Genomic DNA, 56671 nt, shown 5'->3' on the forward strand with positions numbered 1-56671 from the left:
GATGAGACTTCCCACAGCGCAAGCTGGTAAGACCCCTCATAGACGATGAGGTTGATAGGTTCGGTGTGGAAGCGTGGCAACACGTGGAGCTGACGAATACTAATCGGTCGAGGACTTATCCACACTCTTAGCAATCATGCAGATCCAGTTTTGAAGGAACGAAAGTAAACCTTCCAGCCAGTAGAGGCTAGAAGGTTTTTTTGTTGTTTATGTCCATTTCATTATTGAGTAGGTAAGATCAAACGGTTATTTTGCTGGATCTGTTTCATAATAACCGTGGGAAATGTAGAAGCATGATGCTCAAGAAAAAGCTCAACCAAAAAACGTTCGGCAAAGCCATGAGAGAGAGTCAATTCTCCCCACCATTCTGTTTCATAGCGACATAGCATACTTAGAAGGTACAGGAGCAGAAAGTGGCTAGCCCACTCGGGTAGAGGAGGAGAGGTCGAAGGACCATTCCAAAAAAAGAGTGTTTGTTCCTGAACCCGAAATAGAGGGTGTTGTTCCAATTGAGAAAGGGCAAACTGGGGAAGTAACATTTCCTTGATGGTTCCTTCCCTCCATCGCACATGATCTAACTTACAGGCAGGAGGAGTAAGTCGACGGATATATTGCATGAAGGTTTCTGTCGAATAGGATAAGGGGCCGTCTTTTCCTTCTGGAAAACAAACAGTTATCCAAGTTCCGTTATGCATCGCCTCTAGTTCTCTCGGAGGAGCCAGCCTGGTCATCTCCATGCGAACCCAAAACTGCTCCTTACTAGTCGTTAAAGCATAAGCATGACTTACACCCGGTATGGAGGCAAATAAGTCATGGGCAAAATAACGTTCCTGGAGTGGACTAAGAGAGAAGACTTGAGAGAGATGGGCAAAAAGGCCTTCCTTTTGTGGGCGAATCTCATCTTCAGTTAATAAGTAGGCACTGCGTTTTAGCTTTCTCGTCGTTACACCATGCTGCAAGACGCGGCTATTTTGCGGATAGGTGGGGTCACGGGTTAAAAGCATTCCTTTTAATAGGTGTGAACAACCATAAAACAGCAGCAACGGCTGGATGGAAAGATCGGCATCCGTTGCTGTTTGATAAAATTGTCGTGCCTGCTTCCACAAATAAAGAAACCGGGAGCTTTGTTGAAAGGCCAGTCGATCAGAATGCTCCAATCCCATGCCGTGATAGCAGGCGGCCAAATATTTGCGAGCTGTTGGCTCTGTCTCCAAAAAACGAAGTGATGTCCAAGCCTTATCCATAGCAACCACCTTTATCAATTTTCGTTTTCTATCTATTATCATCTGCTATTTTTTTGACTTATCTGTAAAATTCACTTCATAACCGAACATTTTACGCATTCCTTGACAGTAAATTATGCCGTTTGTTAAACTGTCTTAAACTATTTGCCGAGAGGAGCTTGCTACTGTGCGGGAAGACAAATTTATAAAAGAGGGTTTGACGTTTGATGACGTGTTGCTCATTCCAGCAAGATCTGAGGTTTTGCCTAGGGATGTTGACCTTAGAACGAAATTAAGCGAGACGGTTGTCCTAAATATTCCACTGATTAGTGCGGGTATGGACACAGTGACGGAATCTGCACTTGCGATTGCTATGGCTCGTCAGGGTGGTATTGGAATAGTCCATAAAAACATGACCATTGAGCAGCAAGCAGGCGAAGTAGACCGTGTAAAACGTTCAGAGAGCGGTGTCATCACAAATCCATTTTCGCTGTCACAAGACCATACAGTAGAAGACGCAGATGCTCTCATGGGGAAATACCGAATCTCTGGTGTTCCAATCGTAGACGAGGAAAAGCATTTGATCGGGATTCTTACTAACCGTGATCTTCGCTTTGTACACGACTTTTCTACCCCAATCAAAGAAGTAATGACCAAAGAAAATTTGGTGACTGCTCCTGTCGGTACGACACTCCATCAGGCAGAAGCCATTCTGCAGAAGCATAAAATCGAAAAGCTTCCTCTGGTAGACGAGCAAAACATTTTGCGCGGACTCATTACCATCAAGGACATTGAAAAAGCGATTCAGTATCCAAATGCGGCTAAAGACCCACAGGGACGTCTATTGTGTGGTGCAGCTATAGGTGTCTCTGCCGATACGTATGACCGTGCAGCAGCACTTGTACAGGCAGGCGTTGATGTGCTTGTCATTGATACTGCACATGGCCACTCCAAAGGTGTTCTTGATACTGTAAAAGAAATTAGAAGGCTGTATCCGACGCTGACGATCGTAGCTGGAAACGTTGCAACCGGACAAGCTACCCGTGATTTAATCGAAGCAGGGGCATCTGTAGTAAAAGTAGGAATTGGCCCAGGGTCAATTTGTACGACACGTGTTGTGGCAGGGATTGGAGTTCCACAAATTACGGCTATCCACGATTGTGCACAAGTAGCTCGCGAGTACAATATTCCAATTATTGCCGATGGCGGCATTAAATACTCAGGGGATTTGCCAAAAGCTGTAGGCGCAGGCGCTTCTGCCATCATGATCGGTAGCTTGTTCGCGGGAACCGAAGAGAGCCCGGGCGAGTTTGAAATCTTCCAGGGCCGACGTTTTAAAGTTTATCGTGGCATGGGCTCCATTGGTGCAATGAAAGCAGGAAGCAAAGACCGTTATTTTCAGGAAAACGAGCAAAAGCTGGTTCCAGAAGGAATTGAGGGCCGGGTACCGTACAAAGGCCCATTGGCAGATGTTACGTACCAGCTGATCGGTGGCTTGCGTGCTGGCATGGGATATTGCGGAGCAAAAACGATTGAGGATCTGATTAACAACTCTCAGTTCGTTCGCATTACAGGGGCAGGCTTGCGTGAAAGTCATCCACATGATGTACAAATTACCAAGGAATCTCCAAACTACTCCATTTCCTAAAAAAGCGATTAGTCATATAGTCCCAAAAAACCCCTTTCAATTAAGTAGAAAGGGGTTTTTTACTAGGGTTTTACACATGGAAATGGGAGGAAACAAGCTTCAAGAGGGCCTGCTACCTATGGTAAACTTAAAGCGGTGTGCACGTTTCACTAAGACAAATTCGACAGAAATGGGAGAGTGAGAGAATACATGAAACGAAAGACATGGACACAGAGATTGACAGGTCTGTTCCTTTCTGTCGCTGTGTTTACGACAGCAATGGGAGGCACTGTAGCCAATGCAGAAACCGCACCTGCAGCCAATTTGCAGCTTGTAGCGAAATCTGCCATTCTTGTGGAGGCATCTACTGGTAAGGTGATTTATAGCAATAACCCTGACGTAGCACTACCTCCTGCCAGCATGAGTAAGATGATGTCTGAATATCTGGTGCAGGAAGCCGTCAAACAAAAGAAAATTAGCTGGGATGATGTCGTAGCGGTAAGTGATTATGCATTCTACATTGCAAAGATTTCGGATGCATCCGGGGTCTACCTGAATAAAGGGGAATCGTTTACAGTTAAACAATTGTACGAAGCTATGGCAGTCGTTTCAGCCAATGATGCTACGGTGCTTCTTGCAGAAAAGGTAGCAGGAAGCGAAGCCAACTTTGTTCAGATGATGAACAAAAAGGCAGCAGACTTCGGAATGAAAAACACCTCGTTTGTCACGTCCACAGGTTTGCCAGCTAATGAGCTAGGACCATACTCTGTTAAGACCGATCAATTAGAAAACCTCATGTCTGCGCGCGATTCTGCTATTCTGGCACGAGCTCTGATCCGCGACTTTCCGGAAGCATTGGAAGTCTCCAAAAAACCAAGCTTTACATTCCGCACAGGTACTCCAAAAGAGTGGAGCAAGAAAAGCTACAACTGGATGCTGCCAGGTTTGATCAGCTACTACGAGGGCGTAGATGGATTGAAAACAGGTTATACGAAAGCAGCAGGCTATTGCTTTACCGGTACAGCAGTTCGTGGCAATATGCGCCTGATCAGTGTAGTCATGAATACCGAAAGCGATACTCAACGTTTTTCTGAGACGAGAAAATTGTTCGATTATGGTTTCAGCAATTTCAAAATGACAAAGCAAATGGACAAAAATGCACCAATCAAGGGATTTGAAACAGCTGCTGTAAAAAATGGTGTGGAGCTGAGCGTTCCAGCCGTTACAGGCAGTGAAGTAAACATGCTGACAAAAATCGGCAGCGACGTAAAGTTTACGCCAAGCGTGACCTTCCAAGACTTGAGTGCGCCAATCAAGCAAGGACAAGTCATCGGTAAACTCGTGCTCAAGGAAGAAGGCGGGAAGGATGCAGAATTCCTGCAGCCTGAGGACGCGGCTAAAGCTGGAGTAGATGTAGTAGCAAGTCAGGAAGTTGAAGAGGCCAGCTGGATTCGTTTGTTCTTCCGCAGCATCATCCAATTTTTCAGCAATCTGTTCAGTAGTGGAACAGGAAAATAAATAACTGTTGTTTTCCCCCTTCTCTTTGGTTTACAATGTCGGTAACAAGGAACCATAACACCACATAACAGTTCCGGTTCCGACTTCAACGAGGTAGGGGGAAATCTCATGGTACAAGTAGGAACGTCTCGCGTAAAAAAAGGTATGGCTGAAATGCAAAAAGGCGGCGTCATTATGGACGTCGTGAATGCAGAGCAAGCGAAAATTGCTGAAGCGGCAGGTGCTGTTGCAGTAATGGCACTTGAGCGTGTCCCTTCTGACATTCGTGCAGCAGGTGGAGTAGCGCGTATGGCTGATCTGGGTATTGTGGAAGACGTATTAAAAGCAGTTTCCATCCCTGTTATGGCAAAAGCTCGTATTGGTCACTTTGTAGAAGCGCGTGTTCTGGAGTCTCTTGGTGTGGACTACCTCGATGAGAGCGAAGTTTTAACCCCAGCAGACGATTTGTACCATATCAATAAAAAAGAGTTCACTGTACCGTTTGTATGTGGCGCCCGTGATCTGGGAGAGGCACTGCGCCGTATCGGCGAAGGTGCATCCATGATCCGTACAAAAGGAGAGCCAGGTACAGGCAACATTGTAGAGGCAGTTCGTCATATGCGCACCATGATGAGCCAAATCCGTAAGGTACAGGCAATGTCCTACGATGAGTTGATGGCAGAAGCAAAAAATCTGGGTGCTCCTTACGAGCTTCTGGAAGAAGTTCATAAAACAGGCAAGCTGCCCGTAGTTAACTTCGCAGCTGGCGGTGTGGCAACACCTGCGGATGCTGCCCTGATGATGCAGCTGGGTTCGGATGGCGTGTTTGTAGGCTCCGGTATTTTCAAATCGGAAAATCCAGAGAAATTTGCTCGGGCAATCGTTGAAGCTACTACTCACTATACCGATTACGAACTGATTGCACGTGTATCCAAAGGCTTGGGTACGGCAATGCCAGGTCTCGAAATCTCCAAAATCCGCGAAGCAGATCGCATGCAAGAGCGCGGCTGGTAAGGTGAACCACATGAAAATCGGTGTCCTCGCTCTGCAAGGAGCTGTAGCAGAACACCTGCGAATGCTGGAAGAGGCAGGAGCTGTAGCGGTTTCCGTTAAAAAAGTAGAAGAATTAGATGACCTGGACGGCTTGGTAATCCCAGGCGGTGAAAGCACTACGATTAGTAAGCTAATGCACAAGTACGGTTTCATGGAAGCCATTCGTCAATTTGGCGAAGAGAAAAAGCCGATCTTCGGAACATGTGCAGGAGCTATTCTTCTGGCGAACCGGATCAATGGTCAAGACGATTACCACCTTGGGCTGATGGATATAAAAGTCGAACGGAATGCTTTTGGACGCCAAAAAGAAAGCTTTGAAGCCCACATGCCGATTGCGGGAGTTGCAGCTGATTATCCTGCCGTTTTCATCCGTGCCCCGTATATTATGGAGGTAGGAGAAAGTGGTCAGGTTTTGGCAAAGTATGAAGACAAGATCGTAGTAGCGAGAAACGGTCATTATCTTGCGGCAGCCTTTCACCCTGAATTGACGGAAGATACGAGACTTCATAAGTTTTTCCTCGATATGGTGAAGGAGTACCGAAGTTAACAATAAGGAAGCAGCAAGGAGAGGATCGGCATCGATGAGATGTCGATTTTTTCCTTTAGGAAGATTATGGGTAGCTGCCCTTTACACAAGTATAGAACCTGTAGTACAGTTAACAATAGAAGTAATCATATAGGTAGACAATACGCTGATGAGAACAAGTACTTCGCAAGAGCCTGGCCTAGAGAGTCGGTGGTAGGTGCAAACCGATCCGGTGTGCGGAGGAATCCATCTCGGAGTGACAAAGGAGATAACTTTGTCCGGTCCCGTCCCGTTATGGCGGAAGAGTGGATAGATGCACAAAGATTTGATGTGCATGTATCAACGAGGGTGGCAACGCGGGTATACAACACTCGTCCCTTACCAGGGGACGGGTGTTTTTTGTTGTTATTACTAGAGATTCGGAGGGATTTACCTATGTTGGACGTAAAAGTGTTACGCCAAGATCTGGAGGAAGTAAGACGTCGTTTAGAGCACCGCAACGAAGATATTTCTGCACTGGATCAATTTGCAGAAGTAGATGAAAAAAGACGTCAGGTTATTCAGGAAGCAGATGCTCTGAAAAATAAACGCAACACTGTATCTGAACAGGTAGCAGTGATGAAGCGCAACAAAGAAAACGCAGACCACCTGATCGCTGAAATGAAAGAGGTTAACGAGCGAATCAAGGCTCTCGACGAGGAGCTTCGCCAACTGGATGAGCAGCAGGAATACATTTTGCTGAGCCTGCCTAACCTCCCGCATGAGAGCACACCAGTCGGTACATCGGAAGACGATAACGTGGTAGCCTGGACGTGGGGAGAGCCTCGTAACTTTGATTTCGAGACAAAGCCCCACTGGGATTTGGCTAGCCAGGCGGGAATTCTCGATTTTGAAGCAGCTTCGAAAGTAACTGGAAGCCGCTTTGTATTTTATAAAGGAATGGGCGCGCGTCTTGAGCGTGCACTCATGAACTTCATGATGGATTTGCATGCGAACGAACATGGCTACGAGGAAGTTATCCCTCCGTATATCGTGAACCGTACGAGCATGACAGGTACGGGCCAACTGCCAAAATTCGAAGAGGATGCTTTTAAACTGGAAGGACCAGACTATTTCCTGATTCCAACGGCAGAGGTTCCTGTTACGAATATGCATCGTGACGAAATTATGGATGCAGCAGATTTGCCACGCTACTATGCTGCATACAGTGCGTGTTTCCGTTCGGAAGCGGGGTCTGCAGGCCGTGACACTCGTGGGTTAATCCGTCAGCACCAATTCAACAAGGTTGAGCTGGTGAAATTTGTGAAACCAGAAGAATCGTATGATGAGCTGGATAAACTGGTGAAAAACGCAGAGAAGGTGCTTCAACTCCTCGGTTTGCCGTACCGTGTACTAAGCATGTGTACAGGTGACCTCGGGTTCACTGCTGCGAAGAAATTTGATCTGGAAGTTTGGATTCCAAGCAACAATACGTATCGGGAAATTTCGTCGTGCTCGAATTTCGAGGATTTCCAGGCGCGTCGTGCCAATATCCGTTTCCGTCGTGATACGAAATCGAAGCCGGAATTTGTTCATACGCTAAACGGATCGGGCCTGGCGATTGGCCGTACAGTGGCAGCTATTTTGGAGAACTACCAAGAAGCTGATGGAACTATTGTGATTCCAGAAGTACTTCGTCCATACCTGGGTGGAGTGGAAAGAATCGCTCGAAAACAATAATCAAAGAATGTATAGACAGCTCTTGCTCCTTCTTAAGGAACAAGGGTTGTTTTTTTGTGTTCTAATACAGAGCGAATTTTTTTAAAATTGTGTTGCGCTGTATCAATGGCTGTTATATAATAAAAACGAATCTTAAGAATATTGTTTTAATACAGACATGGAGGGAATGGAAAATGGACTGCTACCGGTGTGAAGGAAACGGCGAACAAAATTGCCCAAGATGTGGAGGCGTTGGTCACGATGACAACGGGTCGGCTTGCCATACTTGCTTGGGGGATGGACATGTCAGCTGCAGCCATTGCAGTGGCAGCGGGTATCAAGAGTAAGACCATTTTTTTTGCCTCCGCTGTACTATAATAAATTATCGTTTTAACATCTGTACCATAATAATACGTCCGTGCTCAGGGAGGATGAGCTGCTTTGACTACCATGCCAACTAATTCACATCCGCTGGAGATACACATCGCTGGCGAAATGCGCTCCGGATACAGTGAAATACTTACACCGGAAGCGATTCAATTCATAATTAAGCTGGAGCAAAGATTCGGTGACAAGAGACAGGAATTGCTCGCGAAGCGTCAGGAACGACAGCTGCAAATTGATGCGGGTCAGCTGCCAGATTTTTTACAGGAAACAGCAGAGATCCGCAATGGGGATTGGACAGTTGCTCCCCTACCGATCGACTTGCGAGACAGACGTGTAGAGATTACTGGTCCTTCTGGTGATCGCAAAATGGTAATCAATGCGCTGAACTCAGGTGCACGCCTTTTCATGGCAGACTTTGAGGATGCAAACTCGCCTACGTGGGATAACACCATTCAGGGGCAGATCAATATGAAGGATGCGGTAAGACGCAATATTTCCTTTACCAGCCCTGAAGGGAAAAAGTACGCGCTCAATGACAAGACAGCCGTTCTTGTTGTTCGTCCGCGCGGCTGGCATCTCGATGAAAAGCACATTCTTCTCGACCAGAAGCCGATTTCCGGAAGCCTGGTAGACTTTGGTCTCTATTTTTATCACAATGTGCAGGCGCTCATCGCGAACCAGACAGCTCCGTATTTTTATCTGCCAAAGCTGGAGAGTCATCTGGAAGCACGGCTATGGAATGACGTATTCCTTTTCGCACAGGATGAATTAAATATCCCGCGTGGTACGATTCGGGCAACTGTACTAATCGAAACCATTTTGGCTGCATTTGAAATGGATGAGATTTTGTATGAGCTGCGTGAGCATAGTGCTGGACTTAATTGTGGTCGCTGGGATTATATTTTCAGCTACATCAAAAAGCTTCGGAATCTGACTGATGTCATCACTCCTGATCGAGCACAGGTGACGATGACAGTTCCGTTCATGCGGGCATATACAACGCTGGCGGTAAAGACATGTCACAAACGCCAAGCACCATGCATCGGCGGGATGGCTGCCCAGATTCCTGTCAAAAATGACCCGGTGAAAAACGAGGAAGCTATCGCCAAAGTACGTGCTGACAAAGAACGTGAAGCCTATGACGGACATGACGGCACCTGGGTAGCTCACCCTGGCTTGGTACCTGTCGCGATGGAAGTATTCAATCGTTTGATGCGCGAGCCTAACCAAATCTGGTACAAACGCGAAGACGTACAGGTAGAAGCCAAGGATTTGCTGGCAGTGCCTGAAGGTGTCATTACAGAAGAAGGCGTACGCACCAACATCAGCGTAGGCTTGCAATATATCGAAGCATGGATGCGCGGGATGGGGGCTGTTCCAATCCATAACCTGATGGAGGATGCTGCTACCGCAGAAATTTCCCGTGCTCAGGTGTGGCAGTGGATTCGTCATCGCCATGGTGTTTTGCAGGATGGACGCAAAATAACCGAGGCCTTGGTGAAGCAGTGGTTAAGTGAGGAATTGCAGGTGTTGAAACAAGCGATGGGTCAGGAGCGGTATGAAACAAGCAAGCTCCAAGCAGCGGGAGAGCTTTTCTTGCAACTGGTTACAGAAGATGAGTTTGAGGATTTCTTGACCGTACCGGGCTATCGCTATCTATAAAATAAAAATAGGATGGGGGAAACGAAAATGACTAAACAAAACAAGCAGGAAGCGATTCAACAATTAGAACAAATCTGGCAAGGCGAGCGCTTTAAAGGAATTACCCGTACTTATACCGCAGAGGATGTTGTACGTCTGCGTGGATCGGTTCAGATCGAACATACATTGGCTCGCCTGGGTGCAGAGCGCTTGTGGAACCTGTTGCATACCGAGCACCATATTAAAGCGTTAGGTGCTTTGACCGGGAATCAGGCGATTCAGCAAGTAAAAGCAGGTTTAAAGGCCATTTATTTGAGTGGCTGGCAAGTCGCAGCGGATGCGAACCTATCTGGTCAAATGTATCCCGATCAAAGCCTCTATCCAGCAAACAGCGTTCCACAGGTGGTCAAACGTATTAACCAAGCTTTTCAACGTGCAGATCAGATTGACCAATCTGAGGGTGGTACAGATACGCACTGGTTCGCGCCTATCGTGGCTGACGCCGAAGCTGGCTTTGGTGGACCACTGAACGTATTCGAGCTAATGAAAGGCATGATTGAAGCTGGCGCAGCAGGCGTTCACTTTGAAGATCAGCTGGCATCTGAGAAAAAATGCGGCCATATGGGTGGAAAAGTACTGATTCCTACCCAGGCAGCTGTTCGCAACCTGGTCTCCGCTCGTTTTGCTGCGGATGTGATGGGAGTTCCAACAATCATCGTGGCGCGTACCGATGCGAATGGTGCTTTCCTGATCACGAGCGACATCGATGAGCAGGATAAACCGTTCCTCACTGGGGAGCGTACAGCAGAAGGCTTCTTCCGCCTGAAGGGTGGACTGGATGCAGCGATCGCACGCGGTCTCGCATATGCACCGTACGCAGACCTGATCTGGTGCGAAACGTCTGAGCCTAACATGGAGGAAGCACGTCGGTTTGCAGAGGCTATTCATGAGCAATTCCCAGGTAAACTGTTGGCTTACAACTGCTCGCCATCCTTCAACTGGAAGAAGAAGCTCGATGAAAAATCGATTGCTCGCTTCCAGGAGGAGCTGGGCGAAATGGGCTACAAATTCCAATTTGTTACGCTCGCAGGTTTCCATTCCCTCAACTACAGCATGTTCGAGCTGGCCCGCGGCTACCGTGATCGCGGAATGGCTGCCTACTCCGAATTGCAGCAAGCTGAATTTGGTAGCGAGGTACATGGCTACACCGCTACTCGCCACCAGCGCGAGGTAGGAACCGGTTATTTTGACGAGGTAGCACAAGTTATTTCAGGTGGAAAATCCTCCACGACCGCACTGACTGGCTCAACTGAAGAAGAACAGTTCGCACATAACTAAATATCAATCGATCAAAAACGAGGACTAGGGGCTAATGTACCCTAGTCCTTCATTTGCCAAATGGCTGGATTGTTTTTATAATGGAGGATATAGAAAACAATGTCCCCGTAGCTCAGCAGGATAGAGCGTCAGTTTCCTAAACTGTAGGTCGGAGGTTCGAATCCTCTCGGGGACGCCATCGTTGAAAAAGCCTTGATGCATCAAGGCTTTTTTTGTTTTTATAGATGCTGTTACGACCAACGGTTACCTTTTGAAAAGTACAAAGGGTGCATGAAGAAGTATACGGCTGTTAAAATGGTAATCTTTCCTATATCATATAAATATTGAATAATTGTGACTTGCGAATTGATTATCAGGAGGATTACATTGTGAATCTTAAAAAAAGTATATCGCTGTTTGTGATTATCCTCTCTTTGGCTATAACGGGCTGCGTAAGCTCGCAAGATGTGGTTAAGGTACAAGATTACATGGATAAACTCGCAGGTATTCTCAACAGGCAAATGCAGTTAGGTTTAGAGTTCAATGAAATGCTTGAACGTGCAGATGAAGTGAGTGATGAAGAAGCAATTACGAAGATGACAGACTTTAACGAGCGGTCACAAAAGATATTCATTGATTTTCAAATGATAGCCGTACCGCATGAGGATTTTCGTGCAGCACATGAACAATTTGCTACGTTGGTAAGTACAGCGTCAAAATCAATTGGAATGATGTATGATACTGTGGTGAATGATGTACCAGTAAATAACTCTGAAGTGATCGACATTATGGATCAGCAAGCAAAGGCGGGACGACAATTTTTCACTGACATTAAGCCGTTGATGGAAAAGTATAAAGCAAGCTTCCCAATTGATCAGGAGCTAGCAAAAAAAGTCATAGGTCTTATGAATGATCTATGAGATTAAACAAAACGTACTGCATGAAAACATATCTCTAGCAAAAAGGTTGAAGTATATGAAGCCACTACTCATCTTTGTATGGACAATCGCTCGAATAGTCGTTGTTTTTCTAGCCACTATATGTCTAACCGGTGTCTTGTTTTTCCAATTTCTTTATAATGAGCAGAATGAAAATGTTGTGGTTTATATTCATATAGCTGTAGCGTTTCTGATCAATTTTATCTGGTACAGATGGAAAGAAAAAAGAACCGTTGATCACTCCTAGCTTGGGGTGAGACTCGTGGATTTCATACTGTAATTCAAAGACTTAGCAAATAGGCTAAGTCTTTTTTGCGTTCGGATAGGATAAAAATAACGAAACGAGTAAGCATAAATCCATACCGTTTTTACTTTCTGAATATTGTTGACGAATCATTTGTAAGCGGTTAATATGTAGCCAGAAAAAATAAAACGGATTCAAATTCCGATAATCGAAATTATAAAGGTTACGACCGCAACTGGAGGTGCAACTATGAATGTAGCTCAAGAGGCACAGGGAAGCGCAGCAGAAATCCGTTCTGCGGGTGACATCATGTCTCCGGAAAGATTAGGGGCTTCCCGTATTACGAGTCTAAGCTTTAGTCGCAGTATGCTGCGCAAGCTGATGAAAGAGAAATGGAGCATCGAGCGTGTCCAGTTTGACTTGGACGAAAATGGATACGGAGAGGCTCGTTATACGATCACTACACCTAAACAAACATTTTACTTCGTTGTCTTTTCTCAGTACTTGCATGATCTGGAGAGAAGCGATCGTGTTATTTCTGAGAAGTGGGATATCACCTTTGCTTTGTGTGAGGGTCCGTTAACACCAGAAAAAATGGCTCGACTGCGCAGTGACCTGCCAAAGCAAGAAGCTGGCCGTGGAGATAGCATGGATTTGGTTTGGTCACGGGCGAATCGCAGTACCCGGTTATTTGAATACATGATTGGCGAGCTCACACAAGGAAAGCAGCCAGATCCCAAGATTTTGGCTCAAACAGGGTATTTGATCCGCACAACAGCGGTTTATGGCAATGGGAAATTCGGAATTGCCCCATATGAACGAATGAGCAAGGACCATGCATTTTACGGAGCCTTTCGAGCGCAAATGTTTGCTGTCTATATGATCCGCCAGTTCAGCTTTGAGCTTGTAGACCATATTGCTCAGGCAAAAAATCCGAATGCGGTGCAGCTTCATGCTGAAATCAAGCGCTATCTGGGAGTAGGAAATGCAACTGGACTAGGCATGGTGCCTTATCTGATCTCACATCCACAGCTAATTCATACATGGATCAAGATGAAGGAAGAAGCTCTCTATAAAGCCAAGCACGCGGAGAGCACTAGAGCCGACTCGAAAAAATTGCTCAGCCTTTTTGATCGCAGCATCGCGTACTTCCATGAATATCCGATTGCTCATGTACAAGCCTTTGCTCAGCCAAGTGAGCTGGCAGAGGAATTGCAGCTGTTGCAAACGCTAGTGGCAGAGTATGCAGAAGCGGGAACCATGCAGCTGCAAGTGCCTGCCCAGCCATGGGTAACCCTTTGTGAAATTGCCCGCGTCAAAACAGGAATGGAGACACAGGAGTTGTTAAATACACTCATCATCGAGCTTTATCCAGAAATCGCGACGGAATTTGAGGAAAATACCTCGATTGTGGAGCGGTATGATGTGAAGCCACAAATGAGCCTCGGTGAATTAAAGCAGATTGCAGCGGAGCAGTATCGCTGGTCGCTTTCCTTTGACTTTACCGATCCGGATGAGCGGAGTTATTTTTGGTATCGTTCTGCGGAAAAGGAAGAACCACGGATGGGTGTTCGCGGAGAAGAGGCAGGCGAAGAGCATGAGATGCCCGTGAATATTGCAGAACGTGTGCAAGCACTGTACCAGGTATTGGAAAAAGCAGCAGATGATCAAACAGTAGCCGAGTTTATGTTGAGCTATCCCGAGCACAAATGGATCATTCGCAGAATGCAATCGCTGCAAGGCTTTGAATACGGAGAAATTCACGGCAACCTGCTCGCCAAAGGTCTACTGCCTGTACATCTGCTTCGCTGCAAGCTAGCATTTTTCGGAGCAGAACGATTTGATCCACAATCCAATCGCTGGGTTCGGGTCACTTTGTTCCAGGGAGCGCCTTTACTAGAGGAAATCGGTACAGATTTTAAAGATGACTGGATTTTTCCGGCCATTCCGCGATGGGAGGATATATAGATGACTGCGGGAGAGAAAATGGTCATTATCGACGGACTAACACTAAGTAATTGGAATCGGGAGCTACTTTTGGAGCTGCATAAAGGCCAGGTTACCTGTGTCCATGTGTGTGTAGCCTTATGGGAAACAGCGAGAGAAACGCTCAGCAAAATCGGGCAATGGTATCGCTTTATAGATGAGAATTCAGATTTGGTGATGCTGGTACGAACTGGGGAGGATATAACCAAGGCTCGATCTTTGGGAAAAGTCGGACTCATTCTTGGTACACAGAATACATCCCCACTAGAGGATGATCTATCGCTCGTCGAAGTTTTTTCCACACTCGGGGTAAAAATCATGCAGCTCACATACAACAACCAAAATATGATCGGAAGCAGCTGCTATGAGAACAATGACACAGGGCTGTCCCGATTTGGCCGCCTCGTGGTCGAGGAGATGAATCGCGTGGGGACCATTATCGATTTATCTCATGTAGGAGATCGTACGACATTGGATACGATTGAACATTCGAGAAGACCAGTCTCCATTACGCATGCCAATCCAGATTGGATTTATCCTTCGAAACGAAATAAATCAAAAGAAGTGCTTACGGCTCTTCGCAATAATGGTGGCGTCTTGGGTCTATGTTTGTATCCGTATCTGATGAATGGCGCACAAACCTCTTTGGACGAGTTTTGCGATATGGTTGCCAAAACAGTGGACTTCATGGGGGCAGAAAAAGTAGCGCTGGGCACGGACTTAACATTGAATTGGGGAGAGGACTTCCTCAAATGGATGCGGATGGGCAGATGGACGCATAAAGTCGACTATGGCGCAGGCTCGGCTTCGAATCCATCTTGGCCACAGTGGCCTGCATGGTTCCAAGGTCCGAAAGACTTTCCTGGTATTGCTGAAGCCTTGCTATTACGCGGATTTGCCAAATCAGAGGTAGAAGCGGTGATGGGCGGCAACTGGCAGCGATTCTTCACCGAAGGGTTTAAAGCTGAAAAGGAGCTAGAGCTATGCGTGTAAGTTATCTTGAGCTGTACGCCCATTGTAAAAAAGTGCTGGAGGGCTGCGGGCTACCCATCGGTTGCGCGGAGGAAAGCGCCGAGATAGCAGCGTGGGGTGAATTTACCGGATTATATGGAATCAAACAGCTCGCGGAAGAATTGAGTGTACTGCAAGCTTCTGATTTGTCGAAAATCCGTATTCTTTCTCAGGATGAACGCCTGGTCTCGATTGATGGTCAAGGTCAAAGCAGCCTACTGAGTGGCAGAATAGCCCTGGATTTGGCGTATACGAAAGCAGTCGAGATGGGAATCGGAATCGCTAACGTCCAAAATTCGCGGGGCTCCAATGCCCTGATTCAAAATGTAGCGAAGGCAGGAAAACGCGGACTCTGCTGTGCGATTCATTGGATAGAAAAGGATAGTCAAACCTGGGCGATGATGCTACCTGACTTAAATCAGCCCTACGTGGTGAAACGAAATTCTGAGCATCCACAAAAGCCAAAGCAGTCGGACAGCTTTTTAGTCATTTGCGCAGATGCGGCTCACTTCGCTTATGCTGCTCAATTGGCGTGTCTTGAAGAAAAGGAAAGCATCGAGGTAATCCGCCCTGAACAAATTCAAGCTGTTTGGGATGAATCGAATAGACAAGGAAGAAAAATAGACCCAGCCATATGGGCAGAGCTAGACATCGTGGCGAGTCGTGTACTGGTAGAGGCGACGGAACAATCGCGTCAGCGTGGAGCTGGAGAAGGAGCAAATTAATAGAGCAGGGGGAGCGCAGGATGGAAACTTTGAAAAATTTTATTGAGGGCAAATGGGTATCGCCGCAAGGAACAAACACGATTCCGGATATCAACCCGGCTGATACAAGAGAAGTGATTACACAAATTCCGCAATCAACAGAAGCGGACGCTAGGGCGGCAATAGAAGCAGCGCAAGAGGCTTTCCCGACGTGGAAGCTAGTACCTGCACCACAAAGAGGACAGTTCCTGTTCAAAATAGCAGATAAAATGGAAGCGAAACAAGAAGAGCTAGCACACGTAATTTCCAGGGAAATGGGAAAAACAATCGCAGATGCAAGAAAAGAAGTGGCGTATGCGGTCAATATTTTCCGATTTTACGCGGGAGAAGGGACTCGTTTGAATGGAACATTGGTTGCTTCAGATAGCCCGGATATCCAGATTCAGTTAGTTCCGGAGCCGCTTGGAGTAGTGCTGGTCGTTACGCCATGGAATTTTCCATTATCCATCCCCGCCTGGAAAATCGCACCTGCACTAGTCGCGGGCAACACGATTGCCTTTAAGCCATCTTCAGATACACCAGTGGTGGCAACCAAACTGTTGGAAATCATCGAAGAGTGCGGCTTGCCGAACGGGGTCGTTAACATGATGATTGGGCCAGGGCGTCTCGTATCAGGAATGATTCATCACCCGGCAGTTAAAGCCGTAACCTTTACGGGCTCTACTAATGTAGGTCGACTCATTTATGCAGAGGCTAGCAAGGATATGAAACCGGCACTGCTTGAAATGGGAGGAAAAAACCCGTTGATTGTACTCGATGATGCCGATTTGGATGAAGCAGTGGATCTGGCAGTTCGTGGGGCATTCGGACAAACGGGGCAGGCATGTACAGCTACAAGCAGAGTGATTGTTCAATCCACTGTATTGCAGTCCTTTACGAACAAATTAATAGAAAAAACGAAGCAAATCAAAGTTGGAAATCCTTTCACTGAGGGCGTGGATATTGGACCACAAGCCAATGCCGGGGAGCTAGAGTCTACCTTGGAGGCTATTCGAGGTGCCATAGCTGAAGGAGCTATCATTTTGGCTGGGGGAGATGTTCCACAAAATCCGGAAACCGAGCACGGTTACTATGTGAATCCAACCGTTATCGGCAATGTAAACAGAAACATGAGTATCGCAAAGGAAGAAGTATTTGGTCCTGTGCTTTGCGTAATGGAAGCAGCTTCTGTAGATGATGCCATTGATATTGCAAATGATGTAGAATATGGGTTGTCTTCCGCTGTTTGCACAAAAGATATAAGCCGGGTGGCAAAATGCTCGCGTGAAATCGAAGCGGGTGTAGTGAAAATCAATATGACAACCACAGGAACGTCCTATCAAGCACCATTCGGCGGATTTAAAAGCTCCAGCACTGGAATTAATAAAGAGCTCGGCAAAGAAGCAGTCGACTTTTATTGCCACTGGAAAACCATTTACGTGAAAAGTTAGCAAATAGATTTGATTTGTTGGGGGATTGGGAAAATGGAAACGAAACCGAAGTCTGAAACATCATCTACTGTCTTGCGTGCTATCAAAATCATCAATTATTTAAATGCAGTTCCAGGTCCTCAAGGATTGAATGACATTAGCCGCAGTCTGGAGTTATCACCGACTATCGTGCATCGTTTACTGACCACCCTAAAGCTGGAGGGTCTTGTCTTTCAAGACCCTCGCACCAAGCTTTATTCATTGGGAACCATTTTTCTCGAATACGCCAATAAAATTATGACCGAGATGCCCCTTGCTCCGCTGGTTGAGCCATGGCTAATAAACCTGCGCAACGATATCAGAGAAACAGTCGGGTTTTATGTGCCGAGCGGGAGCAGCAGAGTTTGTACGATGGAAGTGGAGAGCAATCAAGAGATTCGACGCAGTGTTGGCATTGGGAAAAAGCACCCTCTGTATCTGGGAGCAAGCGGGAGAGCCATTCTCGCTTTTATGAGTGAAGAAATTCAAGAGCGTGTCTTGTCTCCACTGCCGGTTGAACAGCAACAGTCAATCAGAGTATTGCTAGAGAAAACCGTTCAGGATGGATATTCCACCAATGAGGAAGAGATAACGCCAAATGTAGGGGCGTTGTCCGCACCGGTTTTTGATCAAAATAAGCGCGTAATCGGAGCGATATCCGTATCTGGTCCTGTATTTCGCTGGAATCGAAAGACCATGGAAGCATTTGTACCAGTGCTGCTGCGGGTAACACGTTCTATCTCAGAATCTTTTGAGTAAATGAAGGAGATGGGGGAAAAGGATGAAGCCGGAACAACGATTAATCGAATTAGGAATCACATTGCCTGAGAAAAAAGAAAAGGGTGGAAACTATGAACTCGCGGTGCAAACAGGAAATCTCTTGTTTTTATCAGGAAATCTTTCCTATAGCTATGTGGGCAAATTAGGGCAGGAATTCACGATTGAAGAGGGATATGAAGCAGCACAGGAAGCGGCTCTCCAGGCGTTGGCGACGATTAAGCAAGAAATCGGTGATCTTTCACGAGTCAAAAAGTTTGTGAAGGTACTCGCTTTCATTAATTGTACGATGGATTTTACCTCTCATGCCAAGGTGATGAACGGTGCTTCTGATTTAATGGTATCGGTATTTGGTGAGGCCATCGGAACACATGCGAGAACATCGATCGGAGCCATTTTACCAAGAGGCGCGGCAATTGAACTCGAAATGGTTGTTGAAGTCGAATAGATGGAAGCGGGAGGAGAGCAGGATGAAAAATAGGAATTTCCAAGTGGACTGGCCTGTTTTTGGGATAAGCGGTGGATTGTTATTGATCTTTGTCATCGTTGCGGCTATCAGTATGGACGCAGTTACAGCGTTTGTTAATTCCTCGTTCGCTTTGTCGATTAAGTATTTTGGCGCGTTTTGGCAAGTTCTCCTGTTGGCTACTTTTTTCATCGCGATATTCTTGGCATTCTCGAAGTATGGAAAGGTAAAGCTGGGGAAATTGGATCGTCCTGAATTCACCACGTTCAAGTGGCTGGCAATGACGATGACGACCTTGCTGGCAGGGGGTGGCGTATTTTGGGCCGCCGCAGAACCCATTTATCACTTTACGAGCTTGCCACCGCTTTTCGCAGGAATTGAATCAGGTACACAGCAGGCAGTAAATCCAGCATTGGCACAGTCTTTTATGCATTGGGGCTTCCTGGCATGGGCGATTCTTGGAACGCTAAGTACAATCGTGATTATGTATGGACACTATCATAGAGGGATGCCTCTAAAACCGCGAACGTTGCTTTATCCTATTTTTGGCGAAAAAATTATGACCAAGAGCTGGTTGGGAACAGCAGTCGATTCCTTCTCGATTCTGGCAGTTGTCGCGGGAACCATTGGCCCGATTGGATTTTTGGGTCTACAGGCAAGCTACGGGTTGCAGGAGATCATGGGGATTCCCGATACATTCACGACACAGCTATACATCATTATGAGTGTCGTAGCGGTATCAGCCATTTCAGCGGCTACTGGACTCCATAAAGGGATTGAATTTTTAAGTAATTTTAATGTCATATTAGCGATCGTGCTCATGGCATTCATCTTATTTTTGGGACCTGGGGAATTTATTGTAAACGCTTTCATATCTTCCTTTGGTACGTATTTGCAGGAATTTATGCCCATGAGTACGTTCCGCGGAGACTCTACTTGGTTAGGTGGATGGACGATATTTTTCTGGGGCTGGTTCCTAGGGTATGGACCGATGATGGCGATCTTTATCAGCTGTATCTCTCGCGGACGGACAATCAAGGAAATTATTATGGCTGTGGCGATCATTGCTCCGATTGTAACCTGCTTCTGGTTTACTGTTCTTGGAGGAACCGGAATATCCTTTGAATTACAAAATCCAGGATTAATAGCGGGTCCTTTGAGTGAAGCCGGACTACCTGCGGCGATGATCTCCATTACCAAGTACCTGCCACTGTCGTCGATTATCGGTCCTGCATTTTTGATTTTGACGATCCTGTTTGTAATCACGACTTCCGATTCGATGGCGTACACAATATCTGCGGCAGTGACGGGCAACAATAACCCAACACTCGGCCTGCGCATGTTTTGGGCATTGATGATGGGTGTTGTAGCCGCAATTCTTTTGTCGATTGGAAACGGGGGAATTGATGCTCTCCAATCGTTTATTGTAGTCACAGCTGTTCCCGTGTCACTCATTTTAGCGCCTATGTGTTGGGTAGCACCTAAGGTGGCAGGAAAACTGGCGGAGGAGCAGGGAATTGTTGAAAAAAAGGCTACCGAGGAAAACGAGTTTTATGAAAAGGCAAATGCATAGGTAAAGGAATAGAAGCAAGCTGAAGCTGACGTCGGGATTAACGGACGTCAGCTTTTTCAGGAAAAATGGATAGTACTGTGATCAAGTTACGGAAGCACTGATAGGTATACTGGTATCATCGACCTCAAGCGTTTTCTACGAAATTAATGGAGGTCGTAACAATGAAAAACGTAGGTTTCTGGGATCGTACACTGCGGATCGTTCTCGGGCTCGCAGCACTATCACTTATTTACTTCCTGCCGGGATATTGGAAGCTAACAGCATTTCTAGCTCTTCCTTTATTGACTACTGCAATAACCCAAAAATGCGTCATGTATCGTTTGCTTGGCATTAATTCCTGCAAAATCCGTTAACCCTTCGCATGAATTCGTGGAACCGACCAAAGCTGAAAATAGCAAAAACAATAAGCGAATGGATCTGGGATGTCGTACATACACGGATACAAAAAAGCTACCGAAATAAGCATCATTTCGTAGCTTTTTTTATCATTACAGCACTGTGACCCTTATGAGTGAAGGGTCTCGACAAAACGACCGTAATCGGGCACTGCGATGCTGTCAAATTCATTTGCCAATTTTTCCAATCCAGATGATAGCTGTTCACCAAACATAGGGAGACCATGACCAGTAACAGCAATGCACGGTTTTAGTGATTCGAGCTTTCTTACGGATTCTCTTGCAGCATTCCAATCCGTTGTTAAGTATCTAGGTGGTCCGTTTATTTCCTGTATTTGAGTTAAAACCTTAAAAAGGGAGTCTTGTTTAACCGTAATAAAGGCATCTCCGGCGATCAGCGAGCGATCCTCATTCCGAAAAAAGGAAACGTGTCCAGGTGAATGTCCGGGCGTATGTATCCATCGCCATTCAGGAATATCTGGAATACTACCATCAGCAGGCAACATTTTTAAATGCTCTCCTACATTGATAGCCTCATTTGGAAATAGGGGTGATAATTTTGCTACCAGACCGCCTTCTACGCTGGAATCTGGTTCTGGATAATTGGAGGTACCCGTCAAATAAGGAAACTCCAATTCATGGGCAAAAACGGGAACATCCCAGTGCTGGGCCAGTTCAATAACAGCTCCAATATGGTCAAAATGTCCATGCGTCAGGAGAATAGCCTTAGGGGGACTATTTTTACCAAAGCGTGATCGAGCTGCAGACAGAATCTCATCAGCCGACTTTGGCATTCCAGCATCAATAAGGAACCAATCATGCGGTTGTGCAGGATTCCCGATGAAACAGACGTTAACAACCTGGATACAGAGACAGTAAATATCTGGTCGAACCTCTTGCCCTATTCCGCTTGAAAGTGAAGTTACTGGTATATATGAATGCCCCATAATAACCTCCATGCAGATAAGCACTACCGATTGGTAGCGCTTATCGAGAATGTTACGCGTGTACGAGCTCAGGAGACTGCAAATGAAGTGGTGGAGGAACTAACCAACCTTTTTCTTTTGTAATACGCAGTAGTCTAGCTCCTAATTGAGCTTTGGCAATATGGAACTGGCCGAAGATCATTCCAATGTCTTCTCGAATCGATTGTCCAATTAGTTGACTGCACGAAACCAAACCAGCCGCAATGTCCCTTGAAACACCGGCAGCAATCTCTGGATCCTGAAAACGGGCGCCTACAGGAATGCTTTCAAGATTTGCGATCGGACGGTCGGGTGGGGATGGAGGCAGGCCAACGCCATTTACTTTTAGTAATTCATCAATTTGTTGTATTTCTTGTTTCATGCTTTGTGTAAGGTCTTCCAGAAAGTTCTTCAAATCATTATCACCGGTATGGTTAATCAAAGTTTGATAACCAGCCAGTAAACCTTTTGTTACAGAAAGATAGCTCCATACTCCAAAGGCTTCGCCATAATGCAGAGGTTCATTTTGAGGATTACCAGATAAAATTCCCATTAACATCCTCCCACTGTTTAGTAAAGTTTTAATGTCCATACGGGTCTCCTTACCTTTGCGTTTTAACCCATTGATAAGGTTTACAAGGAGTGGGGGTATTATGAGGTTAATATTATCCAGTATAAGTGAAACGAGATTGCTTAAATAAAAAAACTGATTATTCATACCTAAAAACTTGGGATTATATGATATAATATTGTAATCTGATAATTCATGTAAGGGAGTGTAGAAAATGCCTGTCGAAACCTTTAGAGCCACCGCACATTTGCAAAAAGGGATGGTTGTGAAAGCCCGGTCCAGAGACTTTGAGCTGACGATTGATGAACCAAGAAGCTTGGGCGGAACAGATACCGCCATGAACCCTGTTGAAGTCGTCCTCTCCGCATTGGGAGCATGCCAATCGATTGTTGCCAGAGCTTATGCGGGCAAGTTTGATGTCCAGCTTGACGATTTTTGGGTGGAAGTAGAGGGCGAGCTCGATACAGATGGCTTTATGAATAAGTCGGATGTTCGGCGTGGCTATTCCGATATTCGATATACCTTCCACATCAAGACAGACGCTCCGAGAGAACGGGTAGAGGAATTCATTGCATTTTTGGAGAAGACATGCCCCGTTGGAGATACGATCGCAAATCCAGTCAATCTCAAGCTAAACGGGATTGTCATTGAAAAGTAACGGCACCTGCGTGGTGCTTTTCTTTTTGCGCGAAAAAAGGGAGGCAAGCTTAAAGCAGAGGGTCATCTTTATTCCTCGAATCATATACATGGTCAGTTGGATTTTCGTGTTTTAGGTCCATATGAACCTTGCGTTTGCTTCGTTTCAGAACGATATCAAAAATAACGCCAACTGCCATGAGTCCACCAAACATGAGAACGACCAAAACCCAGATCTGCATAAACAAGATACCTCCTATTTTTATTGGATGTGCATCGAGGTTGAGCGCATACCGATTTGACGTGCGAAATGGGAAAATGATACTTTCATCTTTAGAGTATAGGATCATGTGAGGAAATAATCATGCCATTTTGGAAAAGAGCAATGTTTTGGAGGATTGTGGGTTTATATTTGATCATTGTCTATGGAATCATGCGCATTGAGGTACTGGATCGTGCATTTCCTTTGTATTTTTTGCTTATACCCGCTTTGGGAGTTATTTGTTTATTTGTGTCTACTCGTTTCAAATAGAAGATTGATAAAAAGGAAAGCCAGCGAATAGGCGGTCTACGCCTACTCACTGGCTTTCTTGTATATTTGACCGTAATTATTCAACGGAACTTTTGCCAAACAGAACTTTATCCAGTCCCAGCATCGTGCTACCACTCACAGCAAGGGAGAGAAGAATTGCCAGCAATGCCAGCTCCAGCTCGTACCCTGCGCCGCTTTCGCCACCCATAAATCCGGCAGCCAGCTTTGCTTTAGTAATCGCTCCTACCATGACTACTGCCAATGCACCTGCGAAAATACGGGTACCCAAGCCGAGAATCAGGGCAAAACCACCAACAACCTCCAAAAAGGCTACAAGATAAGCAATAAATGCAGGAAGCCCCAAGCTGCCAAAGAAGCCCGCTACGTTGTCCAGACCCATTTGGAACTTAGCAATTCCGTGAATGACAAAAGTAATACCTGCTACCAAGCGTAAAATAAGGGCACTCCATTCAAAACGCATAGACATGTATCGTTACCTCCGATAGAATTAAAATCAGTAACAAAGTTACTTTTCGTTAGTAAGTATACAATAATAAGATCATATGTCAAGCGACTTCCCGAAATTTACAAACGATGGAAAGTGCAATTAATTAGGTAAGAAGTCATCATTCGTTTTGAAGGAATCAGGAAAGAGCGGTATACTGAAAGTAGAATGAGGTGATAGCTATGAAACAGTCTTCCCTCTGTCCGAAGTTTGAAAAGGGCATGCAATTGCTCGGTAAACGCTGGACAGGGCTCATCTTATACCAGTTGCTATCGGGTCCGCAGCGTTTTTGTGCGTTGGAGGGTGCCCTGCCGGTAAGCGGAAGGCTACTATCTGAACGGCTAAAGGATTTGGAGAAAGAAGGTCTTGTCCATCGGCAGGTGTTTACGGATTCTGCTCCAGTCCGGGTAGAGTATTCACTGACTGAGATGGGGCATGCTCTGGAACCAGTGATTAAAGGTATTGAAAACTGGTCACAGTCTTGGATCGAGCTAGATGCAGACGAAATGGCAGACAACAGCAAGGCAGATGAACATGAATAACCAAAAAAAGCATCAGGAGTATGCCTGAAGCTTGCCATTATGAAAACCCCTGGAGACAGGGGTTTTCTTTTGTTGGTGCGTTTTGTTGCTATTCTTGGCTGTTTTGGCGGGCTTTCCATCGTAGAAACTCAATATGTTTTTTAAGCTCTTCCAGTTCATTTGGAGATAATCCGTTGATGTCTAAAAAGGGGGCAGGCTCTTCGCGGACAGAGGCATGCTGCCAGAAGGGGATAGGGTTATCTGTCTTTCCATGAATAAAATCAGTAGATACCTCAAACAAATCGGCCACACTGGAAATCAAGTGAAAATCTACGCCTTTCTTCTCACCCGACTCGATTCGCGACAAGACGGTATTATGTATGCCCAGCTTTTCGGCCAATTGAATTTGGGACCACTCTTTCTTCTCTCGCAGCCACTTAATGCGTTGACCAACTATGGACATCGTAAGACCCACCTTTTTCGTTTTGGCAATTCCATTCTAACAATTTTCCAAAACGGAAAAAATACATTTGTTGAAATGACAAATATTGTATTGACTTTGTTGAAATGGAAAAGATATCATAATAACATAAATATTTGCTATTTCTACAAAAAGGAGAGAGTAGCAAATGGAACAAATTAATCTAACGTATATAGCCAAACGAAGAATGGAACAAGGACTGACTTTGCAGGAAATGGCAGAATCACTGGGCTTCAAAAATGCCTCTACCTACTTGAAGTATGAGAAAGGGAGCTACGATTTCAAAGCAAACCATTTGCCTGTACTGGCCAAAAAATTGAAATGCGGACTGCATGATCTGTTTATTTTCTCTATTTGCTAATTTTGCAAATGAATAACCAGAGAAGGAGTGAATCGATTGAATGCGCTGGATGCAAATAAGCGGCAATTGGAAATATGGAAAAAGACGTTAGATTATGAGATTGCAATGATGGCGCCGCAAAGCAAACCGGCATGCGATGATTTTCTTGACCGCTTAAGACAGTTTGAAAAAGAGCTGGAGCAGCACACACATCATACGTCCATGCTGATGCTAGGCTCCCAGAGGACTCAAACTAGCCATTTATAAATTCAAAGGTCAGATATTCACTCCGTATTCGGAGGACAAAATAAAAAAACCAGCTGGTACGGCAATTACCGTAACTGAGCTGGTTTCTACGTCTAGCGGTTTTTACAGCTTGGAAATTTCGTCCTTTAATAGTTCTGATTGTGTACCAAAGACTACTTGCACACTGCCTTGGCCAAGGCGCATGACTCCGGCAGCACCCAAATCTTTTAGTCCTTTTTCATTCACGACCTTGTCGTCCTTTAGAACAAGTCGCAAACGTGTAATGCACGCATCTACACTCACGATGTTTTCTTTGCCACCGATGTGAGTGAGCACCTTTTGAGCCTTATCCTGCAAGGTGCCTGCGCTGCCTGTGCTGGATGCTGCGATGTCGTCGTCTTCACGTCCTGGCGTCTTGATGTTCATTTTGACAATCAGAATACGGAACAGGAAGTAGTAAACGACAGCGAATGCCAGACCGATCGGAATGATGAGCCAAGCATTGGTTGACAGCGGAAAATTAAGTCCGTAGTCGATAAGTCCTGCAGAGAAGCCAAAGCCGTGCTTGATTCCCATCGATGTAACGATATAGCCGGAAATACCGGTCAATACCGCGTGAATAATGTAGAGCAGCGGAGCCGCAAACATGAATGCAAATTCCAATGGCTCGGTAATACCAGTCAGGAACGAGGCAAGAGCAGTACCGATAAAGACAGAAGCAATCGCCTTGCGCTTTTCCGGCTTGGCAGTATGAATAATAGCGAAAGCCGCTGCAGGCAGTGCGAACATCATGATCGGGAAGAAGCCCGTCATGAACATACCAGCTGATTTGTCACCGGCAAAGAATCGATTCAGGTCGCCGTGTACGACTTTTCCTGCTGTATCGGTAAAATCACCGATTTGGAACCAGGCAATCGCATTGAGCACGTGATGCAGACCAAATGGAATGAGCAGACGGTTAAAGAATCCGAAGAGACCTGAGCCAACCGCGCCGAGTCCTACAATCCAGTTACCCATGCTGGTGAGACCTTCTTGAATTGGCCCCCAGATGATCCCGAAAAATAATCCGATGATAACCATACTGAGCGATGTAATAATCGGAACGAAGCGTTTGCCCCCAAAGAAGCCCAACCACTCTGGCAATTTAATATTGTGATATTTGTTATAGCAGTAAGCTGCTACTCCACCGGCAAGAATCCCACCAAGAACTCCCATGTTCAGCTTTGCATCATCCGCGATAAAAGGCATCGCTGCAGGCACTTTGGACAGCACAGCAGTGAGAACCATGTAAGCAATAACCGCCGCGAGAGCAGCTACGGCATCTCCCGCAAGTCCAATGGCAACACCGACGGCGAAGATTAGGGATAAGTTATCGAAAATAGCAGATCCACCGGCGAGCAGGAAAGGCGCAATGTACTGGTTCAGGAATCCACCAACAGTAGAGCCTAGTTGAAACTCGGTTTCGTAGTTGATGGCGCCAAAGCGGAGCAACAGCGCTGCAGCTGGCAATGTAGCAACCGGGAGCATGAGAGCTTTCCCGATCTTTTGCAGAAAGGCGAGCATAGGAAAAACCTCCTTAGAATGAGATGTATATCAAAAAGCCGCTCTCCACTAGGAATGTAGGGAGAAAATGATGAAGGAGCAGGAGAGGACTATTCTGATCAATTTTTATGAAATCACTTACAAGTGGTCGGTGACAAAACCAATTATTCGGTTTCGTCCTTTAAAAATTGAACGACGTCTTCTACGGTAGAAAGGGTTAGTGCGTGCGCCGCCAGCTGTTTTGCCTGCTCGAGAGTAGTCGAGCGAATGCGCTCCTTCACCTTCGGCATGACTGACGCAGCACCACTGAACTCATCCAGCCCCAATCCTAAAAGAAGCTTTGTCGATAACGGATCACCAGCCATTTCCCCGCAAAGTCCAGTCCAGATACCTGCGCGGTGAGACGCTTCAATAACGGTTGAAATCAGGCGCAAAACGGCTGGATGGTAGTAGCTGTACAGATCGGCGATTTCTGCGTTCATCCGATCGACAGCCAGTGTATATTGGACCAAATCATTGGTGCCGATGCTGAAAAATTGTACTTCTTTTGCAAAGGCATCTGCCTGTAAGCATGCCCCGGGAATTTCCATCATCATGCCGACTGCAATGTTTTCATCAAAGGAAATGCCTTCTTCACGAAGCTCAGACTTAGCCTGCTCTAGCATCTCTTTGGCTTCACGCAGCTGCTCCAAATGGGAAATCATCGGAAACATAATCAGTAATTGCCCAAATGAACTCGCGCGTAAGAGAGCGCGTAGCTGTACCCGGAATAAGGCAGGGCGGGCCAGAGAGATTCGGATCGCCCGGAAACCGAGAAACGGATTTTCCTCCTGTGCGAGCGCGAGCGCAGGCAAGTGTTTATCGCCACCAACGTCTAATGTGCGGATGACGACGGGCTTGTTGTCAAAGGTAGATGCGACGCGCTTGTATGCCTGAAATTGCTCTTCTTCGTCGGGAAGGCTGCTTCGATCCATAAACAAGAACTCAGAGCGGAACAAACCAATCCCTTCTATGCCCGATTCAACAAGAGCGTCCGCTTCTTCAGGAACGGCCATGTTCGCCACGAGCTGGACGCGATGTCCGTCGAGTGTTTCAGCAGGAAGGTCTCTCATGGCTCGTAAGCTTGACGCTCAGCTGCTTCGAGCGCTGCTTTCTCTTGATAGCGGGAAAGGGTATCGCGATCAGGCCGGGTATACAGCTCACCTGTTGCTCCATCCAGAATCAGCAAGCCACCTGACTCAACCTCTGCCATAAGCTGTTCACCTACACCCATGACCGCAGGGATGCCGAGCGAGCGAGCCAGAATAGCTGCATGAGAGGTTGCTCCACCTTTTGCCGTAACGATTCCACGGACGTTTTGAATGGGAAGCTGCAAGGTCTCGGTGGGTGTGATGTGCAGGCAACCAATATGAATGGCTCCTCCGGAAAGGAGATGGAGGAATCTTCCCCTGACAGGTTGCGGACGAGTCGACGGCTGACATCGCGTATGTCATCAGCGCGCTCACGCATATAGTCATCGTCCATGCTCTCAAACAAGCTGATAAACTGTTCGGCGACCTGCCCAACAGCAGCAGCAGCGCCGATAGACTGGCTCTCGATCAGTGACTTCATTTCCCCGACAAATGCCGGGTCCTCCAAAAAAGCCAGATGAGCGGAAAGTATAGCTGCTTTCTCTGGACCCAATTGCAGGTTCGTCTGCTCTTGCAGCTGGTCTAGCTGAGCACGTGTTTGCTCTATGCTTTGGTCAAATTGCTCCAGCTCTCGTGCGACGTCTACTGGTGCATCCACTGGCTTTTGCGCGGTGGGCGCACTTTGTGTCAGGCGTACTGCTGGTGCAATGGAAATGCCATGAGAAACGGGAATTCCTGTTAACATGAACGATTCACCTTCCCTCTATCAGGAGCTTGCGTGAAACATTTGCTGAATAGCCAGGGCTACATGCTGCTCATCCGAGCCCTCGATTTGGACTGTGAGGTGATCACCCTGTGCGACACCTAATGTCATGATGCCAAGAATACTGCGGCCATCCGCTTGTTTATCTCCCTTGTTCACGGTGATTTTCGATTGGGATTGGGCTGACAGGTTAACTAAAAGAGCGGCTGGACGAGCATGAAGCCCACCCTCGACCATTACCGTTACCTGAAATTCAATCATGCGCTACCTCCTTTATGACCTGTGGCATGCAAGCATCTATTTTAAAACGACGGTCATGAGCGGCTCTTGCCCTGCCTGCACCGTTGTTTTGGCGACAATGTTTTTTTCTGCTACCAAATCCCCGTTTGTAATAACGATAGGAGTGACAATCGGGCATCCGGCTTCCTGAAGAACACCTGTGTCGAACTGAATCAATTTATCACCAGCTTTGATCTGGTCACCTACTGCAACAAAGGGGGTAAAGCCCTGACCTTTCAGCTTGACGGTATCAATTCCGATGTGCATCAAAATCTCCAGCCCGCTATCCGCTGTCAGTCCAATTGCGTGATGAGTGGGGAAGAGATGTGTGACCTTACCATCAATTGGTGAAAGTAGTAGTCCTTCAGTTGGCAAAATCGCAACGCCGTCACCGACTACTTGTTGGGCGAAGACAGGGTCGGGTACCTCGGAAAGAGGCACAACTGTACCGGTTAATGGAGCTAGAAAAGATACTTCTTGTTGTTGTTTTTTACGGGAAAATAAGCTGCGTAACATAATTTCCTCCTTTTGCGTCTGAACGAAAATAGGCATGAGACGGCAAATACATACGACATACTTACTATGTCCGTATGATCTCACCGCTCATGCCTAGTCGAACTAGTAACACGCAGGATTAAGTTGTATTTAGGATTGTTGGGATAAGCGATACACATGTAAAGCCATGTATCCGACCTCGTCCTCCGGTACGGTTACCTCGAGACGGGAAGAGATATAGGAAGCTAGCTCAGAGGCAAGCTCGTATGCTTCGGGAATCGTTGTTTTGACTCGGTCCAAAAGTGGATTGATAATCGACTTTTGTTGCCGAATTCGTTCTACGGCAAACCGCAGATGAGTAATGAGGCGAACGTAATCGACGGTACTTCTTTCGATGGTTTTTCCCGTTCGTTGCTCAATTATATTCACCAGTTCACTGATGATGTTGGTGAACTGAACGGCCTTTTTCACAGGCACGTAGCTGATTGCAGAATGAATATGCAGAGCAAGAAAGCCGATTTCACTGTCAGGAATGTCCAGCGCAAACGCCTTTTTGATCATTTCCGCTGCCCGTTTTGCCAGTGCGTACTCTTTCGTGTACAGGGTCTGGATCTCAAACAGGAATGGATTCACGATCTCCATGCCAGTGTTCAATCGATAGATAGCGAACTGGATATGGTCAGGCAAGGCTACGTGGACGTGTTCGTTCAATTGTGGCGTGATTTCAGTGGCAATCAGAGCAATGATTTCTTCCGCGATTCCCACAACGGCTGGGTCGACTTGACTGAGCAACGTTTGATACTGCTTCTGATGACTTTCATTTTCCAATCTGAAACGCTTCTCCACACGTTGGTCATGGGCAGGAATGATGTTCCCGGGTTTTGTGCTGAATCCGATTCCTTTTCCGAATAGCACAATCTCCTGTTTGGAGCCAGGCTCCTCCACAAGTACGACGTTGTGGTTTAACACACGCGTGATCGTATATGTTTTCTCCTGTTCATGGGACAACCAATTCCACCACCTTTAGACAAAAAAGAGCCGAAAAAACCTTTTTATCAATAAAAAGATCTTCTCGGCTCATGCCTGCATCATCAGTAACACGCCGTGTGAAAGCGCTTCAATTATTGCTTATCATAGCTGACGTCTTGTATATTGTCAATCACCAAGGTGATTAAAAAGTTGGAACTTTTTAGGGAGCGGATAACGTTCTATGTTGAAATGGTAACTGAATATGACCAAGAAGATCGCAGGTGAGCACGTCACCATACAGTTTGGAGGATCGGATTGGGCAGGAGTTAAACAGGTCAGTCCCGAATAGGTGATCGAGCATGTCCGTACTTCGTCTAAAACAAAGCGGGCGGATGCAATAGAGCATTCCGCCTGATGCTTTTTTACTTGGGTAATCGTCATTCGTTCGTTTACTTTGTAAATTTGTCCGCAATCGTCGAGGCACAGAAAGAATTCGGTTTGATCTCTGCCCGAAAATGATTAGTTTCCGCTAAGCTCAACAGAGATTGGATAAACTTACGGGTAGGACCGTTTTTACCGATGTCAAAATGAAGCCGAATCGGGGTATCATGATTACGCTCACGAAGATATTCGCGGACTTCACTTGCCAGCCCGACTGCGTACATCGCCTCTTGGAAAATACGCTGCTGAAGCGATGAGTATCGTCGTTCCTGGAACTTGTGATAAAAGAACGTGCCTCCGTGTCCAGCACGAATAATCGTAATGACAAGGGCAAAAAACGTCCCACGACTTTTTAGCTGTGAATCGGCTCCCACGATAATCTCGAACGGACCTGACAGAGTCGATATCGTTTGTTCAATGTGGGAGAATACGTCCTCCTTGGCCAGTAGCCCTCTAGTCGGACTGTGAAAGCAATCAAACAAGGTGCTTGCTGAGGTTAAGCCCACTCACATCCCTCCAAATAGAGGCTGTCTATCGATTACATAGAACTTCCGTACATCATTAATGTATGTAATCTCGCAGAGAGTATGTGAGCAGGTTCGGACAAAAACTTCGTCAATCAACGATATCTGCAATAAAAAAGGGCTTTGTTGTGGAAGAAGCGTCCTATAAGGTTGGTGCTTCCATGCCAAATGAAGCCCAGTCTTCAAGGGTTGGACCATAGATACCAGGTACTTTTAAACCTGCTTGACGCATGAGGACAGTCATTTGTCCGCGATGGTGAATCATGTGATGAATCAAAATTTGCAAGGTCACACCATTGGGCCATTGATCACCATACATATCTGATTCCTCTTGCAGGGTGCTGTCTTTCCATTGATCGCGCAAAGCTTGAACCATTGCTTCGCTTGTTTTTGTCCATGCGGCACTGATTTCTTGTGCGGTATTAGGGATGGGAGAATCAGGCTCTGCCCCTGCAAATTGCAGCCCAGTGCGAGTGAGCATCTCGTGGACCGACGTAACGACATGCCAGGCAAGACGTCCCAACGTTCTGTGGTCGCTCGTCACGCTTTGTTGCAGAGACGCATCTGTACATGCATCCAAAATTTGTTGGGTATTCCTGGCTTCAACCTCCCACAGCTTTACGAATGACTCAATGGTAGTGAACATGCATAACCCTCCTAATAGGTAATAAGAACATTTGTTCTATATTATACACGAAAGAAATAAGATTTATCCAGCACAACTTGTAAAAAATTTGCAGGAGGTTTTTCACCATGATGAATGAGTATCTTCCACAAGTAAAAGAACATCGCCACGCAGGTCATGAAATTGATCCTGTGTTTTTAAATCGTTGGTCGCCGCGTTCTTACAAATCGGACTCGATTCCCGATGAAGTCCTCAACAGCATCTTTGAAGCAGCACGTTGGGCGCCGTCTGCAAGCAATGAGCAGCCATGGCGGTTTATCGTTGCCCGCACGGAAGAAGACAAGCAACGCTTTTATCCATTTATCGCGGATGGAAATCGCATTTGGTGCGAAAAGGCTCCAGTGCTGGTTCTGATAGTCTCCAAAACGATGGGTTCCCGTGGTACGCACAATCGTGCGCATGCGTTTGATGCAGGGACTGCCTGGGGCTACTTGGCACTGGAAGCGACCAGACAAGGCTTGGTTACACATGCAATGGGAGGATTTGACCCGGAAAAAGCGCGAGAAGTGCTGGGAATTCCTGAAGATTATGAGGCGCATGCCGTGATTGCCATAGGCTATCAAGGAGAAAAAGAAGCGTTGTCTGAAGCGATGCAGGAGCGGGAAAAGCCATCGAGCCGCCGCGATCTGTCTGAAACAGTGTTTGAAGGAGTATTTGCTAAAAAGTGATGTCATCGGTCGAACACGAGAAGTTTATGATGGCCGCTATCGAAGAGGCCGGGAAGGCAGCGGTAATCGGTGAGGTTCCGATCGGAGCGGTCATTGTGCGCAACGGGGAAATCGTAGGAAGAGGGTATAACTTGCGCGAAACGCAAAAAGACCCCACCTTGCACGCGGAAATGATCGCGATCCGTGAAGCTAGCGAAAAACTGGGTGGCTGGCGACTAATCGGGTGTACCTTATACGTGACGCTTGAGCCGTGTCCGATGTGCGCAGGCGCGATCGTACAGAGTAGGATCGAGCAGGTCGTATACGGTGCTCGCGATCCAAAGGCTGGCTGTGCCGGGACATTGATGAACCTTTTAGAAGAGCCGCGCTTTAACCATCAGGTTCCTGTTATAGAAGGGGTACTTGCAGAGGAATGCGCACAGCTGCTCAAGGATTTCTTTCGCGGTTTACGAAAAAAGCGACAACAAGCACAGGACTAACCTGAACAAAAGGAAAGCCGCTCGGGACAAGCATGGCGTACCCGGCGGCTTTTTTTCGCTTATTTATTTACATTTTGCAGCATGTCCAGCTCTTCTTCCGTCAGTTCCCGGTATTCACCTGGCTTCAATGACGGATCGAGGTGGAGAGGACCCATGCGAACGCGCTGCAAATAGGTGACCTGCAATCCAAAAGCGGCAAACATCCGCTTTACCTGATGGAACTTTCCTTCCATAATCGTCACTCGAATTTCGGAAGTCTCGCCCGAAGACAGAATCTCCAGCTTGGCTGGCAGCGTAGTAAAGTCCTCCAGCTCAACCCCTTTGGCAAACGCTTGAACATGCTCTTCTGTTACCCGGCCATCGATACCCGCGAAGTATTCCTTGTCGACTTTCTTTTTCGGTGAGAGCAGACTATGCGATAGCTGACCATCGTTGGTCAACAATAAGAGACCTTCTGTATCAATGTCCAACCTGCCAACAGGATGTACCTTGATTGCCCATTCATAAGGCAGTAAATCGACAACCGTTTCATGGACATTGTCCTCGGTTGCAGAAACCACCCCAGGTGGCTTATTCAGGAGCACATAGACCCAACGCTTGAAATTGAGCGGCTCTCCGTCCACAACGATATCCTGTTCATCTGCAATCACATGCATGCCTGGATCAGTAGCGACCACGCCCTCAACTACGACCAAGCCTTGCTTTACCAGTACCTTCACTTCCTTGCGCGTGCCTAATCCCATGTTGGCCAGCACTTTGTCCAAACGTTCTCGTTTCATGTATGTTCCTCGCTTTTCGTCTTTTAAGCCAAAACGGTCATGACCATTTTTGTACATTGATACTAGTTTGGCCTAATCCAACACGCAAATCAAGTGGAACGCAGATGACCAAAGTCTTGCACTTTTGATGACGATTTGCTATAGTAAGTAATGTTTCTGACAAACTACTATGGAGAGATACCCAAGTGGTCATAAGGGGACGCACTCGAAATGCGTTAGGCGTCGTGAGGCGTGCGTGGGTTCGAATCCCACTCTCTCCGCTTAAAAAAGGAAAAGCATAACGTTGCTGTATTAGCGACGTTATGCTTTTTATTATGTTAAAAAACCATTTCGATTACAAAACACGCCTGGCTCCTTCAAACCGTTGCTCCCAGGAAGTCCCGCGGAACTTGGTAGTAGTTACACCAGGGCGTCCATACGTATGCAGCAGAGTGTTGTTGCCGGCATAAATGGCAACGTGAGTGATTCGGGGAGAGGCGCTGCCATAGCTTCGGAAGAAAACGAGGTCGCCTTTTTTAAGCCGACCCTTTGATACGTGCTTGCCGACCTTGGACTGTTGGCGAGAGTCACGAGGTAGCTTGATTCCTACCTGCTTGAACACACGCTGGGTAAAGGAAGAGCAATCGAACGTTCGGGTCGTGTTTTTACTTGAGCCGAATTTGTACGGTACACCTTTGTAGCGTAATCCGGTCGAAATCACCTGGCTTGCTTTATTCGCTTGTGAGCTGGCGCTTTTGGCAGTCGCTTTAGCAGCAAATGTATCTGCTTGTGTGGCATTCAGCTGATTATTGTTCTTTTTCTTCTTTTTAGCTGTCTTAGACGCCTCATTGGCTTTTTTCTTTTTGGTTGCTTTGTTTTGAGTATTCCCACTATTTTGGGCGTGCGAATTGTTCTTGGTGATTTCTTGATTCTTTTGCTTTTTCTTCTTCTTTTTCTTCGTTTTTTTCTGCTGTTTTTGCTCGGTTTGTGACTTGTGGCTTTTTTCTTTTGCCGCATAGGCTTGTCCACCTACACCGAATAAGAGAGAAGTACCTATGAGAATCGCTAATACCGTGTTGGTTGTACCTTTCCAGTTTCGTTTTATCATCATTTTCCTCCTCCTAGCTGTGATCTTATTGCTAGATTATTTGCTCTTATTACATCCTACAGATCAAAACTAAGATTCCCGGTAGAATTTCATTAGAGTTTCATGAGAAGACTGTTGGTAAGATCTTCACTTTTTCTCAAGTATCGGAGTGATCTACATGTCAGGAGCAGATACCAAAGGGCATGTCCTCATCGTAGAGGATGAAAAAAATTTGGCCCGGTATTTACAGCTGGAGCTGGAGAATGAGGGATTTACGACGGATGTCGTATACGATGGACCCGCAGGGCTGGCAAAGGCTTATGAAAACGTACACGACCTGATTTTATTGGACATCATGCTGCCTGAGCTGTCGGGGATTGAGGTATGCAGGCGTGTCAGAGAGGTAAGCCAGATCCCGATTATTATGATTACGGCCCGTGGTGAGGTTCCTGATATTGTGACTGGGCTCGATAGTGGCGCCAATGATTATGTGACCAAGCCGTTTTCGATCGAAGAGCTGTTTGCTCGTATCAGGGCCCAATTGCGGAGAAAGGAGACAAAAGGAAATCAGGACCTTCTTATCGGTGATCTGCGAATCTTACCGAGCGCTAGGCGTGTATTCAAAGCGGACGAAGAAATCTTACTCACTCCACGGGAATTTGACCTGTTAAATTTCCTGGTGCAGCACAAGGAGCAGGCGGTTTCGCGCGAGCAAATTTTGTCCTCTGTATGGGGATTCGACTTTATGGGGAATACAAACGTAGTTGATGTATACATCCGTTATTTGCGAAACAAAATGGAAGATGGCTCATCGATCAAGCTTATTCATACCGTAAGAGGAATTGGGTATACGCTGCGAGAATAGTACCTGCTTTTATCTCGTTAAATAGGTGATCGCGTTGTTATTACATCGAAGATACTCCCTGAAATGGAGACTTACCTTTTTATTTACCACTGGCATGCTTGTCTTGCTGCTTTTTCTTACGGTGTTTATTTTTTGGAGTACGTCCAATCTCGTTTATCAGCACGAACAGCAGCTCCTCAATCAAAAGGCTGTAGCTATCGCCTCGGACGTCACAACTGAGATTACAGAGGATTCCACGCTCGATATTTCGTATTTGTCACGGCTGCTGATGAACTACTCAGACAGTAATCAATCAATCACACTCATTGATGTTCAAAATGGAAAGAAGCTGGCATCGATTGTAGGAGCCAACTGGAACAAGGAACCGGACGACTTTTATGAAAGAATCCTGGTTGCCGAAGAATCTGTGCGCTTGCCATCACCAGCCCATCCAATGCTTGTCCAGATAAGTGAATCGACGTCAGCGCTCAAATGGTACTTTACGATTTTATTCATGATTCTACTGCTGTCTTCCTCAATAACGCTTGCTCTTTCAGGGGTGGGCGGCTACTTTTTGAGCAAGTGGGGTCTTAGACCACTGGATCAGCTTATTATGCAGATCCACTCGATTTCTCCGCAGCGTCTATCGCAACGAATCCATCATTATAACGTGGAAACGGAAATATACGAGCTGATTCATGCCTTCAACCTGCTCATGGATCGCATGGAGGAAGCACTCGTATCTCAGCAACGGTTTGTAACCGACGCCTCACATGAATTACGTACACCGCTGACCATTATCGAAGGATATGTCAGCCTGCTGCAAAGATGGGGAAAGCATAAGCCTGAGATTAGGGACGAGGCACTCTTCGCGCTGAGCCAGGAGTGTGACCGGCTATCACGATTAATCGAGGATCTGCTCTCACTAGCCAAGCTGCAGGATGCACCTCAGATGAGCTCGCACAAAACGATTCAGTCGCTGATTCCACTGCTGCTTGAAGTAAAGCAGGCGTGGCTTCCCGTTTATCCGGCACAGATCGAGCTGTCCTTTGAATGGGCGGAACCGCTGTTTTTGTACATGGATCGGGAAAGAATGAGGCAATTGCTCGATATACTGTTGGATAATGCCCGCAAATACACCGATCGGGGACAAGTAGAGGTAAGGGCATATAGTGATGAGAAATGGGTGCATATTACGATTGAGGATACGGGGATAGGTATACAGGAGAGCGAGATTCCTCATCTTTTCAAGCGATTTTATCGGGTAGACAAATCGCGCAACCGGATAAGAGGTGGGAACGGAATTGGGCTCGCGATCGCGCAATCGATCATCACTGACCATCAGGGAATGATTACAATCAGTTCTTCCTCACAAGGCGGGACAACAGTACATGTCCAGTTGAGCAAAGCATCCCATACACAAAAGGATTGAATCCCCAGTTAGGGAAGATGTATTGACAGAGTGATCATCCGACTATATTATATACCTATAGGGGTATTAGTATTAGGTTGATTTTGCTACTCAAAAGGAGGAAAATAAAATGGCAGATATCACAGTGGATACAAAAGGACTGGCATGTCCAATGCCGATCGTCAAAGCGAAAAAAGCGTTGGATAGTCTTGAGTCAGGTCAAACGATGGAAGTATTGTCTACGGACAAAGGCTCTTTGAATGACTTTACGGCGTGGGTGAAGCAAACCCAGAATGAAATGATTTCCCATGAGGAAGAGAACGGTGTATACAAATTTCTCGTGAAAAAGGGATAAAAAAATAAGCGAACAACTGATGCAGTGTTCGCTTATTCCCGATTTTCATAGACGATCCGGACGCCTAGCGGGGAGTAGGTTTCTTCTCTATAATGACCATTTGGACATTGCTTGGTGCAATGAAGGGAATCGACTTTTGTATGCAACGGCTCTTTACATGTCGGGCAACGATGCTGAAAAATGGATTTCAGATAACGGAGCATGGGATATCACCTTATTCTGATTAATTTACTTGGTTTTATTTTACCTGACGTTTCATCATTTGAGAAGTAGTCTACATGTTCTCATGTGCAAGAAGATGAGAAGGCAGGGAGGATTTATGGGTTTTGACTTATTTTTCTTGATGGTTGCTTTAGGCTTTATCGGCTCCTTCTTCTCCGGCTTGCTCGGAATAGGCGGGGCGATAATCAACTACCCTTTGCTACTGTTTATACCTGCTTTGCTCGGTGTAGCTCACTTTACCGCACAAGAGGTGTCCTCGATCTCCATGTTTCAGGTGTTTTTTGCATCCTTGTCGGGTGTTCTTGCCTTTCGCAAACGGAACGGAAAAGGGTCTGCACTCATTCATAAAGGCCTCGTGAGGGATATGGGTGCCAGTATTTTGATTGGGAGCTTGCTGGGTGGCTTCATTTCTACATTTTTGTCGAGTGAAAGCATTAATCTCGTTTACGGGATTTTAGCAATAGTAGCAGTCGTCTTAATGCTCATAAAAAACAAAGGAAGCGATGAAGCAGAAGGAGAGATTGTGTTCAGTCGTGTGATTGCGATTGTTTCTGCTTTCAGTGTCGGGATCGTCTCTGGTGTTGTAGGAGCGGGCGGAGCTTTTATCCTGATTCCAATCATGCTCACCGTTCTTAAAATTCCTACACGGGTTACGATTGCTTCCTCCCTTGCCATCGTATTCATATCCGCTGTTGGTGGTGTATTAGGGAAGCTGACTACGGGACATATTCCGGTTTTGCCCGTTATGTTTACGGTAATAGGGAGCGTGCTAGGTGCGCCGCTGGGTAGCCGCGTCAGCGCAAAAATCGATGTTAAGTATCTTCGGTATGGCCTGATTGTTTTGATCTGTGCGACGGCGATCAAGATTTGGAGTGATATCCTGTAAAGAGAAGGAGCTTTTCATTGCAAGAGCTCTTTGCGTCTATTTTAATACCTATAGTGGTATAAGTATATTGAGGGAGGTCTCAAAATGGATACGCAAAAAGAAAAAACAACGATTGTCCTGTTTAGTGGGGATTTAGATAAAGCAATTGCTGCATTTATCATTGCGAATGGTGCCGCTGCCTACGATCATGACGTTACGATTTTCTTTACCTTTTGGGGATTGAATACGATGCGAAAGGATGAGCTCGTCAACGTCAAAAAAGGCTTTCTGGAAAAGGCGTTTGGTTGGATGATGCCTAGAGGCGCAAAAAAGCTGGGCTTGTCCAAAATGAACATGATGGGCATGGGGCCAGAAATGATCAAGCACGTCATGAAAAAGCACAATGTGCTGTCACTTCCGCAGCTGATCGAGCTGGCACAAGAGCAAGGGGTCAAACTGGTAGCCTGCACAATGACCATGGATCTTTTAGGATTAAAGCAGGAGGAATTGCTGGATGGCATGGAATATGCGGGCGTAGCTGCTTATTTGGGAGATGCCACACAAGCAAAAGTAAATCTATTTATTTAATTAACACTTGCTCACTTCCCTGTAGCTTGACAAAGCTCGGCTATCGCATAATATACCTGTATACGTATGCGTGATGTGAAACAGGAGGAATTCACATGGAGTACAACTATGGTGAAGATATTAAGAGACGTTTGAAGAGAATTGAAGGGCAGGTTCGTGGCGTGTTGAAGATGATGGACGAGCAGAAAAACTGCAAAGAGGTTGTTGCGCAGCTATCAGCAGTTCGAAACGCTTCAGACAGAGCAATCGCCCAGATCGTGGCTGAAAATCTTCAGCGTTGTTTGCTGGAAGAACAAGTAGCGGGCAGAGACACTGGCAAGATGGTAAAAGAGGCTGTAGAGCTACTCGTGAAAAGCCGCTAATTTTAGATGGGAAAGGGTGTTCACATGGAGTTCTCTACGATTCTTATCATCATTGCTTATGCATTGATTACGTGGTATCTGGTTTCCCGTTTCCTTCCTGTAAAAGGCTTGGAGACACTACGAGCAGATCAATTCAAGGAACGCGTGAATCAAAAAAGCAAGGTGCTGCTCATCGATGTGCGCGAGCCGCATGAATTCAAGACAGGTCACATTCCTACGGCGATTAACATTCCTTTGTCCCAGTTAAACAGTCGGGTAAAGGAAATCTCTACAAAGAACGACATCTTGCTCTACTGCCGCAGCGGAATGCGCAGCAAGCAGGCTGCCAAAATACTAAAAAAACATGGCGTACAGAAAATGGCGCACCTGCAAGGCGGTATCACAGCATGGTCAGGGCCAACAAAAAAGAAATAAGAAATGGATTGTCGGCTACTCCTAGGTGTTCAAGCATCTAGAGTAGCCGCTATTTTTTTAGCTTGACTTTTTCATGTGTTGTAACTATTATGATTACAACGGGTCGATTGGTTAGTCGCCTATTATTTTTTGAATGGGATGTAACCTCTCTTGTTACAACTGAATTTAGGTACTTCAAATCGCTTGTTGCAAAAGAAGTGTTCATAACCAAGCAGAAACGAACAAATCATATATGACGGAGGGAAAACAAATGAAAATCGGAATTGTAGGAGCTAGTGGCAAAGCAGGACAATTAATTATGAAGGAAGCGTTGGATCGTGGCCATCAGGTTACCGCGATTGTACGCGATGCATCCAAAATCAGCGAACCAAACGTAGCTGTACTGAAAAAAGATGTGTTTTCATTGACAGCGGCCGATCTCAGCGGATTTGATGCTGTGGTTAACGCATTCGGCGCGCCAGCAGGAAAAGAACATCTTCATGTCGAGGCAGGTAATGCTTTGATCGAAGCAATGAAAGGTGCTCCTACTACCAGATTGCTTGTTGTAGGTGGCGCGGGCAGCCTATTTGTAGACGAAGCAAAAACGACACGCGTGCTCGAAACTCCTGATTTTCCTAAGGAGTACCTGGCAACAGCGCAAAACCAGGGTGAGAACCTGCGCATCCTGCAAGAAACAAACGGCATTCAGTGGACTTTTATCAGCCCATCTGCTTTCTTTGACCCAGCTGGTGAAAGAACAGGCGCATACCAATTGGGTAAAGATCACTTGCTGGTGAACGCAAGCGGTCAAAGCTACGTCAGCTATGCTGACTATGCGATTGCGGTTCTGGATGAGATCGAAAATCCAAAGCATCGTAACGAGCGTTTCACGGTAGGCTCCAAATAAAAAGCTGATTAACAAAAAGACCAGTATCGCAATTTGCGAACTGGTCTTTTTTCCTGTTTTTTTCAATTTGGGCAGGAAGTTCTTATCTCACCAACGAACCGATAATCGGATAATGGAACGGGCGCCCTTGCAACGAGTATAAAATACCCTTGATTGGATAGTAGATCGCCATCAGCCCGAAAACGATCAAGAATGGGATCCCAATAATCACGAAGGAAAGTGCCCAGGAGATACTGACTAAAATCCCCATAAACAGATGAAACAACAGAGCTTGCAATGCCATATTTTTTGCTTCACGGTCAGCCATCAAAAGCCAGACAATGAGAGGCACCAGAAAAGGTGCGAAAAATGCGCTGGCATGAGTAATCGCTTTTACTCCTCGATAATCCATAATAAGTCCTCCTCGTTTTATGAACGGTTCAATGATTGATCTTATTGTAACGTACTTGTGGGGTGAACCAAAACCATCAAAAGCGTGATTTTGGATCAGCCTTGAGACGGAGGAATTTTGAAATGGAATCCATTACTGTTATGATTAGATAACTTACTAGAAAACCTGGTTTTTAAATTCTTATCAATAATTAAGAAAATCTTTTGCCTTTTGACACGTAATACTATATAGATATCCGTTACAATACAAAACAAGACGTAAGTGAAGGGAGCGACCAATAGATGATGATAGATTGTCATCAACCGCTTGGAATCAAAGAGCGGCTGACGTTTTTCTATAATTTCTTGCAGGCGCCAGGGCAAGTCGGGAGTATTACGCCTAGCTCCCGCGCCTTAGCTAAACAAATGATGAAGCCGATTGACTGGGAAAAAGCAAATACAATTGTAGAATTGGGTGCAGGAACGGGAATATTCACCAAATGGATTCAGGAGATGAAACGTCCTGATGCGACGTTGGTTTCTTTTGAGAAGGAAACCACAATGAGAAACAGGCTGGAGCCTCTTTTTCCGAATGTCCTCTTTCACGAGGATGCCGTAGATTTGGGGCGAGTTCTGTCTGAGGCTGGCTTGGGAAAGGCAGACTGTATTATATCTGGGCTGCCGTTTGCTAATTTCCCGCAAGCGCTGCGCGATCAGATCATGGAGCAGGTCGTCACTACACTGAAGCCTGGAGGCGTATTTGTCGCATTTCAATACTCCTTGCAAATGAAAAAGCAGCTTTTATCAGTGTTCGATAGCGTATCAGTAAAAATGGTTCCATTCAATGTACCGCCTGCTTTTGTTTACGTCTGTCACAAGGCATAACGGTAGGAGGATAGTCAATAATGATAGTGGAAATGCTGACCGAGTCAGTGGGCCAGTTTGGGTATTTTGCTCTTTTTTTTACTTTGTGGCTTGGTATTGTTGGGATGCCGATTCCAGATGAGGTTATCGTCCTGTCAGCAGGCGTTTTGACCTCAATGAATATTTTAGAGATTCTTCCTGCTTTCATCGCTACGTATTTGGGGGTAGTTTCCGGCTTGTCACTGGGGTACGTCCTGGGAAGAATGCTGGGAGCACCTGCTCTGAACTGGATCGGGCGAAAAAAGGGAATGAGCAAATACGTGCAGCAGGCACAGTCTCTTTTGGAGAAATACGGGAGCTATGCGCTGTGCATCAGTTATTTTTTGCCCGTTGTCCGACATGTTGTCCCTTATCTCGTGGGAATCGGAAAAATGACGTTTCGCCGTTACGCGGCTTTTTCCTATACGACAGGGCTTGTGTGGACCTTGATCCTGTTTTTTGCCGGACATTTCATGGGAAATAATGTAGCGAATCTGAATGCATTCCTAAGCATGTTCAACCAAGGCTTGGTAGTAGGGATTGCGGTCTTGGTGCTCGTGGCGGGTGCAAGTATATATGGATATAAGGTCTGGAAAAGAAAAAGAGTCTCTGTTTTATCAACAAAGACTCTAGTAAATGAAAATGAACGAAGTGAATAAAGCAAGGATCGATACCAAAGAGAATCTTCTGCTGCGGCGGAAGATTTTTTTTGTCTTTTCATAGATAGCCTTATAATAGATGGGAGTGAGAGGAGAGAAAGAGAGAGTGGCAACGAAAAAACAATTACTCTGGGCAGATTTGTCGCTGTTTATCATTGCAGTGGCCTGGGGATATACCTTTATTTTGAGCAAGGATTTGCTGCTGGAGATTACACCGTTTTATTTTCTGGGAACGCGGTTCCTCCTGGCGGCATTGATCCTTCTTCCGTTTCTTTGGAAAAGGGTGAGAAACTTTGGGCGTGATGTATGGGTGCAAGGAGCGCTATGCGGTGTGGTACTCTGTGCTGCGTTTACTTTGCAGCTCTTGGGCATTGATCGAACGACCCCGGGCAAGGCTGGTGTCATTACCGGAACGAATGTAGTCCTAGTCCCCTTCCTGTACTTCTTGTGGCGGCGAAAAGCCGTGGGTAAGGGAGCGATCATTGGAAGCATCTTGGCTTTCATCGGACTCGTTTGCCTGTCTGGAGATGGGGAGTGGACCGGGCTCTCCTTGGGAGACATGCTGGTTTTTCTGTGTGCGATCTTTTTTGCCATGCACATTTTGATGGTCGATCGTGTCTATGAAAAAAATGCGAATATAGACACCCTGGGCTTCGTGATGATCCAGCTGCTGGTGGTTGGACTCATCGATTTGGGCATTGCGATTTTTACTGAGCCGATTCCAGGGCCGCTCAGCTCCTATGGATGGTTTGCCTATTTATTTGATTGCTTGGTGGGAACTCTGCTCGCGTATGTAGTCCAGATCAAGGCCCAGCAATTCACCACGCCCGTCCATGTCAGCATACTGCTCTCACTTGAGGCTGTTTTTGCGTTTTTCTTTTCGTGGATGCTTTGGGGGGAGCCAGTAACCGCTGTAGTGTTGACCGGCGTGTTTCTGATGCTGGCAGGAATATACGTAACAGAGCTCAGTAGCCAGGATACGTGAGTGTGTAAGCAAGTCAGGAAAGCGACGTTTTTTGTCGTTTTCCTCGCTTGCGCATGAGCTCGGGCAAGATGATTCCGATCAAAATAACGATGACGCCAGTGACTTGCAGCAGGGAAACGGATTCATGCAGGATGATGAATGAAGAAAAAACGGCCATAGGCAGCTCGGCAGCACCTAAAATGGCAGCCATTCCTGCTCCTGTGTGAGGAACACCAAAATTGAAGCAAACGGTCGGAATGAGAATGCCAAAAAAGGCAAGCAAGAACACATAGGGGAAAAGTCCATCCCACAAAACACCGTTCCAAATAAACACGGGTGGATAAATGCATGCAACGAGTAAGAATGACCCAGTCGCCATGCCTGAGCTGCGAATCCATGGGTTTACGATGACCGCCGCTTTTCCACTGAAGAGGATAAATGATGTGTAAGCAACAGCAGCCAGTAATCCGAAAATGACACCGATGAAGTTAAACTGTGCCAGACCTCCCGTTTCCAACAAGCCTCCCGCCAAGATGGTACCGACTAGCAGCAGTCCGAGGGAGGTCAGCGTTTGTTTGTTGGGAAGCTGGCGGGAAATCACCGCTTCTGCCAGGACCCCCATCCATGTAAATTGGAATAACAGGACAATGGCGATGGAAGCGGGTATATACTGCAGCGCATTGTAATAGAAAACGCCCGTAGAGCCGACGGCCAAACCTACTGCCACAAGCAGAAGCAGTTGCCGTCTATTTGGCTTGGTCCGCAAAAAGAAGAGAGCGGGAAGCCAGGTAAGCAAAAAACCGAAAAACATCTGACCGCCAATCACTTCTGCTGGAGAGTACCCTTGCGCATAGGCGAGTTTTACGATGGTCGATAAAATACCGTAGCTGCATGCCCCTAAAAAGACCAGTAGTATGTATCTCATATCATGTATCTCCTTACATACAGCATTTTTTGTCTTAGCTAGGATAATACGCGTTCTCATGTTTGTCTATGTATCCAAAAAAAACATGGCTGATAAAAACAGAGGTTTACCTTTTCTTTTAGCGCGGAAATAGGGAAGTGACACGTGATTGCATCTGTTACTTCTTTATCCCTGCAGCGCGAAAAGGAAGGGGGGAGACTAGTGCTTTTAAAACTAAAAGACCGATTATTCGCAACATTCCTGTTGCTAAGCCTGCTCCCGATTTTGTTTATTTGCTTTCTCTTCTACAAAGAAGCGCAAGAGGCGGTGTATGGACAATATGAAACAAGCATAGGAACGCATTTAAACCTGATTGATGAAAAGCTGATCTTCTTTTTTCGGGACATGCAAAAGGAAACCAGCCTTCTCGCTGTTGATCCCGTTTTAAAGGCCGCAGGTAGTCTCTCTGACGTGAATTCGGTGAGAAGTGTTTTTTTACATTTTGCCCATGCCCATGAAGCCGTAGGGAATATTCATTTGCTACGAGACGACCTCAGCACTTTTTCGATGAGGGAGGAGCCGGGATGGGATAGCAAGAGTCAACGTCCATTTTGGCTGAACCCGGAAGATATCGGTCTCAAAGACGGTCAAGTATGGCTGTACAGCCGTTTGGATCAAATGAATAATCAAAAATCGATGTTTGTTTCACAGCGAGTAAGCGATAACCAAGGGAAATCTTTAGGGATTTTGTTAGTAGAGATTAAATTGGATTTATTGGCAAACTGGCTTAAAACAAACATATTACATACGCATAAAGAATTGATGGTAATCTCACCTACTGGGAAAATTTTAATTCATTCTGACCAAGCCAAGCTGGGGAAACAGGTTCAAGATCTGTCTGAATACGACAACTTGAGCAGGTCATTGAAGGCTTCCCCAGAGGGAGAGGTTTTTTCCTTTCGTGAGAACGGAAAGCTGGTATACGCCTTCCTCCAGGTTTCACCCACCAGTGGCAACGTGTACGTAGAGTGGCTGCCGGGAGATGATATTACTAACCGTTTAGATCGCCTTCACCTCATTTTGCTTTGTATCATTTTTTTAATTGTTGGGTTTTCCGCATATGTGGCCCACAGACTTTCCCATTGGGTAAGCAAGCCGATTTATACGTTGGTACAAGCAACAGATGTATTATTGAAGGGTGACTTTTCTGTACGTGTTCCGATTCATGGGATGGAAGAAATAACGCTTCTGGAGCGAAAATTTAATCACATGGCAGAACAGCTGCACATTCTGATTGGTCGTGAGCGAGAATATCTGCAAAAAGAATTGGACCAAATCGTAAGCAGCTTTTATCTAGCAGTAGAAATGAAGGACCCTTACACGGCAGGACATACGGAGCGGGTCACCCATTACGCACTCATTATTTATGATCATATGGACCCGGTGGATTGCCAAACGTTTTCGCGTGATGATCTTCGCTATGCCAGCTTGATGCATGATATCGGAAAAGTGGCGATCCCTGATGATGTTCTCCTGAAAAACGGGAGACTGACAGAAGAGGAGTATGAGCGTATGAAGCAGCATTCCTCGATAGGCGCCGACATCGTAGAACAGATCGAGAGCCTGGCTCATGTCAGTCCCGGTGTCAGACACCACCATGAGCGCTGGGATGGATTCGGCTATCCAGACCGCTTGAAGGGAGAAGAAATTCCCCTGATCGGGCGCATTCTTGCTGTTGCTGATACGTTTGATGCGATGACGTCTACACGTTCTTATCGAAAGGCAATGACTGCTACTGAAGCCTACGAAGAAATTTTACGCGGCTCTCAATCACAGTTTGATCCGAAAATCGTCAAGGTATTTCAGCAAGCGTATGACAAAGGCGCGTTCCAGGTAAAGCAGCGAGATTGAAGTAGAGGCTGAAGCCTGTAATGTGGGGTGCAGGATGCTTTTCCCTCCATTGGATGCGTTTTCGCCTTGCTATCGTTTCATATCTTTGGTATTCTAATTCTACCGTGCTAGACGGGGAGGTTGCGGTGCCCTGTAACCTGCAATCCGCAATAGCAGGGTTGAATTCCTATCCTAGGTTTTCTTATGTGAGGCTGCCTTATGGCGGCGGTGTTGAGGAGCGGGTCCTGTGCAACGCGAACCCATGAACCTGGTCAGGTCCGGAAGGAAGCAGCCATAAGTGGATCATCGCGTGTGCCGCAGGGTAGCCTGTTCTGAGCTGCTACCATAAGTAACGCTTGGATGAGAATTATCGAAGATAGGTGCACGGTACTTCTATACGAACGTATAAATAGCATGTTTCCTAACGGGAGCATGCTATTTTTTATTTATTCATACAACAAAAAATGGAAACATTGACTGTGCCAATACGTCTGATAAAGCGAAGAATATTAATCGAGCTAATCATTTTTTGTTGATTTTTGGCGATAACTAGCGAAACATTTCCACGTGTTTATGGTCTTGTAAGGGCAGGTTTTACGCACTTTTTCACGAAATTTTCATTATGGTAGAAGTATTCACATCTATATGGTTTCACACTTAAAGTACGTCATAGGCCAGGGGGGACAAGCTGTGAGTGCATCTTTTTCGTTACATCTCGTAGGCTCGTCCGGACGATTGCAGCGGTTCATGCATCAACTGCCTACTGCCGTTTTATTGGTGAATCAAGCGGGTAGTATCGTGGAAGTCAACGAACAACTGCTTCGTGTAACCGGATATTCACGTGATCAACTTGTGAAACAACCGTTTCAAACGATCCTTCCTTACCAAGGCTCAGCGGAACAATTGTATGAGGAGCTTCTGCACAGAGAGACAGAATCAGGTTCAAGCGTCGAGATTGAATGGCGTGACAAACAAGGGAGAAGCAGAAAAACTACTGTGATGATACTGCGGCAAGAAGAAGGACAGGAGTTGTATCTCATTCATTTATGTCAATTGGTGAAGGAAACCGATCAATCGCTGTCTGAGCGTCTGCTGGGAAAGCTTACTCATGATACAAGTCTGGGCTTGTTCATCTTAGATGAGCATTCCAACATCATCGAAGCCAGTCAGACAGCATGCAAACTGCTTGGCATGGATAGGCTGAATGTGATAAACAAGCACGTGGACCAAGTCTTTTCGGGCATACCCGAACAACACCGTCTGATCAAAAAAGAGCTATTAGAAGGCGTAAAGCTGCAAAATATCGCTACTTCATGGACAAACGACAACCAGCGTTATGAACTGATTGTCGATGCGAATACGTTACAGGACGAGTCTGGCAAAACCGTCGGTGCGTTTGTCCTTTTTAAAGATATCACCAATTTGCGATCCTTTGAGCAAAAGATCGAGCGGAATGAACGCCTAGCCATGATTGGACAAATTGCTGCAGGCACTGCCCACGAAATCCGGAATCCGCTCACGTCTATCAAAGGATTTTTGCAAATGTTCCTAAAGTCGTTCAGTGACAGTGGCATGGATCGGGAAAAAACGTATACCGAAATCATGCTGACCGAGATTAACCGGATCAATTCGCTCGTCAGTGAATTTTTACTCTTGAGCAAGCCCCGAGATATTCAATACTGCATGGTGGATCTCAACACCGTCTTTGACGAGATTTTGCCCATTGTCGAATCACAGGCACTTCTGTACGGGATTGATGTTCGCTTTACCTCACAAGGGAAGATGCCGATGGTGGTTGGAGACACAGAGCTGTTGAAGCAAGTATTTATCAACATCTGTAAAAACGGGATTGAGGCGATGGGAGAACAGGGGACACTCCAGATTTCTCACCATATCGATCAGGATGGCGATCGTGTGAGCATCGATATTCACGATACGGGACCTGGTATTCCGCTGTACATCATCGACAAGATTTTCGATCCGTTTTTTACGACAAAAGAAGAAGGGACAGGACTTGGATTGTCTGTCTGTCAAAAAATCATACACGATATCGGTGGACAGATCCGTGTTTCGTCAAAGGGATACGGAACGACCTTTCACATTATGCTGCCGTATCTGTAATAACAGCATGTACCAGAAGCGTCCCGCACACATGTGATGGGGCGTTTTCTTTGTACGAACCACCTCGATAGTGTATAATAAATAGAATATGGAAGAGGACTGTGCAGATGGGGAGTGTCACACGAACATGGCTTATACCGCGCTATATCGCGTATATCGACCACAGACGTTTCAGGATGTAGTCGGACAAGAACATGTGACGATTACTTTGCGTAATGCCTTACGCGAAAGCAGGCTGTCCCACGCCTATTTGTTCAACGGTCCCCGTGGTACGGGTAAGACGAGCGCGGCCAAGATCATGGCCAAAGCAGTCAACTGCGAGCAGCCGATAGACGGCGAGCCGTGTAATCAATGCGAAACATGCAAAGCAATCTCCAATGGTTCCGTGACCGATGTGCTGGAGATTGACGCCGCGTCTAACCGTGGGGTCGAAGAAATCCGTGACATCCGTGACAAAGTGAAATTTGCCCCTAGCGACGTCAGGTACAAGGTGTACATTATTGACGAGGTGCATATGCTGACGACGGAGGCATTCAATGCCTTGCTGAAAACGCTGGAGGAGCCACCGTCACACGTCATTTTTATTTTGGCGACTACAGAGCCGCATAAGCTGCCTGCAACGATCATTTCTCGTTGCCAGCGATTTGATTTTCACCGAATTCCTTTAAAGGTAATGGTTAATCTTCTCCAGAAGATTTGTGAGTCGCAGGGAGTGCAAGTAGAGGAGCAGGCTTTGCAGCTGGTTGCGAAAATGGCAGAAGGCGGTGCGCGTGATGCACTGAGCCTCTTGGACCAGGCAATCAGCTACAGCAAGGATGAGGTTCGGGCAAGTGATATCATGCAAATAACCGGAACGGTGGCCCAAACCTACTTTTCCGTCCTCGCCCATCATATTGTCCGGCGCGATGTAGCGCAGGTCATGGAACAGTTTGACCAGGTGATGGTACAGGGCAAGGATCCTGAGCAATTTTTGCATGATTTTCTCTACTACTACCGCGACATGCTTCTACTGAAGACGGCTCCTCAGCTCGAAGAGATCGTAGAGCGGACAATGATAGACGATCAGTTCGCTGAAGTGGCAAAGCTGTACACGTTACCTGATCTGTATGCGACGATTGAGATGTGCAATGCAGCGCTTGCCCAGTTAAAATGGTCAACCTATGCTCGCGTTTTAGTGGAACTGACACTGGTCAAGATGTGTCAGCCTTCCGCGACTCAAAGCGGGGGAGCAGCTGCAGAGGATGCTGCTCCGATGAACAATGAGGAACTGTCCGGCATGTCCAATCGTATACGTGTATTGGAAGAAAGATTGGCGCAAGTGCTGCAGGGACAGGTAGTGATCCCAGGTCAACCAAATGCAGAGGAACCCCGAAAGGTCGAGCCAAGACGTATTGCTGCGGCTGGTGGAGGCTCTCGTACACCAATTAACCGGGTACGGGAAGTAGCCAAGACGCTGGATGAGAACCTTACGAAACAGGTACGTGGACAATGGAGCCAGATTTTGACAGATTTAAAAAAGGTCAAGATCCAGTACCAGGCATGGCTCGTAAATGGTCAGCCAGTTGCTGCTGGCAGCGACGCAGTCGTGGTCACCTTTAAAAGCCCGATCCACTGCGACAAAACCATGGAGCCTGAGCTTCGAAGCGTAGTTGAGCGTGTCATGTCAAATGCGCTGGGCAGGCCCTTGCAGCTTTTATCCGTCATGGAAGAAGAATGGCAAGGCGTGGATGAGCAGATAGGGCAAAAGGATGAATCTGCCGATGACGGCCAGGACCCCTTTTTAGCTGAGGCAATAAAGCTCGTTGGCGAAGGGCTTGTGGAAGTAAAAGACTAAATTCATAATAACAATAAGGGAGGAACACCCCAATGAAAAACATGCAGCAAATGCAACAAATGATGAAGCAAGTGAAAAAGATGCAAGACGAAATGCAAAAAGCACAAGAGGGCTTGAAGGATAAAATCGTAGAGGGTTCCGCAGGTGGCGGGGCAGTGCTTGTGAAAGCAGATGGTCACAAGCAAATTAAAGATATCGTGATCAAGCCAGAGGTAGTAGACCCTGAGGACGTAGAAATGCTGCAAGACCTCGTTTTGACTGCTGTCAACGACGCTCTGCGCAAGGCAGATGAGATGGTAGGCAAAGAAATGGGCAAATTTACTGGAGGCATGAACATCCCAGGCCTGTTTTAATCAGGTAGAGTGTGTAGACAGGTAAAGGAGTAATACGCGATGTTCTATCCAGAACCGGTATCGAAGCTAATTGAAGGATTTATGAAACTGCCTGGCATTGGTCCCAAGACCGCTGGGCGGCTTGCCTTCTTTGTTCTCAATATGAAGGAAGACGATGTACTGGATCTGGCGAAGGCGCTAGTGAATGCTAAGCGTCAACTCCACTACTGCTCGGTTTGCAACAACATTACGGATTTGGATCCATGCCATATTTGTCGCGACAAGCGTAGGGATGGATCGATCATTTGTGTTGTACAGGAGCCAAGAGACGTAGTGGCTATGGAAAAAACCAGAGAGTTTGAAGGGTATTATCACGTACTTCACGGCGCGATCTCTCCGATGGATGGGATTGGGCCAGAGGATATCCGTATTCCTGATTTGTTAAAGCGTCTGGGAGATGAGCAGGTAAAGGAAGTCATCCTGGCGACCAACCCAAACATCGAAGGCGAAGCAACCGCGATGTACATATCCCGCCTCATCAAGCCTTTTGGGATTCGTGTTACGCGCATTGCACATGGATTGCCGGTAGGTGGAGATTTGGAATATGCGGACGAGGTAACGCTGACCAAGGCACTCGAGGGCAGGCGTGATCTATAGGAACGAAGAGAAGACAGGGTTCTTGTACCTGTCTTTTTTCATTTTTCTTTTGAAAAGGGTAAACTCGATAACGGGATAAAGATAGAAAGCCAAGGGGGAAGCGACATGCCGGTCATCCGCATGGAATTTCTGATACAGGCTCCTCAGCAAATCTGTTTTGATGCAGCGAGGAGTATTGATTTACATATGGAGTCAACGGCGAATACACGTGAAAGGGCAATCGCTGGTGTGACGAGCGGATTGATACAATTGGGGGAGTCTGTCACCTGGGAAGCCGTCCATTTTGGGATCAAGCAAAATTTGACCGCCAAAATTACCGAGATGGAGGAGCCGCGGTATTTTGTCGATGAGATGGTGTCCGGGGCATTCAAGCGGTTTCGACATGAGCATGAATTTATTCCTTTAGGACAGAGTCAGACCCGGATGCTGGACATATTTGATTACACCTCTCCCTTTGGTCTACTTGGCAAAATTGTCGATTCGCTTGTATTGGAAAAGTACATGACCGATTTTTTACGAACGCGCAATGAGTATATCAAGAGTGTGGCAGAAGCGCAGGCCCAAGGTATTCGGTGACAATAAATGAAGGGAACAAATCAAACGGACTTTTTTGAATGGACGAGACATAGAGTGAGAGTAGGAGCGTGAGGAGATGTTGACAGGACCAGGACTGTCGCTGCGAACAGAGGTACAGCGACAAAAGTCCACTCCGTGGGCGATCATGCTATTTATTGGATATTGGCTTATGTTTGCAGCAGAGTTTACCATGATTCGTTTTCAGCTGGGTAATGACGGTCGATGGATTGTTTCTACAACAGACCAGCCGCCGATGTGGGTTTCGCTCCTCGTTTTGGCTGTGGTGTTCTGTAGCTTTGTCGTGACAATCGGATTTGTCATCGTCCAGTGGAGAGAAAGAAACCAATCTTCTTGGCTCTGGGAAAACGGGGATTTGTCAGGGAATGATGTGATCCACATTGTGGCTTGGATGCATGCCTTTCAAACCGGAGTCCTGCTATTGTACGGATTTTTTCTGGAGGGTACCCTCTTTTCCGAGGGGACGATTGGGGGGACGTTGGAATCTGCATCGTTTCAATTATTTCTCCTGCTGTTGATACCGCTATGGTTCCGAGGTCGTTGGGCAGAAATCGGTCTGACACGACCAGTTCGGCTTGGACAGATGATCATCGCGCTAGTGGTGCTGTTTTTTTTCATTTCCAAGGTATTAGACGTAGCGATTACCAATCCGGTGGCGGACTATTTTGGACTGTCTCTCTCTTCCGAACGGGAGCAACAGATTGAGAAAGAAATTTTGCAGGCGAAAGACACGGACTGGTTCGCGTCTATCGCATCGTTTGTCGTTATCGGGATATTGGTGCCGATTGCGGAGGAAGTCCTGTTTCGCGGTGTAGTTCAAACGTTTTTAGTACGTCGCTTAGGGGCCATTCTCGGTATTTTGCTCACCAGTCTTTGGTTCGCGCTATTGCATATTGATATCGCGTTGTTTGTGCCGCTGTTTGTCATTGGACTTGGACTCGGATTTGTCCGGCATCGGTATCAATCGATTTGGGGGGCAGTATTGCTGCATGCAGTAAACAACCTGACAGGAGTTCTATACTATTTTAACTAAAGGGGGAACGAGCTGGTGAGCAGGTGGAGGAAGAGGGCGAGTGTTGTGATCGCTTGGGATGCAGAGGAATTGGATGTGGCGGTGAATCAGGCACGCTTGAATTGGCAGCATGCCCGCCATCTAGCAGAAATCAGTGAGCCGGATAGTAGCTTGGACGATGTCATTTACTATTTGCATCTAACCGAAAAACGCTATATGTATCTTCTTGCGCAAGCGAAACGAGAGCGGTATCGGAAGCAAGCCTAGGAGGGAAGCTCATGTCTACAGGGTGGATCATAGCGCTAATCATTATCGGGATCTTACTGCTGATAACCGCAAGCAAATCTGTTACAGGTCCAATCCGGTGGCTTGGATTTGGGGTCATGCAGCTAGTGATTGGTGCGATTCTTTTGTTTTTTACCAATCTGGTCGGAGAATTGGCTAGCTTTCATATCCCGATCAACCCCGTTACGGCCTTGCTCGCAGGCTTTCTCCGCTTGCCAGGGCTGGCCGCGTTGATTGTCATCAAGCTCTGGGTGATGTAGCTTCTATGCAGAAAAGCTCTCCTTATCCATCTGTCAGCAAAAAAGCAACGCCGCGGTTCTCATATTTGACGCGACTGTTACCTGGCTGACGATAGGAAGCGATTAAAGCAATCAGGCGGGGTAGAGCCAGAATCACTGTCGCACCTAGCAGCATCAGTCCGTATTCCTCTGGCAACCACACATAGGCACCTGCGGAGATGAGAATACTCCCAGCCAGTACGACGCTCTCGCTGGCACGGTATACCGACATCGGCACAGGAAGAGGGAATCCGGTTCCCCACCACGGGGAGACAAGCATATCGGCAGTCGTTTGAGACTTGAGCCCGCGCATCGCTGTAAAAAGGCGAAAAACGACTAAATGACAAATCGGGACAACGGGAAAAATCGCCAATGTGACGATCAGCTTTAAGACAGGCACATGTAAAACAAGTGAGATTCCGATGAGGGACAAACTGATGAGCAGAAGCTGAAGTAAATAACTGATAGGGTTCCAGCGAAAGCGATAGAGCAGCTTGTAGCTATATATGGTTTGATGCAGGGGTTCTCTCATAGAAGTTATTTCACTTCCTCCAAAACATTTTCTTTATTATCGCACACCGGGCCATTCTTGAGGAAGCTGGATACGTATAGAAAACCAAGCTGTTGGTCACCGCCCAACGGCTTTTTTGCATGTCTCGCGTCCGAGCCAGTTGCAGACAAGGTGTATCCAGCGGGGTAAATTCCTGAACTGATTGCGCCACTGCTCATAGGTGAAGCTGATTAGGTCATGGGTTCGCGGTTAATGGGTACGATAAAAGGAATGAAATGGCACGGGCGTCTAGAGATCGCTCGATACGTTAGAGAGGAGGATATCGTTTGTCCAGCAATATCATGACGCTTCTCACGTCTGCGAACAGAGTTGCTCCGCATGTGCAGGAGGATTTGGCTGCATGCGGAATTGCATTGAAACCATGGGGAATGGGGGATGTGTTACCCGATGAAGCAGAAGGGCTTCTTGTAGCCCACCCGGATCATGCTGCGGTTCTACAACGTAGAGATATTCGAATGTTCGAGATACCGGGCTTGCTGCTTGTCTATGGAGAAGATATTCCCCACGGATTTGCGGATACACTCGTCCGTACAGATGCGAACCAAGAAAGCTGGGAAGTAGTCCGTATGGCTTTTTTCTGTGGTGGAGAGCGTGTACTGCTTGGCGGAAATCCGAATGGAGTGTGGGTACGCCGGCTCTGCCGCCAGCTAGCTCATCACGACCTTGTGTCGATGGTATGTCAGATGCGTGAAGTCGATGAAGTCATTCATCAATTGCCACGTTATTTGGCGTGGAAGGAACAGTTCTATTTCGAGCTGGGCGAGAGATGCGACGGGCAACACATTTCATTGCAAAGGGTATCCCGCGCGCTGGGAATGGACACGCGAATCGGTCAACAATGGCTGTATCCCGAGCGAACGGACCATGCAAAAGTGTGCCAGTGGCTTGAGAGAGAGTGCAGGCATGTCCTGCAAAAAGCGAACGTGCAGAAAGTTGCCTTGTGGGGGCCGATATCCCTGTGGAACCAGATGCCTGCTGATTGGTTGGCCGGTAAAGAGGTTTTCCTCTACGGGTGGGGGGACAAGCTATTTCCGAACAACAAATTTCCAGAATGGACAATTTGCATAAATTGGGAAAAAACGCTTGAAAACACGGATTTACTGGTCATTGGGGGTATAGGTCATAGGCTAGGTGAATTACCACTGTATCAGCTTGTCCGTCTCATGAGACAGGCGGTTGTAGTGGATGCTGTTGCCACTTTTCCCATCCAGGAAGCCCAGGCCTACTTAAAAGGTTACCGAGCTATCGGCGAAAAGACGAACGTTTGGGAATGATGCTGATTATAATGGGGTATAATGATTGGTAGATTGAGGAAAAGGGCAGGCGTTTACACTATGGAAAAGGTTGCTCAGCGATGTATCGTCTGTGAACTGGAACGCAGCGACGGAATCGCCATCTGTGAGCAGTTTATCTGTCAGAGATGCGAGCAGGAGATGGTAAATACCGACGTACAGGACGAAAAGTACCCGTTCTTTATTCACCAGATGAGGCGTATATGGTTGCGAAAAGACGCGTAAAAGATGCGCAGGTGAAAAAAGGCATCGGATGAATCCCCGGTGTCTTTTTTCGTTGCGGAAAAAGCTTGGTGAAATCAGGTTTTTCTCTTGCCAAATCGTGCTAAAATAGTGGGGATAAATTAAGAAATAAGGACGTGAGTAGCGCGTGGTGGAGAAAGCTGCTGATTTTAGAGAGAGACAAAAGCATGCGCCTTTGTATGAACAGCTAGAACGGCACGCCAAGCGTCGCCCGCACCCATTTCATGTGCCTGGGCACAAGATGGGCCATAGCTTTGATAGCCATGCAAAAAATCGGTTCCAGGAAATACTGGAGCTCGATTTGACAGAGATCAGCGGAACAGACGATCTTCATCAACCTACTGGCGTGATTGCAGAAGCGCAGGGACTGGCTGCCGAAGCATTTGGCGCAGATGAGACGCGGTTTCTTATCGGGGGCAGCACAGTAGGCAATGTAGCGCTGATCATGACGGTATGCCGCCCAGGCGATAAAATACTTGTTCAAAGGAACTGCCATAAATCTGTTTATCACGGAATTATCATGGCCAGAGCGACGCCGATCTTTTTGGTGCCGGCTGTCGATTTGGCGACAGGAGTAGCTGCAGGTGTCAGGCGGGAAGACGTGGAGCGTGCGCTGCACGCCCATCCG

General features: G+C 46.6%; 62 protein-coding genes, 2 tRNA genes, 1 rRNA gene, 1 other RNA gene, 1 pseudogene and 1 other annotated feature (1 of these 68 cut by a window edge). Of the genes and pseudogenes, 49 read left to right on the forward strand and 18 right to left on the reverse strand.

Annotated features, from left to right (window positions below; genetic code table 11):
- Positions 1–123: ribosomal RNA gene (locus tag SB752_RS24600) — 23S ribosomal RNA — on the forward strand; the annotation flags it as partial.
- Positions 124–221: 98 nt separating this feature from the next.
- Here SB752_RS24600 and SB752_RS24605 read toward each other — a convergent pair.
- The gene (locus SB752_RS24605) at positions 222–1244 is read right to left on the reverse strand and encodes a YaaC family protein (RefSeq protein WP_410718144.1); all 1023 of its coding nucleotides are present in this window, start codon (positions 1242–1244) and stop codon (positions 222–224) included.
- Between the two features lie 166 nt (positions 1245–1410).
- Between SB752_RS24605 and guaB the strand changes: the two genes are divergently transcribed.
- The 17 genes from guaB to SB752_RS24690 all read left to right on the forward strand — a co-directional run bounded on the left by guaB (position 1411) and on the right by SB752_RS24690 (position 20529).
- On the forward strand, positions 1411–2871 hold the full coding sequence (guaB, locus tag SB752_RS24610) for an IMP dehydrogenase (protein WP_410718145.1): 1461 nt from the start codon (positions 1411–1413) through the stop codon (positions 2869–2871).
- Positions 2872–3060: 189 nt separating this feature from the next.
- Positions 3061–4368, forward strand: a complete 1308-nt coding sequence (locus SB752_RS24615; protein WP_410718146.1) for a D-alanyl-D-alanine carboxypeptidase family protein — start codon at positions 3061–3063, stop codon at positions 4366–4368.
- Between the two features lie 108 nt (positions 4369–4476).
- Positions 4477–5361 carry a pyridoxal 5'-phosphate synthase lyase subunit PdxS gene (pdxS, locus tag SB752_RS24620; RefSeq protein ID WP_213025514.1) on the forward strand — a complete coding sequence of 295 codons (885 nt, stop codon included), beginning with the start codon at positions 4477–4479 and terminating at the stop codon, positions 5359–5361.
- A gap of 10 nt (positions 5362–5371) precedes the next feature.
- On the forward strand, positions 5372–5947 hold the full coding sequence (gene pdxT / locus SB752_RS24625) for a pyridoxal 5'-phosphate synthase glutaminase subunit PdxT (RefSeq protein WP_410718147.1): 576 nt from the start codon (positions 5372–5374) through the stop codon (positions 5945–5947).
- Positions 5948–6083: 136 nt separating this feature from the next.
- Positions 6084–6308 (forward strand) — a binding site (T-box leader).
- 53 nt (positions 6309–6361) lie between these two features.
- The gene (gene serS / locus SB752_RS24630; protein WP_410718148.1) at positions 6362–7645 is read left to right on the forward strand and encodes a serine--tRNA ligase; all 1284 of its coding nucleotides are present in this window, start codon (positions 6362–6364) and stop codon (positions 7643–7645) included.
- Between the two features lie 420 nt (positions 7646–8065).
- On the forward strand, positions 8066–9673 hold the full coding sequence (gene aceB / locus SB752_RS24635) for a malate synthase A (protein WP_410718149.1): 1608 nt from the start codon (positions 8066–8068) through the stop codon (positions 9671–9673).
- Between the two features lie 27 nt (positions 9674–9700).
- Positions 9701–10990, forward strand: a complete 1290-nt coding sequence (gene aceA, locus SB752_RS24640; RefSeq protein ID WP_410718150.1) for an isocitrate lyase — start codon at positions 9701–9703, stop codon at positions 10988–10990.
- 101 nt (positions 10991–11091) lie between these two features.
- Positions 11092–11168, forward strand: a tRNA-Arg gene (locus tag SB752_RS24645).
- 190 nt (positions 11169–11358) lie between these two features.
- The gene (locus SB752_RS24650; RefSeq protein ID WP_410718151.1) at positions 11359–11889 is read left to right on the forward strand and encodes a hypothetical protein; all 531 of its coding nucleotides are present in this window, start codon (positions 11359–11361) and stop codon (positions 11887–11889) included.
- A 511-nt stretch (positions 11890–12400) separates the two neighbouring features.
- The gene (locus tag SB752_RS24655; protein ID WP_410718152.1) at positions 12401–14119 is read left to right on the forward strand and encodes a hypothetical protein; all 1719 of its coding nucleotides are present in this window, start codon (positions 12401–12403) and stop codon (positions 14117–14119) included.
- Positions 14120–15130, forward strand: a complete 1011-nt coding sequence (locus SB752_RS24660) for a membrane dipeptidase (RefSeq protein ID WP_410718153.1) — start codon at positions 14120–14122, stop codon at positions 15128–15130.
- The gene (locus SB752_RS24665; protein ID WP_410718154.1) at positions 15121–15873 is read left to right on the forward strand and encodes a DUF3726 domain-containing protein; all 753 of its coding nucleotides are present in this window, start codon (positions 15121–15123) and stop codon (positions 15871–15873) included. The genes SB752_RS24660 and SB752_RS24665 overlap by 10 nt, the downstream gene beginning before the upstream one ends.
- Before the next feature lie 20 nt (positions 15874–15893).
- A complete protein-coding gene (locus tag SB752_RS24670; RefSeq protein ID WP_410718155.1) occupies positions 15894–17342 on the forward strand; it encodes an aldehyde dehydrogenase family protein in 1449 nt (482 codons plus the stop codon).
- Positions 17343–17375: 33 nt separating this feature from the next.
- Positions 17376–18119 (forward strand): IclR family transcriptional regulator, encoded by a 744-nt coding sequence (locus SB752_RS24675; RefSeq protein ID WP_410718156.1) that lies wholly within the window; start codon positions 17376–17378, stop codon positions 18117–18119.
- Between the two features lie 22 nt (positions 18120–18141).
- Entirely contained in the window at positions 18142–18585 is a 444-nt protein-coding gene (locus tag SB752_RS24680) for a RidA family protein (protein ID WP_410718157.1), read from the forward strand.
- Between the two features lie 22 nt (positions 18586–18607).
- Positions 18608–20176, forward strand: a complete 1569-nt coding sequence (locus SB752_RS24685; protein WP_410718158.1) for a BCCT family transporter — start codon at positions 18608–18610, stop codon at positions 20174–20176.
- A 161-nt stretch (positions 20177–20337) separates the two neighbouring features.
- The gene (locus SB752_RS24690; protein ID WP_410718159.1) at positions 20338–20529 is read left to right on the forward strand and encodes a YgaP family membrane protein; all 192 of its coding nucleotides are present in this window, start codon (positions 20338–20340) and stop codon (positions 20527–20529) included.
- Positions 20530–20681: 152 nt separating this feature from the next.
- Here the strand turns inward: SB752_RS24690 and SB752_RS24695 are convergent, their stop codons facing one another.
- Positions 20682–21518 carry an MBL fold metallo-hydrolase gene (locus SB752_RS24695; protein WP_410718160.1) on the reverse strand — a complete coding sequence of 279 codons (837 nt, stop codon included), beginning with the start codon at positions 21516–21518 and terminating at the stop codon, positions 20682–20684.
- 52 nt (positions 21519–21570) lie between these two features.
- Positions 21571–22128, reverse strand: a complete 558-nt coding sequence (locus tag SB752_RS24700) for a DUF3231 family protein (RefSeq protein ID WP_410718161.1) — start codon at positions 22126–22128, stop codon at positions 21571–21573.
- Positions 22129–22321: 193 nt separating this feature from the next.
- Between SB752_RS24700 and SB752_RS24705 the strand changes: the two genes are divergently transcribed.
- Positions 22322–22765, forward strand: a complete 444-nt coding sequence (locus SB752_RS24705; RefSeq protein ID WP_103109869.1) for an OsmC family protein — start codon at positions 22322–22324, stop codon at positions 22763–22765.
- 49 nt (positions 22766–22814) lie between these two features.
- Here the strand turns inward: SB752_RS24705 and SB752_RS24710 are convergent, their stop codons facing one another.
- Positions 22815–22985, reverse strand: a complete 171-nt coding sequence (locus SB752_RS24710; RefSeq protein WP_410718162.1) for a hypothetical protein — start codon at positions 22983–22985, stop codon at positions 22815–22817.
- Positions 22986–23351: 366 nt separating this feature from the next.
- The gene (locus tag SB752_RS24715) at positions 23352–23762 is read right to left on the reverse strand and encodes a DoxX family protein (protein WP_410718163.1); all 411 of its coding nucleotides are present in this window, start codon (positions 23760–23762) and stop codon (positions 23352–23354) included.
- 200 nt (positions 23763–23962) lie between these two features.
- Between SB752_RS24715 and SB752_RS24720 the strand changes: the two genes are divergently transcribed.
- Entirely contained in the window at positions 23963–24322 is a 360-nt protein-coding gene (locus tag SB752_RS24720) for a winged helix-turn-helix transcriptional regulator (protein WP_410718164.1), read from the forward strand.
- 88 nt (positions 24323–24410) lie between these two features.
- Here SB752_RS24720 and SB752_RS24725 read toward each other — a convergent pair whose 3' ends face one another.
- Positions 24411–24764 carry a helix-turn-helix domain-containing protein gene (locus SB752_RS24725; protein WP_410718165.1) on the reverse strand — a complete coding sequence of 118 codons (354 nt, stop codon included), beginning with the start codon at positions 24762–24764 and terminating at the stop codon, positions 24411–24413.
- Positions 24765–24930: 166 nt separating this feature from the next.
- Here SB752_RS24725 and SB752_RS24730 point away from each other — a divergent pair, with 166 nt between their 5' ends.
- Positions 24931–25143, forward strand: a complete 213-nt coding sequence (locus SB752_RS24730; protein WP_410718166.1) for a helix-turn-helix domain-containing protein — start codon at positions 24931–24933, stop codon at positions 25141–25143.
- Positions 25144–25179: 36 nt separating this feature from the next.
- Complete coding sequence (locus SB752_RS24735) at positions 25180–25389, forward strand: hypothetical protein (protein WP_410718167.1); 210 nt, start codon at positions 25180–25182, stop codon at positions 25387–25389.
- A 102-nt stretch (positions 25390–25491) separates the two neighbouring features.
- On the opposite strand, the gene nagE is transcribed toward SB752_RS24735, so the two are convergent.
- The 7 genes and pseudogenes from nagE to SB752_RS24770 form a co-directional block, all read right to left on the reverse strand.
- Positions 25492–26931 carry an N-acetylglucosamine-specific PTS transporter subunit IIBC gene (gene nagE / locus SB752_RS24740; RefSeq protein ID WP_410718168.1) on the reverse strand — a complete coding sequence of 480 codons (1440 nt, stop codon included), beginning with the start codon at positions 26929–26931 and terminating at the stop codon, positions 25492–25494.
- Between the two features lie 143 nt (positions 26932–27074).
- Positions 27075–28785, reverse strand: a pseudogene (gene ptsP, locus SB752_RS24745) (phosphoenolpyruvate--protein phosphotransferase).
- Between the two features lie 21 nt (positions 28786–28806).
- Positions 28807–29064, reverse strand: coding sequence for an HPr family phosphocarrier protein (locus tag SB752_RS24750; protein WP_410718169.1), 258 nt, complete (start codon positions 29062–29064; stop codon positions 28807–28809).
- Positions 29065–29100: 36 nt separating this feature from the next.
- On the reverse strand, positions 29101–29598 hold the full coding sequence (locus SB752_RS24755) for a PTS sugar transporter subunit IIA (protein ID WP_410718170.1): 498 nt from the start codon (positions 29596–29598) through the stop codon (positions 29101–29103).
- Between the two features lie 129 nt (positions 29599–29727).
- On the reverse strand, positions 29728–30585 hold the full coding sequence (gene glcT, locus SB752_RS24760; RefSeq protein WP_410718171.1) for a glucose PTS transporter transcription antiterminator GlcT: 858 nt from the start codon (positions 30583–30585) through the stop codon (positions 29728–29730).
- A 410-nt stretch (positions 30586–30995) separates the two neighbouring features.
- The gene (locus SB752_RS24765) at positions 30996–31493 is read right to left on the reverse strand and encodes a ribonuclease H-like YkuK family protein (RefSeq protein ID WP_410718172.1); all 498 of its coding nucleotides are present in this window, start codon (positions 31491–31493) and stop codon (positions 30996–30998) included.
- 160 nt (positions 31494–31653) lie between these two features.
- Entirely contained in the window at positions 31654–32157 is a 504-nt protein-coding gene (locus SB752_RS24770) for a DinB family protein (protein WP_410718173.1), read from the reverse strand.
- A 110-nt stretch (positions 32158–32267) separates the two neighbouring features.
- Between SB752_RS24770 and SB752_RS24775 the strand changes: the two genes are divergently transcribed.
- Complete coding sequence (locus tag SB752_RS24775; protein ID WP_410718249.1) at positions 32268–32864, forward strand: nitroreductase family protein; 597 nt, start codon at positions 32268–32270, stop codon at positions 32862–32864.
- On the forward strand, positions 32864–33343 hold the full coding sequence (gene tadA / locus SB752_RS24780; RefSeq protein ID WP_410718250.1) for a tRNA adenosine(34) deaminase TadA: 480 nt from the start codon (positions 32864–32866) through the stop codon (positions 33341–33343). The genes SB752_RS24775 and tadA overlap by 1 nt, the downstream gene beginning before the upstream one ends.
- Before the next feature lie 59 nt (positions 33344–33402).
- Here the strand turns inward: tadA and SB752_RS24785 are convergent, their stop codons facing one another.
- Positions 33403–34122, reverse strand: a complete 720-nt coding sequence (locus SB752_RS24785; protein ID WP_410718174.1) for a pseudouridine synthase — start codon at positions 34120–34122, stop codon at positions 33403–33405.
- A 171-nt stretch (positions 34123–34293) separates the two neighbouring features.
- On the opposite strand from SB752_RS24785, the gene SB752_RS24790 reads away from it, so the two are divergent.
- A tRNA-Ser gene (locus tag SB752_RS24790) sits at positions 34294–34382 on the forward strand.
- 74 nt (positions 34383–34456) lie between these two features.
- Here SB752_RS24790 and SB752_RS24795 read toward each other — a convergent pair.
- Positions 34457–35209 (reverse strand): C40 family peptidase, encoded by a 753-nt coding sequence (locus SB752_RS24795; RefSeq protein WP_410718251.1) that lies wholly within the window; start codon positions 35207–35209, stop codon positions 34457–34459.
- Positions 35210–35366: 157 nt separating this feature from the next.
- On the opposite strand from SB752_RS24795, the gene SB752_RS24800 reads away from it, so the two are divergent.
- The 8 genes from SB752_RS24800 to SB752_RS24835 all read left to right on the forward strand — a co-directional run bounded on the left by SB752_RS24800 (position 35367) and on the right by SB752_RS24835 (position 41135).
- The gene (locus SB752_RS24800) at positions 35367–36053 is read left to right on the forward strand and encodes a response regulator transcription factor (protein ID WP_410718175.1); all 687 of its coding nucleotides are present in this window, start codon (positions 35367–35369) and stop codon (positions 36051–36053) included.
- A 34-nt stretch (positions 36054–36087) separates the two neighbouring features.
- On the forward strand, positions 36088–37464 hold the full coding sequence (locus SB752_RS24805) for a sensor histidine kinase (protein ID WP_410718176.1): 1377 nt from the start codon (positions 36088–36090) through the stop codon (positions 37462–37464).
- Positions 37465–37573: 109 nt separating this feature from the next.
- Positions 37574–37798 (forward strand): sulfurtransferase TusA family protein, encoded by a 225-nt coding sequence (locus SB752_RS24810; protein ID WP_410718177.1) that lies wholly within the window; start codon positions 37574–37576, stop codon positions 37796–37798.
- A 319-nt stretch (positions 37799–38117) separates the two neighbouring features.
- On the forward strand, positions 38118–38906 hold the full coding sequence (locus tag SB752_RS24815; RefSeq protein ID WP_410718178.1) for a sulfite exporter TauE/SafE family protein: 789 nt from the start codon (positions 38118–38120) through the stop codon (positions 38904–38906).
- An 84-nt stretch (positions 38907–38990) separates the two neighbouring features.
- On the forward strand, positions 38991–39473 hold the full coding sequence (locus SB752_RS24820; protein WP_410718179.1) for a DsrE/DsrF/DrsH-like family protein: 483 nt from the start codon (positions 38991–38993) through the stop codon (positions 39471–39473).
- A gap of 95 nt (positions 39474–39568) precedes the next feature.
- On the forward strand, positions 39569–39835 hold the full coding sequence (locus SB752_RS24825) for a metal-sensitive transcriptional regulator (protein WP_410718180.1): 267 nt from the start codon (positions 39569–39571) through the stop codon (positions 39833–39835).
- Positions 39836–39859: 24 nt separating this feature from the next.
- Positions 39860–40249 carry a rhodanese-like domain-containing protein gene (locus tag SB752_RS24830; protein WP_410718181.1) on the forward strand — a complete coding sequence of 130 codons (390 nt, stop codon included), beginning with the start codon at positions 39860–39862 and terminating at the stop codon, positions 40247–40249.
- Positions 40250–40499: 250 nt separating this feature from the next.
- Positions 40500–41135 carry an NAD(P)-dependent oxidoreductase gene (locus tag SB752_RS24835; RefSeq protein WP_410718182.1) on the forward strand — a complete coding sequence of 212 codons (636 nt, stop codon included), beginning with the start codon at positions 40500–40502 and terminating at the stop codon, positions 41133–41135.
- 82 nt (positions 41136–41217) lie between these two features.
- On the opposite strand, the gene SB752_RS24840 is transcribed toward SB752_RS24835, so the two are convergent.
- A complete protein-coding gene (locus SB752_RS24840) occupies positions 41218–41526 on the reverse strand; it encodes a DUF4870 domain-containing protein (RefSeq protein ID WP_213025550.1) in 309 nt (102 codons plus the stop codon).
- 281 nt (positions 41527–41807) lie between these two features.
- Here SB752_RS24840 and SB752_RS24845 point away from each other — a divergent pair, with 281 nt between their 5' ends.
- The 3 genes from SB752_RS24845 to SB752_RS24855 all read left to right on the forward strand — a co-directional run bounded on the left by SB752_RS24845 (position 41808) and on the right by SB752_RS24855 (position 44051).
- On the forward strand, positions 41808–42389 hold the full coding sequence (locus SB752_RS24845) for a class I SAM-dependent methyltransferase (protein WP_410718183.1): 582 nt from the start codon (positions 41808–41810) through the stop codon (positions 42387–42389).
- 20 nt (positions 42390–42409) lie between these two features.
- The gene (locus SB752_RS24850; protein ID WP_410718184.1) at positions 42410–43066 is read left to right on the forward strand and encodes a DedA family protein; all 657 of its coding nucleotides are present in this window, start codon (positions 42410–42412) and stop codon (positions 43064–43066) included.
- A gap of 106 nt (positions 43067–43172) precedes the next feature.
- Positions 43173–44051, forward strand: a complete 879-nt coding sequence (locus SB752_RS24855; protein WP_410718185.1) for a DMT family transporter — start codon at positions 43173–43175, stop codon at positions 44049–44051.
- 13 nt (positions 44052–44064) lie between these two features.
- On the opposite strand, the gene SB752_RS24860 is transcribed toward SB752_RS24855, so the two are convergent.
- A complete protein-coding gene (locus SB752_RS24860; protein WP_410718186.1) occupies positions 44065–44955 on the reverse strand; it encodes an EamA family transporter in 891 nt (296 codons plus the stop codon).
- A gap of 201 nt (positions 44956–45156) precedes the next feature.
- Here SB752_RS24860 and SB752_RS24865 point away from each other — a divergent pair, with 201 nt between their 5' ends.
- The 10 genes from SB752_RS24865 (at position 45157) to SB752_RS24910 (ending at position 53919) form a co-directional block, all read left to right on the forward strand.
- Positions 45157–46845, forward strand: coding sequence for an HD domain-containing phosphohydrolase (locus SB752_RS24865; protein ID WP_410718187.1), 1689 nt, complete (start codon positions 45157–45159; stop codon positions 46843–46845).
- Positions 46846–46947: 102 nt separating this feature from the next.
- An RNA gene (gene ffs, locus SB752_RS24870) (signal recognition particle sRNA large type) lies at positions 46948–47212 on the forward strand.
- 302 nt (positions 47213–47514) lie between these two features.
- Positions 47515–48945 carry a PAS domain-containing sensor histidine kinase gene (locus SB752_RS24875; RefSeq protein WP_410718188.1) on the forward strand — a complete coding sequence of 477 codons (1431 nt, stop codon included), beginning with the start codon at positions 47515–47517 and terminating at the stop codon, positions 48943–48945.
- A gap of 127 nt (positions 48946–49072) precedes the next feature.
- The gene (dnaX, locus tag SB752_RS24880) at positions 49073–50779 is read left to right on the forward strand and encodes a DNA polymerase III subunit gamma/tau (RefSeq protein WP_410718189.1); all 1707 of its coding nucleotides are present in this window, start codon (positions 49073–49075) and stop codon (positions 50777–50779) included.
- 41 nt (positions 50780–50820) lie between these two features.
- Complete coding sequence (locus tag SB752_RS24885; RefSeq protein ID WP_049742917.1) at positions 50821–51132, forward strand: YbaB/EbfC family nucleoid-associated protein; 312 nt, start codon at positions 50821–50823, stop codon at positions 51130–51132.
- Positions 51133–51171: 39 nt separating this feature from the next.
- Complete coding sequence (recR, locus tag SB752_RS24890; protein ID WP_049742884.1) at positions 51172–51768, forward strand: recombination mediator RecR; 597 nt, start codon at positions 51172–51174, stop codon at positions 51766–51768.
- Between the two features lie 105 nt (positions 51769–51873).
- Positions 51874–52344, forward strand: a complete 471-nt coding sequence (locus tag SB752_RS24895; protein WP_410718190.1) for an SRPBCC family protein — start codon at positions 51874–51876, stop codon at positions 52342–52344.
- A gap of 76 nt (positions 52345–52420) precedes the next feature.
- On the forward strand, positions 52421–53395 hold the full coding sequence (locus SB752_RS24900; protein WP_410718191.1) for a CPBP family intramembrane glutamic endopeptidase: 975 nt from the start codon (positions 52421–52423) through the stop codon (positions 53393–53395).
- Between the two features lie 15 nt (positions 53396–53410).
- On the forward strand, positions 53411–53641 hold the full coding sequence (locus SB752_RS24905) for a DUF2508 family protein (protein ID WP_103109834.1): 231 nt from the start codon (positions 53411–53413) through the stop codon (positions 53639–53641).
- 11 nt (positions 53642–53652) lie between these two features.
- Entirely contained in the window at positions 53653–53919 is a 267-nt protein-coding gene (locus tag SB752_RS24910) for a pro-sigmaK processing inhibitor BofA family protein (protein WP_103109833.1), read from the forward strand.
- Between the two features lie 22 nt (positions 53920–53941).
- Here SB752_RS24910 and SB752_RS24915 read toward each other — a convergent pair whose 3' ends face one another.
- On the reverse strand, positions 53942–54469 hold the full coding sequence (locus SB752_RS24915) for a hypothetical protein (RefSeq protein WP_410718192.1): 528 nt from the start codon (positions 54467–54469) through the stop codon (positions 53942–53944).
- A gap of 305 nt (positions 54470–54774) precedes the next feature.
- Here SB752_RS24915 and SB752_RS24920 point away from each other — a divergent pair, with 305 nt between their 5' ends.
- The 3 genes from SB752_RS24920 to SB752_RS24930 form a co-directional block, all read left to right on the forward strand.
- A complete protein-coding gene (locus tag SB752_RS24920; protein ID WP_410718193.1) occupies positions 54775–55782 on the forward strand; it encodes a hypothetical protein in 1008 nt (335 codons plus the stop codon).
- Between the two features lie 60 nt (positions 55783–55842).
- Positions 55843–56025, forward strand: coding sequence for a sigma factor G inhibitor Gin (locus tag SB752_RS24925; RefSeq protein WP_049742915.1), 183 nt, complete (start codon positions 55843–55845; stop codon positions 56023–56025).
- Positions 56026–56170: 145 nt separating this feature from the next.
- On the forward strand, positions 56171–56671 hold the 5' end (the start) of the coding sequence (locus tag SB752_RS24930) for an aminotransferase class I/II-fold pyridoxal phosphate-dependent enzyme (protein WP_410718194.1). The gene runs 972 nt beyond the window's last position; the window shows 501 of its 1473 coding nt (coding positions 1–501); its start codon is at positions 56171–56173; its stop codon lies off the right edge, out of view.

Source organism: Brevibacillus sp. SIMBA_040 (assembly GCF_046535075.1).
GTDB lineage: Bacteria > Bacillota > Bacilli > Brevibacillales > Brevibacillaceae > Brevibacillus.

Excerpts from the sequence above, each read along its gene's own strand:
- SB752_RS24900 (WP_410718191.1), top strand. The coding sequence starts at position 52,421 with ATGTTGACAGGACCAGGACTGTCGCTGCGAACAGAGGTACAGCGACAA.
- SB752_RS24750 (WP_410718169.1), bottom strand. The coding sequence starts at position 29,064 with ATGATTGAATTTCAGGTAACGGTAATGGTCGAGGGTGGGCTTCATGCT.
- dnaX (WP_410718189.1), top strand. The coding sequence starts at position 49,073 with ATGGCTTATACCGCGCTATATCGCGTATATCGACCACAGACGTTTCAG.
- SB752_RS24700 (WP_410718161.1), bottom strand. The coding sequence starts at position 22,128 with ATGGACATTAAAACTTTACTAAACAGTGGGAGGATGTTAATGGGAATT.
- nagE (WP_410718168.1), bottom strand. The coding sequence starts at position 26,931 with ATGCTCGCCTTTCTGCAAAAGATCGGGAAAGCTCTCATGCTCCCGGTT.
- SB752_RS24615 (WP_410718146.1), top strand. The coding sequence starts at position 3,061 with ATGAAACGAAAGACATGGACACAGAGATTGACAGGTCTGTTCCTTTCT.
- SB752_RS24725 (WP_410718165.1), bottom strand. The coding sequence starts at position 24,764 with ATGTCCATAGTTGGTCAACGCATTAAGTGGCTGCGAGAGAAGAAAGAG.
- SB752_RS24925 (WP_049742915.1), top strand. The coding sequence starts at position 55,843 with ATGGAAAAGGTTGCTCAGCGATGTATCGTCTGTGAACTGGAACGCAGC.
- SB752_RS24795 (WP_410718251.1), bottom strand. The coding sequence starts at position 35,209 with ATGATAAAACGAAACTGGAAAGGTACAACCAACACGGTATTAGCGATT.
- pdxS (WP_213025514.1), top strand. The coding sequence starts at position 4,477 with ATGGTACAAGTAGGAACGTCTCGCGTAAAAAAAGGTATGGCTGAAATG.
- SB752_RS24850 (WP_410718184.1), top strand. The coding sequence starts at position 42,410 with ATGATAGTGGAAATGCTGACCGAGTCAGTGGGCCAGTTTGGGTATTTT.
- SB752_RS24830 (WP_410718181.1), top strand. The coding sequence starts at position 39,860 with ATGGAGTTCTCTACGATTCTTATCATCATTGCTTATGCATTGATTACG.
- SB752_RS24800 (WP_410718175.1), top strand. The coding sequence starts at position 35,367 with ATGTCAGGAGCAGATACCAAAGGGCATGTCCTCATCGTAGAGGATGAA.
- SB752_RS24860 (WP_410718186.1), bottom strand. The coding sequence starts at position 44,955 with ATGAGATACATACTACTGGTCTTTTTAGGGGCATGCAGCTACGGTATT.
- SB752_RS24775 (WP_410718249.1), top strand. The coding sequence starts at position 32,268 with ATGAATGAGTATCTTCCACAAGTAAAAGAACATCGCCACGCAGGTCAT.
- SB752_RS24915 (WP_410718192.1), bottom strand. The coding sequence starts at position 54,469 with ATGAGAGAACCCCTGCATCAAACCATATATAGCTACAAGCTGCTCTAT.
- SB752_RS24655 (WP_410718152.1), top strand. The coding sequence starts at position 12,401 with ATGAATGTAGCTCAAGAGGCACAGGGAAGCGCAGCAGAAATCCGTTCT.
- SB752_RS24815 (WP_410718178.1), top strand. The coding sequence starts at position 38,118 with ATGGGTTTTGACTTATTTTTCTTGATGGTTGCTTTAGGCTTTATCGGC.
- SB752_RS24660 (WP_410718153.1), top strand. The coding sequence starts at position 14,120 with ATGACTGCGGGAGAGAAAATGGTCATTATCGACGGACTAACACTAAGT.
- SB752_RS24715 (WP_410718163.1), bottom strand. The coding sequence starts at position 23,762 with ATGTCTATGCGTTTTGAATGGAGTGCCCTTATTTTACGCTTGGTAGCA.
- tadA (WP_410718250.1), top strand. The coding sequence starts at position 32,864 with ATGTCATCGGTCGAACACGAGAAGTTTATGATGGCCGCTATCGAAGAG.
- SB752_RS24730 (WP_410718166.1), top strand. The coding sequence starts at position 24,931 with ATGGAACAAATTAATCTAACGTATATAGCCAAACGAAGAATGGAACAA.
- SB752_RS24605 (WP_410718144.1), bottom strand. The coding sequence starts at position 1,244 with ATGGATAAGGCTTGGACATCACTTCGTTTTTTGGAGACAGAGCCAACA.
- SB752_RS24695 (WP_410718160.1), bottom strand. The coding sequence starts at position 21,518 with ATGGGGCATTCATATATACCAGTAACTTCACTTTCAAGCGGAATAGGG.
- recR (WP_049742884.1), top strand. The coding sequence starts at position 51,172 with ATGTTCTATCCAGAACCGGTATCGAAGCTAATTGAAGGATTTATGAAA.
- aceA (WP_410718150.1), top strand. The coding sequence starts at position 9,701 with ATGACTAAACAAAACAAGCAGGAAGCGATTCAACAATTAGAACAAATC.
- SB752_RS24835 (WP_410718182.1), top strand. The coding sequence starts at position 40,500 with ATGAAAATCGGAATTGTAGGAGCTAGTGGCAAAGCAGGACAATTAATT.
- serS (WP_410718148.1), top strand. The coding sequence starts at position 6,362 with ATGTTGGACGTAAAAGTGTTACGCCAAGATCTGGAGGAAGTAAGACGT.
- SB752_RS24705 (WP_103109869.1), top strand. The coding sequence starts at position 22,322 with ATGCCTGTCGAAACCTTTAGAGCCACCGCACATTTGCAAAAAGGGATG.
- SB752_RS24665 (WP_410718154.1), top strand. The coding sequence starts at position 15,121 with ATGCGTGTAAGTTATCTTGAGCTGTACGCCCATTGTAAAAAAGTGCTG.
- SB752_RS24845 (WP_410718183.1), top strand. The coding sequence starts at position 41,808 with ATGATGATAGATTGTCATCAACCGCTTGGAATCAAAGAGCGGCTGACG.
- SB752_RS24840 (WP_213025550.1), bottom strand. The coding sequence starts at position 41,526 with ATGGATTATCGAGGAGTAAAAGCGATTACTCATGCCAGCGCATTTTTC.
- SB752_RS24825 (WP_410718180.1), top strand. The coding sequence starts at position 39,569 with ATGGAGTACAACTATGGTGAAGATATTAAGAGACGTTTGAAGAGAATT.
- SB752_RS24895 (WP_410718190.1), top strand. The coding sequence starts at position 51,874 with ATGCCGGTCATCCGCATGGAATTTCTGATACAGGCTCCTCAGCAAATC.
- SB752_RS24770 (WP_410718173.1), bottom strand. The coding sequence starts at position 32,157 with ATGTTCACTACCATTGAGTCATTCGTAAAGCTGTGGGAGGTTGAAGCC.
- SB752_RS24690 (WP_410718159.1), top strand. The coding sequence starts at position 20,338 with ATGAAAAACGTAGGTTTCTGGGATCGTACACTGCGGATCGTTCTCGGG.
- SB752_RS24885 (WP_049742917.1), top strand. The coding sequence starts at position 50,821 with ATGCAGCAAATGCAACAAATGATGAAGCAAGTGAAAAAGATGCAAGAC.
- SB752_RS24680 (WP_410718157.1), top strand. The coding sequence starts at position 18,142 with ATGAAGCCGGAACAACGATTAATCGAATTAGGAATCACATTGCCTGAG.
- SB752_RS24685 (WP_410718158.1), top strand. The coding sequence starts at position 18,608 with ATGAAAAATAGGAATTTCCAAGTGGACTGGCCTGTTTTTGGGATAAGC.
- SB752_RS24670 (WP_410718155.1), top strand. The coding sequence starts at position 15,894 with ATGGAAACTTTGAAAAATTTTATTGAGGGCAAATGGGTATCGCCGCAA.
- SB752_RS24785 (WP_410718174.1), bottom strand. The coding sequence starts at position 34,122 with ATGAAACGAGAACGTTTGGACAAAGTGCTGGCCAACATGGGATTAGGC.
- SB752_RS24755 (WP_410718170.1), bottom strand. The coding sequence starts at position 29,598 with ATGTTACGCAGCTTATTTTCCCGTAAAAAACAACAACAAGAAGTATCT.
- SB752_RS24720 (WP_410718164.1), top strand. The coding sequence starts at position 23,963 with ATGAAACAGTCTTCCCTCTGTCCGAAGTTTGAAAAGGGCATGCAATTG.
- pdxT (WP_410718147.1), top strand. The coding sequence starts at position 5,372 with ATGAAAATCGGTGTCCTCGCTCTGCAAGGAGCTGTAGCAGAACACCTG.
- SB752_RS24810 (WP_410718177.1), top strand. The coding sequence starts at position 37,574 with ATGGCAGATATCACAGTGGATACAAAAGGACTGGCATGTCCAATGCCG.
- SB752_RS24710 (WP_410718162.1), bottom strand. The coding sequence starts at position 22,985 with ATGCAGATCTGGGTTTTGGTCGTTCTCATGTTTGGTGGACTCATGGCA.
- SB752_RS24820 (WP_410718179.1), top strand. The coding sequence starts at position 38,991 with ATGGATACGCAAAAAGAAAAAACAACGATTGTCCTGTTTAGTGGGGAT.
- SB752_RS24910 (WP_103109833.1), top strand. The coding sequence starts at position 53,653 with ATGTCTACAGGGTGGATCATAGCGCTAATCATTATCGGGATCTTACTG.
- SB752_RS24675 (WP_410718156.1), top strand. The coding sequence starts at position 17,376 with ATGGAAACGAAACCGAAGTCTGAAACATCATCTACTGTCTTGCGTGCT.